The sequence below is a fragment of the Pseudomonas sp. RC10-4-2 genome (genome assembly GCF_050433085.1).
In the GTDB taxonomy this organism is placed as follows: domain Bacteria; phylum Pseudomonadota; class Gammaproteobacteria; order Pseudomonadales; family Pseudomonadaceae; genus Pseudomonas; species Pseudomonas aeruginosa.
In genome coordinates this window covers 115,344-173,014 of the sequence record NZ_JBNPXX010000003.1, presented here as the reverse complement: position 1 = coordinate 173,014, position 57,671 = coordinate 115,344, and the positions used below count along the sequence as shown (strand labels likewise).

Sequence of the window (57,671 nt, the reverse complement as noted above, 5' to 3'; positions counted from 1 at the left end):
GCTCGCCGGGTTGTCGGCCTTGAATTTCTGCAGTTCGGCGTTGAGCGCGCTGAAGCGCACGAACGCGTTGTAGTCGGCGGTGGCCAGGCTGGATTGCTGCGCCTGCAACCACTCCAGCGCCGGGGCGTGGCGTTCGGCGACGGCCGCCATGGCATTGAACTGGCTGTTCAGGCTTTGCTTCAGCTCGGCACTGTCCTGGGCGCGGAACATCTGCAGGCCGAAATTCGGCGCGCCCGACCAGCGGCTGAAATCGACCGGCTCGCGCAGCACCGCCTGCTCGTCGATGTCGCGCAGGGCCTGGCCGATATCGGCCACGGCCAGCGCGTTGAGGCTGAGCAGCAGGCGCGCGCCGGCCTGCAGGTCCTGCAACTCCAGCAGCGCCGCCTGCAACACCTGGACCTGCTTGACCTGCACGTCGAAACGCGAGGCATTGCGACTGGCCAGGCTACGACTGCGCGGCCCGAGGCTTTGCCACATGGCCTCGGTCGCCGCGCTGGCGGCGGCGTGCAGGACCGAATAGCGATAGCGCGGGTTGAGCGATGGCAGGGTGCTCTCGTAGTAGCCGGTGAAGTCGTTGAAGAAGCTCAACGCCTGAGTCACGCCGATATCGTCGATGCTCAGCAAGGAGTGGTCCGCCAGTGTCTTGTCCGCCAGGGCCACGGAGACGAAGTCCTTGGTCTTCAGGTCATCGATGGCGCGTTTCAGACCGAGCAGGTCATCGGCCAGCTTGAGCGTCGCCCCCTGTTTCACCAGCAGGCCGTCGCCGGCAGCCTCCGGAGGCGCGATCCATTCGCTGCGAAACTGCTGCTGCAACTGCACGGTGAGGTTCTGCAGTTCCTCCACGCGGTTTCCCAGCAAGCTGCTTTGCTGGGCGCTCTTGAGCAGGTTCTGGTAGCCAGGGACGAGATCCTGGCCGACGCCATTGCCCCAGATCAGGTTGATGCGGTTGACCTGTTGCTGCAGGTGGTTGATCAATTCGCCGATCCCCAGCAACTGGGCCGCCGTGGCGTCTCGTTCCTGGCCGAGCTGCGCGAGTTCCTGGGTCAGGGCATTGCCGGTGCGTTCCAGGCTGTCGGTGAGGAAGTAGGCGTTCAGCCAGCGTGCCATCAGGTCATGGAAGTTATCCGCCGCCGTGGCGGCGACCCGGCCCAGGTCGAGGGCGGCGAGATCGGCCGGACGCTCGGCGAACAGCATGCGGTTGTAATAGGCCAGGCGCGCCAGGCTGCCGGCGTTGTAGCTGCTGCCCAAGGCATCGTTACTCAGTTGCAGAAGGTCGTCGAGCGGCGTCCTGCGGTTGTCGATGGCCTGGGCGAACAAGCGATTGTGGCGCTCCAGCGTAGTGGCGCGGGCGACCAGGTCCTTCGCCGCCAGGTAGTCCTTCCACTGGCTGGGGTCGTCGCCCTCCTTCAGGCCGGGTTGGCCATCGCTGCGGATCGCCCGCAGGTCACTCGCCTCGCCTTCCAGCAGGCTGCGCAGCGGTCGCACCAGCAGGCGCTCGGAAACGCGGCGATACGCGTTGTCGATACGTGCATCCAGGGAGGAAAACCAGGAACTGGGAAACGCCAGCGAAGTGAAGCGCCAGCGCGGCGCCTGTGACACCAGTTGCCACCAGGCCTGGACGTTCTGCCGGACCTGGGCGGCGCGCCGAGTGTCGTCGTCGAGCGGCTGGTAGCGCTCACTGGCGCCATGCAGCAGTTGCGACAGTTCACCGGCGTCGCGCAGCGCGTCGCGCCAGACCCAGGTCATCAGGCCGCCCCAGAGCAGGCACAGGCACAACGCGGCGAGGCCGATCCCGCGCTGCCAGCGCTGGCGCAGCTGGAGGATGCGCGGCACCGCCTGGGCCAGGCCTTCCTCGGCAAGGATCCGCCGTGCCCACAGTTGGCTGGCGAAGCTGCTGCGCCGACGCGGCGCGTCGACCGCCGGCAGGACATCGTCGGCTGCCGCGCCCGCCGCCTCGCTGCCGCTCAGGTAGAGACCGCGAAAGCGCGGCGCCTCGCCCCTGGCGTTGCCCTGGAAGACCGGTTCGAGCAGCGCCTGCAACGAACCGCGGAGGCTTTCCAGGCGTGGCGGCAGGCAATACAGCTCATTGTCCACCTGGCCGCGCAAGGTACCGAGTTCGACGATCGACTCGGTCAGGGTGGCGGTGATTTCCTCCAGCGCCTGCTCGCACCAGCGCGACTGCCAGGCCGCTTCGGCGGCGAACGGCGAGGACCAGCCGAGGGCGCGCTCGCGCGCCTCCTCGGGCAGCGCCGCGAGAAGTTCCTGGAAACCCGGCAGGTCTTCCAGGCCAGTGATCACCACGTAAACCGGCAGGCTCAGGCCAAGGCGCTGGGTCAGTTCCACGTAGCGACGGCGCGCGGCGAGGCCGAGGTTGGCCGCCTGCTCGCCATCCTGCAACCGCGCCAGCGGAATGTTCCAGACCACCCCGTCCAGCGCGCGCCTGCTGCGCAGGCGCAGGAACAGACGCAACAGGCGCAGCCAGGCGCCGCTTTGCCGGCGCAGGCCCTCGTCGGGCAGGAACACCGACTCGGGCACCAGCAGGATCGCCCCCTCGCCGTCCGACCACCAGCGGCCGAACCAGGCCGGACGCGCCACCGGCAGCAGGCGCCAGGTGGCGCACAACTGCTCGCCCTCGGTCTCGTTGCCGAGCATCAGCAGCCAGGGCGCTTCGTAGCGGCCCTGCCAGCCCTGCTCGCGCTCCATCTGCCGGACCGCCGCGTAGAAGCTGCGGATCTCCGTACCACCGCGGGTTCGCCACCACCAGCCCAGCGCCCCCAGCAGCAGCGCCAGCAGCACCAGGAGGAGAACCAGCATGAACAGGGTCGCGCCGCTCATGGCGCCTGCTCCGCATCGGCCAGGTGGGTCACCGCCGCCATTTCGTGCTGGATGTCGCGCCAGAACAGGTGTCCGATACCGCTCATCAACAGCACCAGCCCGAGCACCGCCAGGCCCAGGCGGAAGCCGTCCGGCAGCGCTGCGCGCACCGGCAGACGCCGTGGCGGCGCAGCGGCGGGCTGCTCAAGGCGACGGCCGAGGTCGGCGGCGTCCGCCTCGCGCTGCCAGGCGAAGGCGAACAACGCCTGCCGCCACTTCTCGTGCAGCGCCTCGCCGCGCGGCCCGCGCAGGCGACCGCGGAAGCCGAGGATCAGGCATTGCAGGTAGACGTTGGCCAGGTCGCGACTGGCCGGGGCGCGTTCGTCGAGCAGGCGCTTGATCGCCAGCGGCAGGTATTCGCCCGCCTGGCGACTGCCGTAGAGATGCGACTCCAGCGGTTTGTCCTGCCAGGCGCCCTGCCCCGGCCAGGCGCTGAAGACCAGGGTCTCGTCGACCAGGGCGACGAAGGCATAGACCATCGCCTTGACCTGCACGCCCGCCGCGTCGCCGACGCTGGCGAAGGCGCTGCGCCACAGACGCCGGGTGATGCGGGTGGACAGTTCGAGGGCGCGCTCGACCATCCGTGGCACATCCTGGGCGTCCCGGTCGAGGGCGCCCCAGGCCTCCAGCCATTCCTGCCAGGCCTGGCGGAATGCCGTGCTGAGCGGCTGCTCCTGGTACGCCTGGGAAAAAGGCCCTGCACTCCCTTCGGGCATTGGCGGCTCCTTCCTGTCTAGGTGTTGTCGCTGCCGTCGGCGACGAACAGCACGATCTGCCAGGGACTGCTGGCGACCCCGCTGACCGGCGCGACGATGCGCAGCGGCTGGCCGGCATCGAACCAGTCGCCGGCACCCTGCACGACGAACAAACGGGTGTCGTCGCCAACGCTGTAGGCCACCTGTTCCTGGCGATTCATCGGCTGCCGCGCCAGTCCGCTCATGCGTTGCCGGGCGAGCAACGGCAGGTGCGGGTCGGAGGCGACGATGGCGCGCTCCAGCCAGTCAGCCGCCGCCTGTTCGCCGGCGCCGGCGGGCATCCGCAGGCCGACCACCAGGCGCTGACGCGGCGCCGGATCGGGCAGGCGCACGGAAAATACCTGTTCCTCCTGCTCGAACGGCAGGCAGCGGTAGCCCGCGCGGATCGACTCGATGGCGCGCTCCAACCAGTCCAGCAGCGGCTCGTAGCCACGCCGCAGGTCGAGGAAGTCGAGCGCTTCGAAGGCCGGCACGCCGGCCAGCGGATCGAGCGCCGCCCAGGCACCGGCCAGGCCCAGCAGGCTGCCGTGCAGGGCCAGCGGCGAGGCCGCACGGCTTGCCAGCAGGCCTTCGACCTCCGGCAGGCGGGTCCAGAGCGCGGCAAGCTGGCGACGGATTTCCACCGCGTCGTCCTGGTTGCCCGCCTGCTGCGCCAGGCGCAGGCGCCCGCCGAGGAACAGCGCCTTCTCCCGGGCCCGCGCGCAGAGTGACTGCACGCGTCTGCCCAGGGGCGACTCCGGCAGGATCAGTGGCGTCGGCGGGACGTAGGGCAGGCTGACGTAGGCGCCGCCCTCCTTCGCCACGCGCAGCAACGGCAGGCACACGGAGTCGGCCTTGCCGTCGTCGCCGACCAGCCGCAGCGACGCTCGCCAGACGGTGATCGGCTCGGGGTGCTCGCCGCTGGCCAGGTCCGGCAGCGGCGCGCCGACCCGCGATTGCAGACGGCCCTTCAGCGGCAGCAACTGACCCGCCCGCCACAGCGGACTGACCGCCAGGTGGACGTTCAGCAGCGGCCCTTCGGCGGCCGCCAGCGCTGTCTCCAGATCGAACTCCAGCGGCGCGTCGACACCAGCCTGCACGCTCACCGGCAGGCCGTCGGGCAGGATCGCTTCGAGGTGCAGGACCCGCACTTGGCCGGCGCACAACGCCGAGGGGTCCAGTTCCAGGGCGGTCACTCCCCAGAACCAAGGGTTGCAGGCCTGTCCGATGCGCGCCGCCAGCGCCTCGGCACGCAATCCCTGCAACTGGAAATGCTGGGGAAGCAGTTGCATCCCTTCGTGCCAGCACACCGCGTCAGGCAGAACACTCATACGACTCCCCTTCGACGTCCTACGTTGTCGTGCACGACGGTCGCTCGCCTGCCCCTCCGCTAACGCGTGGCGGGATCGTTGACCAGTCGCATTTCCCGGGTATCCAGACGCAGCCAGACGCGCTGCTGCTGGTCGAGGCGCAAGCGGTGCGCGCCGGGTGTGTTATAGCCGGCGAAGACCAAAAGTCCAGTTGCGCGGTCGCCGCGCAAGGGGAAGGACTCCGACTCGATGAACTGCCCCGGGACCAGCTCCAGGCTCCATACCGCGAACTGCTGCCGGTAGTCGCGGCGGTACTGCTCGCGATTGGCGAACCACTGGCTGGCCGGCAGTCCGGCCAGTTCCTTGAACAGCTCCGCATCCTTCACCGCGACGAAATCCACGGCGATCGGCGAGTCGTCGTTGGCGCGCGCGGCGACATCCAGGGTCAGCCGCTGCAACTCGACCCGCGGCGCGAAGAAATACGAGCAGCCGGCCAGCGCCAGGATCGCCAGCGGCAGGGAGAATTTCCGACATATGGTGAAACATCCGTGCTTCATGGGAGTCCAACGAAAATTTTATTTTGCAAATCCATAGACCTGTTCTAGCGTCTTTTGTAGTTCGTCGCCAGTGACGGACCAGAGGGATCGCCAAGGACAGGTTCTGCGCCGTTTTCCCTGTCATGCCTGTGATCCAGCAAGGGACTGCGATGATCAGGGCATCCCCCGATGCATTGCGCCCCCACCATTGCATCGGAGTCAGCCGCCATGGCCGAGAGTACGCAGCACAAGCTGGACCGGGTGCGCCCGCCGCGCGTGCAGATCACCTACGACGTCGAGATCGGCAACGCCATCGAGAAGAAGGAGCTGCCCCTGGTGGTCGGCATCCTCGCCGACCTCTCCGGCAAGCCGGATACCCCGCCGGCGAAGCTGGTCGAACGGCGTTTCGTCGACATCGACCGCGACAACTTCAACGAGATCCTCTCCTCCATCTCTCCCCGCGCCACCCTGCAGGTCGACAACACCATCAGCGGCGACGACAGCAAGCTGAACGTCGAGCTGCGCTTCAACCACATCGAGGACTTCGACCCGGTCAACCTGGTGAAGCAGGTGGTCCCGTTGCGTCGCCTGTTCGAAGCACGCCAGCGCCTGCGCGACCTGCTGACCAAGCTCGACGGCAACGACGACCTCGACCAGTTGCTGCAGGACGTGGTGGCCAACACCGAAGGCCTGCAGGAAATCAAAGCGGCCCGCCCGGAAGCCGAAGCGGCCCCGGCCGGCGACAGCGAACCCCCGGCCGACCAGCCGGCCTGACCCTCTTCCCGGAGAAGCCGCCATGCCCAAGTCATCCGCCGCCGAACAATCCGGCGAGAGTTCGACCCAGACCCTGTCCCTGCTCGACGAGATCATCGCAAAGGGCCGCATGGCCCACGACGACAGCCAGCAGGACTATGCCCGCGACATGCTCGCGGAATTCGCCACCCAGGTCCTCGACGAGGGCATGGCCGTCGACAAGGACACCGTGGCGATGATCAACGACCGCATCAGCCAGATCGATGCGCTGATCAGCGACCAGCTCAACCAGATCATCCACCACCCCGAGTTGCAGAAGCTGGAAGCCTCCTGGCGCGGCCTGCACCAACTGGTGAGCAACACCGAGACCAGCGCGCGGCTCAAGCTGCGCCTGCTGAACGTCGGCAAGAACGAACTGCAGAACGACCTGGAGAAGGCGGTCGAGTTCGACCAGAGCGCACTGTTCAAGAAGATCTACGAAGAGGAATACGGCACCTTCGGCGGACACCCCTTCAGCCTGCTGATCGGCGACTTCACCTTCGGTCGCCATCCGCAGGACATCGGCCTGCTGGAGAAGCTGTCGAACGTCGCCGCGGCTGCCCACGCGCCGTTCATCGCCGCCGCCAGCCCACGCCTGTTCGACATGAACAGCTTCACCGAACTGGCCGTACCGCGCGACCTGACCAAGATCTTCGAGAGCCTGGAGCTGATCAAGTGGCGCGCCTTCCGCGAGAGCGAGGATTCGCGCTACGTGTCCCTGGTGCTGCCGAACTTCCTCCTGCGCCTGCCCTACGGCCCGGAGACGCGCCCGGTGGAAGGCATGAACTATGTCGAGGACGTCAACGGCACCGACCACTCCAAGTACCTCTGGGGCAACGCCGCCTGGGTCCTGGCGCAGCGCATCACCGAGGCCTTCGCCAAGTACGGCTGGTGCGCGGCGATCCGCGGCGCGGAAGGCGGCGGCGCGGTCGAGGGCCTGCCAGCGCACACGTTCCGCACCAGCTCCGGCGACCTGTCGCTGAAATGCCCGACCGAAGTGGCGATCACCGACCGCCGCGAGAAGGAACTCAACGATCTCGGCTTCATTTCCCTGTGCCACAAGAAGAACAGCGACGTGGCGGTGTTCTTCGGCGGCCAGACCACCAACAAGGCCAGGCTCTACAACACCAACGAGGCCAACGCCAACGCGCGCCTGTCGGCGATGCTGCCGTACGTGCTGGCGGCATCGCGCTTCGCCCACTACCTGAAGGTGATCATGCGCGACAAGGTCGGCAGCTTCATGACCCGCGACAACGTGCAGACCTACCTGAACAACTGGATCGCCGACTACGTGCTGATCAACGACAACGCACCGCAGGAAATCAAGGCGCAGTACCCGCTGCGCGAGGCGCGGGTGGATGTCAGCGAGGTGGCCGGCAAACCGGGGGCCTACCGCGCCACGGTGTTCCTCCGGCCGCACTTCCAGCTCGAGGAACTCAGCGCGTCGATCCGCCTGGTCGCCAACCTGCCGCCGCCGGTAGCGGCGTGAGCTCGCCCCCGCCGGCAGCGCCGGCGGGGCGCCCTTCCCGTTCCAGACAGCCCCTCTCCAGGAGTCAGATGCGATGGATGCGATCATTCTCGATTTCGGCAGCGACATCAAAGGCGACAGCCTGCTCGTCGGCTACGAAAACAAGATCGAAATCATGTCCTACAGCCACAACGTGGCGATGCAGGTCACCAACGACGTCAGCAACTCGGAACGCACCTCCGGCAAACCCCACGTCGGCGAATTCACCCTCACCAAGTTCATCGACACCTCGACCCCGACCCTCAACGAGTATTGCTGCGCCGGCAAGCCGATCGCCGAGGCGACCATCACCATCGGCCGCAACGCCGCCGAGGGCAACGGGCAGATCATGCCCTTCATCGTCTACACCCTGAACAACGTGGTGCTCTCCAACGTCAGCGTCAGCGGCGGCGCCGGCGGCAAGCCGGTGGAAACCCTGTCGCTGAACTTCACCAAGATCAAGTGGGAGCTGACCGCGCAGAAGGACGACGGCACCAAGGAAGGCACGGCTGCCTCGACCTGGGACCTGGCCGCCAACCAGTTGGTCAAGTGACCGAGCGCCGACATGTCCGGAGCCCTGCCGCCACTGTTCGAGCGCCTCAGCGCCGAGGCCGACGAACGTCCAGCGTTCGACGACCGGGCGCTGGCCGAGTCGGTCCGCGGCGAGCTGCTGCGCCTGCTCAATACACGGCGTCCGGCGAATGCGCGCAGCGGCATCCTCGCCTATGGGCTCGCCGACTGGACCGCCGTGCAACGCCTGCGCGCCGAAGACCGGCGCCAGCTGGCGCGCGAGGTGCGGGTGGCGGTCGAGCATTTCGAGCCGCGCCTGCAACTGGCCGAGGTCGAGGTCGAACCTGACCCGGGCAATCCGCAGCGCCTGCGTATCCAGCTCGGCGGCAGCCTGCGCAGCGGGTCGCGCCTGACGCCTGCGCTGTTCGTCATCGAACAGGGCAACGATGGCCTCGAGGTGCGCCATGAGCGATTCGATTGATGCCGACCTGCTCGACTACTACCAGCGCGAGCTGACCTGGCTACGGCACGCCGGCGGCGCCTTCGCCGAGCGCTATCCGAAGGTCGCCCGGCGCCTGCAACTGGCCCCCGGCGAATGCCCCGACCCGCACGTCGAGCGTCTGCTGGAAGGCTTCTCGCTGCTCACCGCGCGCCTGCAACGGCGCCTCGACGACGACTACGCGGAGTTCAGCGACGCCCTCCTCGAACAGCTCTACCCGCTGGCGCTGCGCCCGCTGCCGTCCTGCGCGATCGTCCAGTTCGAACCGGACCCGACCCAGGGCAACCTCGCCGAGGGCTACCGGCTGCCGCGCGACACCGCGCTGTTCGTCACCACCCGCGGCGGCGACAGCGTGCATTTCCGCAGCAGCGCCGAGGCGACCCTGTGGCCGCTGGCGATCGACGAAGCGACCCTGCTCGGCGGCGAGGAGGCGCAAGCCCTGACCGGAGTCGGCGCCGCCCGCTCGGCGTTGCGCCTGAGCCTGCGCTGCCTGGGCGAGTACCGCTGGGAGGAGCTGTCGATCGAGCGCCTGCGCATCCACCTGGCGGCTTCGCCGATGGGCTGCGCGATCCTCTACGACCTGCTCGCCGCGCATACCGTGCAGGTCATGGCGGGGGCGCCCGGCACGCCGCCGGCGGCGCTCTGCGGAATGCCGGCGATCGTCGGCTTCGCCGCCGACGAGGCGCTGCTGCCGGAGGAAGACGGCGGACATCCGGGCCTGCGCCTGCTCGCCGAGTACTTCGCCTTTCCCGACAAGTTCCACTTCTTCGACTTGCCGCTGTCCGGCGCGCTCGCCGACGGACAGGCGCTCTACCTGTACCTGGTCTTCGATCGCGCACCGACGGCACGCCTGCATTTGCAGGCGGAAGACTTCCAGCTCGGCTGCGCGCCGGCGATCAACCTCTTTCCGCAGACCTCGGAGCCGCTGCGCCCGGACGGCACCCGCAGCGAGTACCGCCTGGTCGCCGACAGTCACCGCGAGAACAGCGTGGAAATCCATAGCATCCGCGCCGTGCGCTCGGTTGCCGGGAGCACCGTGCAGCCAGTCCCGGCCTACTATGGCTGCCGCCACGACAGCCACCTCGGCACGCTCTACTGGCACGCCCGGCGCATCGCCGGGCTGACCCCGAACCGGCTGGGCAGCGATCTGCTGCTGAGCCTGGTGGATACCGGCTTCGACCCGTTGCGCGAGACCCCGGCCTTCAGCCTGACCGCCGAGCTGCTATGCACCAATCGCTATCTGGCCGAGCGCCTGGGTGCCGGCACCGCGCTGGGCTTCGAACGGCCCGGGCCGGTCGCCGCCGCACGCCTGCGCAACGCGCCCAGCGCGCAGAGCCAGCCGCGCCTGGACGGCCAATCGCGCTGGAGACTGGTCTCGCAGCTGACCCTCAACCACCTCTCGCTGGTGGAAGGCCCGCGCGCCCTCGAAGCCCTGCGGGAAATCCTCGCCCTGCACAACCTGCGCGACGACGCCAGCGCCCGCCGGCAGATAGAAGGCCTGCGGCAACTCGACTGCCAGCGGGTGGTGGCGCACGTCGGCGAGGATGCCTGGCGCGGCTGGCGCAATGGCCTGGAAATCCGCCTGCGTCTCGATCCGCAACACTTCGTCGGCGCCAGCGGCGTGCTGTTCTCCGCCGTGCTGGCGCAGTTCTTCTCGCTGTATGCCACCGCCAACCGTTTCGTGCGCACGGTCCTGGTGGAAGCCGACAAGGAGGTGAAGACATGGCAACCCCAGGCCGGCTCGCCGCTCTCCCTCTGAGTCAGCGGCTGCGCCGCACGCCGCAGCGCTTCGAACTGTTGCAGGCGCTGCTGCTGCTCGAACGCGAGCGTCCCCAGGCGTTGCCGCTGGGCACCGGCAACGCGCCGCGGGCGGAGGCCCTGCGCCTGCGCGGGCCGCTGTTGCCGCTGTTCGCCTCGAGCGAGGTGGAAAGCCTGCTCGACGACCCGCAGCAACCGGTGCTGTCCACCCCGGTGTTCGGCCTCGGCGGCCCCGACGGCCCGCTGCCCTATGCCTACCAGGAATGGCTGCAACAACGCGCCCGGCAGAAGGACCATGCCCCCGCCGAGTTCCTCGACCTGTTCCAGCACCGCCTGCTCAGCCTGCTCTACCGGGTGCTGCGCAAGCATCGCGTGGCGCTCGGTTTCGCGGTGCCGGCGGCGACCCCGGTGCAGGCGCAGCTACGTGCCCTCAGCGGCCTGTTGCCAAAAGCCCTGCATGAGCGCCTGGCGCTGCCGGACAGCGCGGTGCTGGCACGCACCGCGCTGTTCGCCGGCGGGCGTCGCTCCCTGGCCGGCTTCGCCGGCCTGGTGCGCCAGCACTTCGGCGTGGAGGCACGGCTGGACGCCTACCAGGGCGCCTGGAAGGAAATCCCCACGGCCAGCCGCAGCCGGCTGCAACGCGGCGGGCGCAACCTGCGCCTGGGTCGCGATGCCATAGCCGGCACGCGCACCTGGGACGAACACGCCGGCATCGCCCTCAGCCTCGGTCCGCTGGATGCCCGCGAGGCCGTCCGCTTCTTCCCCGACGGCGACGCCCATGGCCAGTTGGCCAGCCTCGCCGCGCTGTACTTCGGCCCCGACCTGGATTGTCGCCTGAGCCTGCTGGTGAGCGGCGGCGCGCCGCTGCGCCTGGAGCGCGGTGCACCGCCCAGGCTGAGCTGGAACACCGGCCTGCGGCGCGTCGAAGACAGCCAGCGGCAGCGCATCGATCTCGACCTGCGGCAGCCGGAGGTAGCCTGAAATGGAACTCGCCGCCCTGATCGGCCGCCTCAACCCGGACTGTCGCCGCGCCCTGGAGCGCGCCGCGCAACGCTGCCTGCAACGCACCCATCATTACGTAGAGATCGAGCACCTGCTGCTGGAACTGCTGGACATCGACGGCGGCGACTTCGCCTGCCTGCTGCCGCGCTTCGGCCTGGAGCGCGACGCCCTGGTCGCCGAGATCAACCTGTCGCTGGAGCTGTTCAAGGCCGGCAATACCCGCACTCCGGCGCTGTCCGCGCACACCATCGGCCTGCTCGAAGACGCCGTGGTCCACGCCAGCGTGCTCGGCCAGGCGCAGATTCGTTCCGGCCTGCTGCTGCTCGCCCTGCTCGACCGCGAGGAGCGCCGCGCCCTGCTGCTGAACAGCGCGTCGTCGCTGCTGCGGATTCCCCACGAGGCCTTGCAGGCCAACCTGCTGGAGTGGATCCAGGCCTCCCGCGAACAGCCGGCCGCGCCGAACCGCCCGGCGGCAGGCGGCGACAAGCCGGAAAGCGCCCAGGACCCGCTGCTCGACCAGTACACCCAGGACCTCACCGCCGAAGCCCGCGCCGGGCGCATCGACCCCATAGTCGGGCGCGACGGGGAGATCCGCCAGTGCGTCGACATCCTCCTGCGCCGGCGGCAGAACAACCCGATCCTGGTCGGCGCGCCGGGCGTCGGCAAGACCGCTGTGGTCGAGGGCCTGGCCCTGCGCATCGCCGCCGGCGAGGTGCCGCCGTCGTTGCAGGAGGTGATCCTGCGGGTGCTCGACCTCGGCCTGTTGCAGGCCGGCGCTAGCATGAAGGGCGAGTTCGAGCAGCGCCTCAAGGGCGTGATCGACGCCGTGCGCAACAGCGCGCAGCCGATCATCCTGTTCATCGACGAGGCGCACACGCTGATCGGCGCCGGCGGCGCGGAAGGCGGCAGCGACGCCGCCAACCTGCTCAAGCCGGCCCTGGCGCGCGGCGAGTTGCGCACCCTGGCGGCCACCACCTGGCTGGAATACAAGAAATACTTCGAGAAGGACCCGGCGCTGACCCGGCGCTTCCAGTTGGTCCAGGTCGAGGAGCCGGACGAGGCCACCGCCGTGGAGATGCTGCGCGGCGTCGCCGGCAAGCTGGAACTGCATCACGGCGTGCAGATCATGGACGCGGCCATCGTCGATGCGGTGAAGCTGTCGCATCGCTACATCTCCGGCCGCCAGTTGCCGGACAAGGCGATCAGCGTGCTCGACACCGCCTGCGCGCGGGTCGCCCTCGGCCAGCACGACGTGCCGCCGCCGCTGGAAAGCCTGCGCCATCGCGAGCAGGCGCTGGAAGAGGAATTGCAGCGGCTGCGCCGGGAACAGGCCACCGGCCTCGACCACAGCGCGCGTATCACCGCCCTGGAAAGCGAGTCGGGCGATAACCGCCGGACCATCCGCGAGCTGGAGACCCGCTGGGACGAGGAACGCGAAGCGGTGCGCGAACTGCTCGACACCCGCCGCGAACTGCTGGCCCTCAGCGAAAGCGCCGACGCGGCCAAGCCCGACGAGGAACTGGACGGTCGCATCGACCACCTGGCCGCCGAACTGGCGCGCCTGGCGGCCGGCCTCGAAGCCATCCGCCAGGACGACCCGCTGGTTCCCGAGCAGGTGGACTCGCGTACCGTGGCCGCGGTGATCGCCGGCTGGACCGGCATCCCGGTGGGCAAGATGCTCGCCGACGAAGCCCACGCCATCCGTTCCCTGGCGCAACGAATGGGCCAGCGGGTGATGGGCCAGGAGGCCGCCCTGGGCGCCATCGCCCAGCGCATCCAGGCCTATCGCGCCGGACTCAGCGACCCGGCCAAGCCGGTCGGCGTATTCCTCCTGCCCGGCCCCACCGGCGTGGGCAAGACCGAGACCGCCTACGCCCTGGCCGACGCCCTCTACGGCGGCGAACGCAACCTGATCAGCATCAACCTCTCCGAGTACCAGGAGGCCCACACCGTCAGCCAGCTCAAGGGCGCCCCCCCCGGCTACGTCGGCTACGGCAGCGGCGGCGTGCTCACCGAAGCGGTGCGCCGCAAGCCCTATTCGGTGGTGCTGCTGGACGAGATCGAGAAAGCCCATCCGGACGTGCTGGAAGCCTTCTACAACGTGTTCGACAAGGGCGTGATGGAAGACGGCACCGGCCTGGTGGTGGACTTCAGGAACACCGTGATCCTCGCCACCAGCAACGTCGGCGCCGAACTGCTGCTGGACAGCCCGGCCGAACAGGTCGCCACCCCGGCCTTCGACGAGCGCCTGCGCAAAGTCCTGCTGCAAACCTTCCGCCCGGCGTTCCTCGCGCGCATGACCGTGGTGCCTTACCGGCCGCTGGAGGAAGCCACCCTGGAAGGCATCGTCGTGGCCAAGCTGGAAAAACTGCGGGAACGCTACAAGGCCGCTACCGGCAAACAGTTCGACTTCGACCCAGCCATCGTCAAGGCCGTGCTCGCCAAGTGCAGCGCGGCGGGCGCGCGGGATATCGAGAACGTGCTGATGGCGCAGGTGACGGGGAAGTTGGCGGAGTGGGTGTTGGAGTAGCTACAAGCATCACCACTCCGTTACTTGGTCAAGCAGCAACTGTCTGGCACGCGCACTGAAGTTATTCAGAAGCATCAATTAGGAGGAGCTGTGTCGATCACTAAGAGCGGATCTTTCAGCGGAGTGAAGCCCAATGAGCGTGACAGCGTTCCATTCCACTGGAAGCGCACGCAGTTGGTCCCGGACATTTCGTGGAAGTATCACCACATCATCCCCTGGCAGACACTGCGCGATACTTGGCAAGCCTTGCTGATGTGCGACTACTGGAAAGGGTGCGTGCTCTACGTAAAAGTCATCGGAGTGGTTTCGTGGGGGCCCTTGATTTCCAGGCTGATGAATGCCCAGATGACCCAAGAGGACTGCGATGAGCTTTACGCCAAACTCTCCTGGCCTGCCTGGAACATTGTCGAAGGGCCCGCCGACAGGGACGATGAGGGTGGCACCGACCTAGATCTTTTCAGGCACGGCCTTCAGGGGACAGAGCCGGCAAGAATGCAGGCGTTGCAGCGGCTGTATGACGCCATGGAAGACTTTCTCTCACTATTCAACCGGAGAGAATTTGAGGCTACACGGCTGACAGTCTACAACCCCCGAGGGGGAGCACCAGCAGTCGACGAAGCTCGCCGCGAGGCCCTACACACCGCGCTACAAGGCATGCTGCCGTACAAGGATCAGGCCTTCATTCCCTATCGGCCAGAGATGTGGATCGTGACTTTGGAAGGGCGCGAGCATCGCAAGTATCCAACTTGGCTGCGGACGCCCAGATACAAAAAAGCCGACGGCTCCCCACCTAAAGCAGCACCGCACGCTGTCGAGCAAACTGGCCTGACGCAATGCCCCAAATGCGGCAATAAATTCCGTACAAATACTGCTGTCCAGATATTCGCCGAGCACCGCTCCTGCCCCAGGTGTGGCACTGCGGTGTATGTGGCGAAACATGCCTTTAAGGACCCTACCTTCCCCTGAACAATCCAGATAAAGGTAGGGTTGCCATTTCTACATGGCAGCCCCCAGAAGCACAAGGATGTAAAAAGCATGCCCTCCATCAGAATCCTGACCTGGAATAGTACTGGCGAAAGCTTTCCGAAGGCGGCAAGTCTGGCTGCCGAGGCTGCCACCCATGCCGCTCACGCCACACACCCGGTGATCGATATTTACCTCATTCAGGAGGCTCAACAAGGTGCAGGAGGCGCCATCAGTAACTATCTGACTGGCCTCGCTGGCTACACCGTGCATCACATCCATGAAAATCTTGGAGGTGGGGGCAAGGGTTATATCTGTGCTACGCGCAATGCGAGTGTGACTGTGTCCACTCCCCTTGCACTCTGGAACTATGCAGCCGATCCGGGATTCATGGCCTGGGCAGGCCATACTGCCTTACAGGCATCCAGTTGGACGCCACCTGCCAGAACACCCGCCTATAGCCTTCTGCAGGTCGGCGGCAGCAACATCCTGCTAATCACCTGGCATGCCCCCCTTGGCGTGTCCTTGCTACCGATCATCGTGGGCTCGATGAGCGGTGGAGCCTTGATCGACGCTTATCTGGCGCTGGATCAAAGCGGACTGCTCAACAACCCGATGCTCGCGATCGGCGTCGTCCCAGACTTCATCGTCATCGCAGGCGACATGAACGCCAAGCCGGCAGCACTGGGCAAGAGCTATGCCGGCTATACCCCACTGGACAACTTCACCGGGGTTGCCAATAACCTCGACCACATTATGGCGACATCGCCGCCACATACCGCATTCAACTTTTCCGAGGACTACAGTACCGCCACTGCTAGTACCCACGACATTCTCTGCGCCCGAATGAACTGGTGACCGACCATGTCTCGCGGCACTGATACCAGCAGCCTCTCATTAGTCGCCGAGTTGTTGAGCGACCTAAATCTGGAAACCCTAGCCGGAGGCGAGAGGCTGAATACATTGGACAGCATGTCTCTCCAGGGCAACAGCTCCACGTCGCTGACACTATCCAACACCGTCGCCTCGCACCTCAGCGCCACCCTGCACAACGACTCCCAGCAACGCCCCCTCGACGCCCTGGTCGCCGAAATCCACCAGCTCCCCGCCGACGCAACTGCCGACCGTTTTCAACTCGTACTCAGACCATGGCTCTGGTGGCTGACCCTGGCCAGCAACAACCGCGTGTTCCAGAACCTCGCCACCAGCGACATCGTCACCACGATCTTCAAGGCCCACGGCTTCACCGACTTCAAGCTGTCGCTGACCGGCAGCTACGAGCCCCGTGAATACTGCGTGCAGTACGGCGAGACCGACTTCGCCTTCGTCTCGCGCCTGCTGGAGGAGGAAGGCATCTTCTGGTTCTTCATCCACGAAGTGGGCAAGCACACGTTGGTGCTGGCGGACAGCAACGACGCCTTCCCGCCGATCCCCAACGGGCCCAAGGTGCCATACCTGGACCAGGAGATCGGCGTGCGCGAACTGCACGGCATCCGTTCGGCGCAGTACTGCCTGCAGGCGGTCGCCGGGACCTACAGCGCCACCGACTACGAGTTCACCACACCCAGTACTTCGCTCTATTCCCAGGCACAGGCCGAGGCCGGGCCGCGCGCACGGTACGAACACCCCGGCGGCTACACCGCCAAGGGCCGCGGCGATGCGCTGACCAAGCAGCGCGTGGACGGCCTGCGCAGCCAGGAAAAGCGCCTGATCGGCGAGAGCGACTGCCGCTGGCTGGTGCCCGGCCACTGGTTCACCCTCAGCGGGCATGACGACGATTCGCTGAATATCGACTGGGTGCTGACCTCGGTCACCCATGACGCCAGTCACGCGCACTACCGCAACCGCTTCGAGGCGATCCCCAAGGCCACCGCCTACCGCCCCGCGCGGGTCACGCCCAAGCCGCGCATGCACACCCAGACCGCCCTGGTGGTGGGCAAGGCCGGCGAGGAGATCTGGACCGACCAGTACGGCCGGATCAAGATCCAGTTCCCCTGGGACCGCGACGGCAAGAACGACGAGACCTCCTCCTGCTGGGTGCGCGTGGTGCTGCCCTGGAGCGGCAAGGGCTTCGGCATGCAGTTCGTGCCGCGCATCGGCCAGGAAGTGATCGTCACCTTCATCGACGGCGACCCGGACCGCCCGCTGGTCACCGGCTGCGTCTACAACGGCGACAACGCCCTGCCCTACGCGCTGCCGGACAACCAGACGCAGTCCGGGATCAAGACCAACTCGTCGAAGGGCGGCGGCGGTTTCAACGAGCTGCGCTTCGAGGACAAGAAGGACGCCGAGGAAGTCTTCCTCCAGGCGCAGAAGGACCTCAACGTCAACGTGCTCAACGACAGCACCGCCAGCATCGGCCACGACGAGACCCTGACGGTGCAGAACGCCCGCACCCGCACGGTGAAGGAAGGCGACGAGACCGTCACCCTGGAGAAAGGCAAGCGCACGGTGACCATCCAGACCGGCAGCGACAGTCTGGATGTGAAGGACACGCGCACGGTGACGGTGGGCGCCGACCAGACCCACAGCACCGGCGGCAACTACAGCCACAAGGTCAGCGGCAACTTCGAGCTGACGGTGGACGGCAACCTGACCATCAAGGTCAGCGGCACCCTCGCCCTGCAGAGCGGCGGCAGCCTGACCCTGAAGAGCGACGCCGACCTCACCGCCCAGGCTGGCACCTCGCTGACCAGCAAGGCCGGGACGTCGCTGACCAACCAGGCCGGCACCTCCCTCACCAACAAGGCCGGCACCAGCCTGACCAACGATGCCGGCGTCAGCCTGACCAACAAGGCCGGCGCCGAACAGACGGTGGACGGCGGCGGCATGCTGACCATCAAGGGCGGCCTGGTAAAGGTCAACTGAGGAGAAGCGCATGGCGGCATCCGGCAAGCTCGACCTGGTTCGTGGCGACAGCCATCTCGCCGGCAACCTGCTCGACGGCAGCCTGGAAGGCCCGTTGCGCATCGACGAGCACGACAGGCCGCAGGCCAGCCTCGGCTACCGGCAGGGCCAGTTGCACGGCGCCAGCACCCTGTTCCATCCCAACGGCAAGGTCTCCGCGCAACTCGCCTTCGTCGACGGCAAGCTGCACGGGCCGGCGAGTTTCCATGCCGCGGAAGGCTGGTTGCAGCGCAAGGCGCACTACCGCAACGGGCTGCTCCACGGCGAAGCGTTCAACTATTTCGCCAACGGCCAGGTGGCCGAGCGCGAGCATTACCGCGACGGCGTACGCGACGGGGTCTACCAACGCTTCCATGGCAATGGCCAACTGGCCTTCGACGGACGCTACCTGAACGGCCAGCTACTGGACGGCGCCCAGCCGTTCGCCGACGACGGCCGGCCGCTGGACAGCGAGGGCAAGCCCATGGCGCGCTGGCGCTGGTGGTGGACCAGGCTGGCGGAGCCCTAGGCGCGCATCGGCCAGGCGGCGCTCAGGGAATCAGCATCTGCACCTGTCCCGGCACGCTGATCTTGATCACCCCGCCCCAGGTGCAGATCAGCGTGCCATTGGCGTCCAGCGCGGGCATCCCGCCCAGCAGCAGGGTCGGCGGGCCGCCGGGGATCCACGGGCTGGCGGTGGCGGGAATGCACGGCATCGGCGTCAGTACGCCGAGGGCGGCGGCGGTGGCGGCGGCCACCACGGGGTTGGCCGGGCTCTGGCAGAGGCCGAAGGTGGGAATGTTCAGCAGCGGGATGTGGTCCATGATGTTCGCCGCCGGCATCCCGCTGGTCAGGGTGCGGTTCTGCGGCAACACGTTGAGCACCGTCGGCGCCGCCCCGAAGCTGCATTGCAGGGTGGCGCCGGCGCAGACCTGCGGGCAGCCCATGCCGTCCTCCCGAGCGCGATGGCGTTGTAGCAGGATAGACCAGCCCATCGCGCTCGCCGTGGGGCTGGCTTGCTGTTTTTCTGACGAATGCCCGACATGCGTGTCGCCAGCGGCGCTAGAATTCCGCTGTGATGCGGGGCGGAGCCCCGCGACAGGGATCGACGAAAAAGGATTTTCGGCGGATCGAACGGTGCCCGCAGCGCCCTCGCCGGCCGGCCCGCGGCCGGTCGATGCAGGGGTTGCAGTACCCTGGCCGCCCCCATGGACGGGACGACAATGCCTAGCACAAGAAGCCTCCCCGCACGGGTCATCGTCGCCGATGACTATCCCCTGTTCCGCGATGGCCTGAGACGGGTCGTCCGCCGCTACCTCCCGCAAGCCGCCGTAAGCGAAGCGGGCAGCTTCGACGAGGTGCTGCGCCTGGCCTCGAGCGTCTCGCCGGAACCTCCCGCCCTCTTCGTCCTCGACCTGCTGCTTCCCGGCTTCGCCGCCTCCCAGTCCATCGAGCGCTTGCGTCGCGCCTATCGGCACAGCGCAATCGTCATCGTCTCGATGCTCGACGACCCGCGTCTGGTGGACGAGGTGCTGGCCGCCGGCGCCGACGGCTACCTCGGCAAATCCCTGGAGGCCGGGGAGATCGGCACGGCGTTGCAGACGCTCGGCAGCGGCGAACCGGTGGTGCGCCTGCGCGGCGGGTCGAGCGCCGGCAGTCGGCAACGCGCCCTCCTGGACGCCCTGACCCCACGGCAGCAAGCGGTACTGCGGCTGATCGCCGATGGCCTGTCGAACAAGGAAATCGGCCGCGCGCTGTCGATCTCTCCGTTCACCGTGCGCGTGCACGTTTCCTCGCTGCTGCGTGCCCTGGAAGTGAACACGCGGACGGCCGCCGCGGCGCTGGCGGTGAAGGCCGGTTTCTAGGCAGGTTCCACGCGGCCGTACCCGGAGTTCCCGCGCAAGCATCCGAGAATGCCGAAACGAGAAGTCTGCCGCGATTTTCCGCGAAGTCTCCTCGCGGCGCTGAAGCCCGTCGCGGCGGACCAGTCCCATCCATGAGGGGCGCGCCTGCGCGCCGGCCTCACCGGGAGCGGCGACGCTCGTTTTCAGCAGAGGAACGGCACATGATCGACAGGGTGAAGCCGCTGATGGCGGCATGGGTTCTGGTCTTCGCATCTTCTTCGTTCGCCAGCGAAACGGCGGGAAAATTGCCACGAAAGCCAGCTCTAGGGCCGGAAACCGCGGGGGCGACCCTGGTCATTCCCGGCGAGACCGACAGGCTCGCTTCGCTCTACGCCCGCGCACGGGGCGAAGGCGGCAAGGTGGTGCTCTGGGCCGGCGGCGACGCGCCGAACCAGATGGACTGGTTGAAGACGGCCTTCGAGAGCCGCTTTCCCGGCGTGACCCTGGACGTCACGGTGGACCTCTCCAAGTTCCACGACCTGCGCATCGACCAGGAACTCGCCGCCGGCACCCTGACGCCGGACGTGGCGATGCTGCAAACCACCTTCGATTTCGACAGATGGAAGGCCCGCGACGTGCTGCTGCGCTACAAGCCGGTCGGCTTCGCCCGGCAGAAGAAAGGCTACGCCGATCCCGACGGCGCCTATGTCACGGCCTACAACAACGCCTTCGTGCCGACCTACGCTTCCGTCCGGCTGCCAGCGGAGCGCTATCCGACGCGCTTCGCCGATTACCTGAAGCCGGCCTTCAAGGGCAAGCTGGTGCTGACCTATCCCCATGACGACGATGCGGTGCTGTACGTCTACGACAAGCTGGAACGGCGCTACGGCAGCGGTTTCCTGCGCGCCCTGGCGGCGCAGAAGCCGAACTTCCTGCGCGGCACGGCGGCGCCGGCGGCCTCGGTGGGCACCGACTCCATCGGTTCGCTGGGCAACCTGACCGGCTATGCGACCGACAGCGATACGCCGGCCGGCTACTTCATCCCGACCGACGAGCCGTTCATCGTCTGGAACCAGCGCGCGGCGATCTTCAAGGCCGCCCGTCATCCGGCCACGGCCAAGCTGCTACTGTCCTACCTGGGCTCGGCCGAGTTCCAGTCCAGCTACGGCGGCTGGCGCGCCCGCGCCGACGTCGGCGAAGCGCCTGGGCTGCCGCCACTGGAGTCGCTGAAGAACGTCGACGTGCACGATTTCACCCGCTGGATGGCCGATCGCCAACGGGTGGCCAGCCTGCGCAGGCACATGGCGCAAATCTTCGGCCCGGTACGCGGCGAGTCGCCGTTGCGCGACCCGGCGCTGATGAGCCTGCTGGGGCTGACGACGAACGACATCGTCGCCCTGCCCGAACCGGACCTGCCGATCTACTGAACCGCCATGACGGCCTCGCGCACGGACGACGCGGGGTCGTCGATCCTGGAGAATTGCCTATCAGGTTTCGACGGCAAGCAGGCGGCCTGGAGCGGCTGGGAAGACTCCCACTTCTTATAAAATACTTTTAATGAACGATTTATCCTATTGATTAATAAGATAAATAAAATACTAGAATTCACTTTAAGTTGAGACGACAAGGCGGCGCATAACGCTACCCGTTGTCCGCCCTGGCGTCCGCTTGCCGCCTTCGCTGCGCAGGGCGAACGAGGCCACCCGCGTTATCCGCCGACAGGCCTCTGCCAGGGAAGGACGACGGCACGGAAAACTCTTCTTCGACAACGACTTCCGCGTAGAACCTGATCCATCGCCTGCGCTCGCGCGAACTCACGCAGGCGACGACCAGGACGAAGGACCTAGGCCTTCCGCCACCCCTGCAACTGATTGCGGATCGGCAACTCGCGGATGCGCTTGCCGGTGGCGGCGAAGATCGCGTTGCACAGCGCCGGCGCTATCGGCGGCACGCCGGGCTCGCCGACCCCGCCCAACGGCAGGTCGCCATCCGGCTTGAGCAGATGCACCGACACCGCCTTGGGCGCCAGCGGCATGCGCGCCAGCTCGTACTGGTGGAAGTTGTCCTGCTGGACCTTGCCATCCTTGAAGCTGATCTCGCCCAGCGCCGCCAGGCCCAGGCCCATCACGCAGGCGCCTTCGAGCTGCGAGCGGATGCGCTCGGGGTTGATCTGCGGACCGCAGTCGGCGGCGATGGTGGCCTTGTGCACCAGCAGCGCGCCGTCGTCCTTCACCTCCACCTCGATCACCACCGCCACGTAGGTGACGAAGCTGTAGTGCGCGGCGATTCCCCGCGCCCTGCCCCTGGGCAGCTCGCCGCCCCAGCCGGACTGGCGCGCCGCCTCCTCGATCACCCCGCGCAGGCGGCCGACATCGAGTGGGTAGCGCTCCGGCGACTCGCCGTAGTTCCAGCTGTCGCCGAGTTCGGCGGTGTCGATCCGCCGCGCCGGGCCGAGCAGCTTGAGCAGGTAGTCCTTCGGGTCCTGGCCGGCCTTCGCCGCCAGTTCGCCGACGAAGCTCTGGATGGCGAAGGCGTGGGGGATGTTGGAGACCGAGCGGAACCAGCCGACCCGGGTGTGCGCCGGGGCCTCGGGGTTCTCCAGGCGCACGTTGGGGATGGCGAACGGCAGGTTGGTCAGGCCCATGCCCAGTTCGAAGGCGCCCTGGTGCTTGCTGTCCGGGCCGAACAGTGCGGTGATGCTCGGCGCCACCGAGCGATGCAGCCAAGCCTGCGGCAGCCCGTCGGCGCCGAGCACGGCCTGCAGGCGCTCCACCGAGACCGTGTGGAAATAGGAGAAATGCAGGTCGTCCTCGCGGGTCCACTGCACGCGCAGGTGGCGACCGGGGAACGCCTTGGCCAGGATCGCCGCTTCCAGCACGAAGTCGGGCTTGGACTTGCGGCCGAAACCGCCGCCGAGCAGGGTCACGTTGACCGTGACCTTGTCGAACGGCAGTTTCAGGCGCTCGGCGATGCGCTCGCGGGTCACTTGCGGCGCCTGGGTCGGGGCCCAGACCTCGCAGGCGCCGTCCTTGTACCAGGCGGTGGAGACCGGCGGTTCCATCGGCGCCTGGGCCAGGTGCGGCAGGTAGTACTCGGCCTCGACGATATCCCCGCCCCTGGCGAACAGCGCCGCGGCATCGCCGCTGTCGCGCACCACCTTGCCCGGCTTGCGCGCGGCCTCTTCCAGTTGCTTGCGGTAGGCCACCGAGTCGTAGCCGCCGTTGACCCCGGCGTCCCACTCGACCACCAGCGCCTCGCGCCCCTTGATCGCCGCCCAGGTGTTCTGCGCCACCACGGCGACCCCGCCCAGCGGCTGGAACTCGGACGGGATCGGCCGGCCCTCGATCTCGATCACCTTGACCACCCCCGGCACCTTCAGCGCCGCGGCGGCGTCGTAGCGCTTGAGCTTGCCGCCGTAGACAGGCGGCCGGGCGACCACGGCGTAGAGCATGTCGTCGAAGCGCGCGTCGAAGCCGAAGCCGGCGCGGCCATTGACGATATCGGCGCCGTCGATGGCGCGCGCCACGTCCTTGCCGATGTAGCGGAACTGCTCGGGCTTCTTCAGCAGCAGCTTGTCGCGCGCCGGCACTTCGAGACCCGCGGCGGCCTCGGCCAGTTCGCCGAAGGACAGCGAACGGCCGCTGGGCGCATGCAGCACCTTGTTCTGTTCGGCGCGGCACTCGCCCAGCGGGACCTTCCACTGGTTGGCCGCGGCCTGTTCGAGCATCTGTCGCGCCGCCGCACCGCAGCGGCGCATGGGTTCGAACCAATGGCGCATGCTGCGCGAGCCATCGGTGTCCTGGTTGCCGTAGCGCGCTTCGTCGCCGGGCGCCTGGATCACCTTGACCCGGCTCCAGTCGGCCTCCAGCTCGTCGGCCACCACCATCGCCAGGCTGGTGCGCACGCCCTGGCCCATTTCCGAGCGGTTGCAGACGATGCCGACCGTGCCGTCCCGGTCGATGCTCACGTAGATCTTCGGGTTGTCCACCCAGCCGTGGGGCATGGCGTCGGCGCCGAAGGCCTTCTTCTCGGCGGCCAGGGCGTCGCGCCAGCCCCAGTTGGCAGCCACCAGCAGCACGCCGGTGGCGCCGACGCCCTTGAGGAAACCGCGGCGGCTGAGATTGCCGATGACCAGATCGTCGGGGTACGAGCGCTTCATGCCTTGGCCTCCTGCAACTTGGCGGAGGCGTTGTGGATCGCCGTCTTGATCCGGTTGTAGGTGCCGCAGCGGCAGATGTTGCCGGCCATGGCCGCCTCGATCTGCTCGTCGCTGGGCGCGGGGTTGCTCTTCAGCAACGCCGTGGCCGACATGATCTGCCCGCCCTGGCAGTAGCCGCACTGCGCCACGCCGATGTCCAGCCAGGCCTGCTGGACGACTTCGCCGACCTTGTCGGTGTGCAGGTGGTCGATGGTGGTGACCTTCCTGCCCTGCGCCAGGCTCACCGGCGTGATGCAGGAACGGGTGGCCTGGCCGTCGATATGGATGGTGCAGGAGCCGCACAGGCCCATGCCGCAGCCGAACTTGGTCCCGGTATAGCCGACGACGTCGCGGATAGCCCAGAGCAAGGGCATATCCTCGGTGACATCGAGCTGATGATCCTTGCCATTGAGGTTCAGGGTAATCATCGGTGCACGCCTTTTCTGGTTTCTGGTTATGGAGTCGCACGGCGACTGCGCCGCCCCCATGGGCGCGGCGAGTCTCTCATCGGACTGAAGGGAGATTATTGGCGAGAGGACTGCGGCGCATAACCTGGCAGAACTGAACGTATCGTTGAATGGAATTCAACGATACCCAAGCCGGGCGGGAATCGCCCGAGCGAGGCAGCCTTCCCGGTGGCCCGCTCCTCGCCGCTCGCCGGAAAGCGAGCGGCTCGGCCAGGGGAAACGGCGTTAGCCGCGCCGCACGCGCAGGCGCTCGGCGTGGTAGATCAACGGCCCATGCTGGTCCTCGGCACCGCTGGGGTCGTCCAGCAGCACGCCGGTGATGCGGCCCTGGCGGAACAGCAGGCGGATCGCCAGCAGGTTGGCCCTGGGGTCGCCCTTGAGATCATGGAGGGAACGCGGGGTGTCGGCATCCAGCTGACAAAACACCGATTCGAGCAAAACATCGGAAGGTTCTAACGCCATGCAGTCGTATCCGTCGAGAAGTACCGGTCACCTTGCCTTGCACTGGGTGCCGGTCAAAGCCCATCCCTGGAAAAACGCCTTTCCGCGCATTGAAACAATGCGCAACGATTTTCCTCGCGACGCAGTGTCGCCTACCGCCAGAGCCGTTGCCAAGAGCCGTACATCCCTGCGGCGTGCCCCTGCGACAACGTTGCAATACTTTCTTCACACGAGTTCCGCTACAAAGGTATCTCGCCGGAACCGAGGGTTCCTTTGTCCACCCACCCATAACCGAGAAAGCAAGCGGAGGCACCCATGAACCACACTGCATCGATCCCCGCCCTGCCCACGGCCTATGACCTGCTGAACACCCGCATCCAGCGCATCATCCACGCCCCGGCCGCGCAACAGGCCTGCCAGGCCTGCATTTCCCGATTGCCCGGCGAAGACGAGGGCGACTGGGCCCACCTGCTGGAAAGCTTCGACCGTTCCAACCAGTGGCTGCTCGACCCGCAGCGCGACGGCAGCATCGTCCTGCGCTGGAGTTCCGCCGCCTGATCCTGTTTGCCGCGCGGCCGTCGAGCCGCGCGGCTTGCGCTCTTCCCTTCCCTTCCATTCGCTGTTCGCGGCTATCGCGGATAGCTTCCCGGCAACAGGATGTCCCGGCCGACCTCGCGGATGTCGGTATGGCCGCAGAAGGCCATGGTCAGGTCCAGCTCGCGGGCTATGATCTCCAGCGCCCGCGTCACTCCGGCCTGCCCCAGCGCGCCCAGCCCGTAGAGATAGGGACGGCCGATCATGGTCCCGCGCGCACCGAGGGCGATGGCCTTGAGCACGTCCTGCCCGGAACGGATGCCGCTGTCGAGCCAGACCTCGATGCGCTCGCCCACCGCCTCGACGATCGCCGGCAGCGCGCTGATGGTCGAGGGCGCACCGTCCAGCTGGCGTCCGCCATGGTTGCTGACGACCAGCGCATCGGCGCCGGAGTCGGCGGCCAGCCGCGCGTCCTCGGCATCGAGGATGCCCTTGAGCACCAGCTTGCCGCCCCAGCGGCGTTTGATCCATTCGACGTCGCCCCAGTTCAGCCGCGGGTCGAACTGGCGGGCGGTCCACTCGGACAGCGAGCCCATGTCGTCGACACCCTTGACGTGACCGACGATGTTGCCGAAACCGCGACGCCGGGTGCCGAGCATGCCCAGCGCCCAGCGCGGCTTGGTGGCGATGTTCAGCAGGTTGGCCAGGGTCGGCCGCGGCGGCGCCGAGAGACCGTTCTTCAGATCCTTGTGGCGCTGGCCGATGATCTGCAGGTCGAGGGTCAGCACCAGCGCGTCGCAGCCGGCGGCCTTGGCGCGGTCGATCAGGCGTTCGATGAAATCGCGGTCGCGCATCACGTAGAGCTGGAACCAGAACGGCTGGCCGACTTCCGTGGCGATGTCCTCCAGGGAACAGATGCTCATGGTCGACAGGGTGTAGCGCACGCCGAACTCGGCGGCGGCGCGGGCGGCGAGGATCTCGCCGTCGGCATGCTGCATGCCGGCCAGCCCGGTGGGCGCGATGGCCACCGGCATGGCCATCTCCTGGCCGAGCATGCGGGTGCGCAGCGAGCGGTTCTCGATATTCCGCGCGACCCGCTGGCGCAGCTTGATCGCGGCGAAGTCGTCCTGGTTGGCGCGGTAAGTGCCTTCGCTCCAGGAACCGGAGTCGGCGTAGTCGTAGAACATCCGCGGCACGCGCTTGCGCGCCAGGCGGCGCAGGTCTTCGATATCGGTGATGACGCTCATGCAGTCCACTCCTTCGGGGGTGGCTGGATGGTAGAGCGCGACGTACCGCCGCAGGCGGAATAATTGTCGGCATCGGCGGAAGGAAATTCCGCCGTTTCAGTCGTCCGCCGCCGGAAGGAATTCCCTGCCCTGGGCCACCGCCTCGCGGCAGATCGCCGCCAGCCAGGCGGCGAAACGCTGACTGGCCGGCGAGGCCTGGTGGCTGCGCAGGTGGTAATGGTGGGTGGGCGCCGAACGCAGCGGGAACAGCACCACCAGCCGCCCCTCGGCAAGCCAGGCGCGCGCCAGCGAGGGTCGCGCGAGGGCCACGCCCTGGCCGTTGGCGGCGGCTTCCAGGGTCATGCCCAAATCGAGCAGGCGCGGCCCGGCGCAGGGCTCCGGCCAGTCCAGCCCGGCCACGCGGAACCACGGCTGCCAGGGCTCCAGCGGCGAGCGCAGCAACGGCAGGCCGGCGAGCATGGCTGGCGTCCAGGGCCGCGGCAGGCCGAGCAGCAGCCCCGGCGCGGCCATCGGTAGCACGCGCTCCTCCAGCAGCCGCGCGCCGGCCGCCACGCCATGGCTGTCGCCGCGCACCTCGACATCGGCCAGCGGCAGGTCCTGGCCGTCCGAAGGACTCGACAGGAGAATCTCCAGCTCGATTTCCGGACAGGCCTCGGCGAAGGACGCCAGGCGCGGAATCAGGATCTGCCGGGCGAAGGTCGGCGGCGTGCGCAGGGTCAGCCGCTGCTGGCGCTGGACCTGGCGACGATGCAGCGGAACCGCCGCGAGCTGGGCGAGGATCGGCGCGATCTGTTCGAGGTACTCGCGGCCGTGGGAGGTCAGCGCCAGCGAGCGGCCGTCGCGCTGCAACAGGCTCACCCCGAGCATCCCCTCGAGACCGGAAACCCGCTTGCTGGCGGCGCTGCCGGTGATCGACAGGAGTTCGGCGGCGCGCTCGAAGGTACCCAGCCGGGCAGCCGCTTCGAACGCCTGCAACGCTTCGATGGAAGGAAAACGGAAATCGTCGGGATTGAGCATGGGGCAGACTTTACCCGCTGCCCGAGATCAGGGATACCGCGTCAGAGCCGCTGCTCGTTGGCCGCGGCGCGGCGCTCGGGCGCCGCGGAACCGGCGGCACCGCCCCAGGAAGCCTTGCCGGGGCTGTAGACATCCTGTTCGTCGAGGGTCACCAGGCCGCTTTCCACCAGGCGCCCGAGGACCTGGCGGATGCTCACCAGGGACAGCGGCGTACCGGTTTCGGAGAGACGCCGGTGCAGGGTGCGGATCGGCACCCGGCCCTGCTCCCCCGAGGCTTCCCAGAGCGCATCGATCACTTTCAGCCGGGCCAGGCTCATCTTCAGGCCGGCCTCCTTCAACATCTGTTTGACGGGCGAATGGGTCATCGTGACGCTCCTTTCGTGGACGAGTGGGTAGCGGGTCCCCGCCGAAGCCGAGCATCCCTGCTCGCTGCCTGCACGTGTTCCCTGAAACCGGGCGGCTGTGGGCCGCCTCTATGGTTAAAGACGAACGAGCGCGGAAAAACCGTCAGTTTTTTTCCCATCAGATCTGATAGGCATTGCTTATCATTCGCGAATGCTTAGCCGTTGTAGTTGCGGGTCGGCGTCGATCTGCCTGTCGCTGAACGGCAAGGTCTGCCATTGCTGGCGGGAAAACAGCTCGGTCTGGTCGCGGTAGTGCGGCGAGCGCGGATCGCTGGACTGGGAGAAAGCCAGCAACCCGCGAGCCTTGGGCCCTTCCTTGGGGAAGGTCACCAGCTGGATGTAGCTGGTACCGCCGACCACCTCCAGGTGGTCGCCCTTGCGGACGCTCTGGATCGCGTTGTAGACCCCGAAATGGCCATCGCCGCCGGGAATCGCGATGCGTTCCTGGCCACGGGTGCTCACTTGCAAGTCGCCCCAGCGCGCGCCGTCGGGAATCCCGCTCTTCTCCACCTCCGCCGCCGCGTCCGCCAGCGCCTGGCGCACCTGGGTCGCCACCTGCGGCCGATCGAGGGCGATGCCTTGCGGCGTATCCAGGGGACGCTGCGCATCGAACGGCTCCTTCCACGCGCCGTCGAGTTCGGCGAAGCGTTGCATGAAGCGCTGGAAGTAGACGAAGCCGCTGCCGCTGTCGAGGTTGGCGCCACGGTCCCACTGCGCCAGGGCCGCGCAGGCACGGGCAAGGGAATTCTCGCCCTGGTTGTCGCGGCACAGGCGGAGCAGGTCCGGCAGCACCTGGTCGGCGCTGAAGACATGGTTGGCGGTGACCATCTCCTCGAGCGTCTTCGCCTCCAGCGGCTGCTTGCCCTGTAGCCGGCTCAGGGCGTAGCGCGCCCGCGGACCGATGGGCTTCTCCTGGCTGACCAGGGGCGAGAAGCCCTGCAGCGGGCTCGCCGGGTTGGTCAGCCAGGCGCTGTCGTTGGAGTTCTGCACGAAGTCCCTGCGCAACAGCACCGGCAGTTGCGCCGCCGGGGTGATGCCAGCCTGGGCCGCGGCCGGGTCGCGACTCCAGGCACAGCGGCTGTCCTGCCCCTGGAGGGCCGGCAGGCCTTCGGCGACCAGTTGCGGAATGGCGCAGGCGGGAATCAGTTCCGGCTTCAGGTAGGGCACCACCGACTGGTTCATGTACAGGGCGTTGCCCTGCTCGTCCGCGGCCAGGGTGTTGACCCAGGGGATCCCCTGTAGCGCCTCGACGCGCCGGCGCAGGTCGGCGACGTCGCTGGCCTGGTTGATCGAGTACCACTGTTGCAGTACCCGGGTGTTCTCCAGGTTGGCGTCACGCAGCGCATAGGCCTCGCTGCGGTTCCAGTCCAGCTTGCCGGGCCAGACCACCAGCGGGCCGTAGATCGACTGGTAGACCTTGTGCTCGACGCGCGACAGCTTGCCGTCGGCGCCGCGTACCTCGATCGCGACGGACTTCTCCTCCAGCGGCAGCGAACGACCGTCGACCAGGTAGCGCCGCGGGTCCTTCGGGTCCAGCGCCAGGCGATACAGGGTGAAGTGGCTGGAGGTATCCACCGTGTGGGTCCAGGCCAGGTGGCGGCTGAAGCCGATGTTGACCACCGGCAGGCCGGGCAGCGAGGCCCCCATCACGTCGAGCCGGCCGGGAATGGTCAGGTGCATCTGGTAGAAACGCATCGCGCCGTTCCAGGGGAAGTGCGGGTTGGCCAGGAGCATGCCCTTGCCGTCCGCCGAACGTTCGCTGCCAACGGCAATGGCGTTGCTGCCGCGCTCCAGGCGGAAGCGCTGGCGCCGCTGCTCGGCGACCTGGAACGCCTGCTCGCCGCTCAGGGCGACCTTCTCCGTGCCGGGCGGCACGGCGGCCACCAGCGCGTCGGCGAACTGGCCGACCCCGCCTTCGACCAGCAGGCGCCGGGTCAGGCGCAGCAGGTCATCGGTCGCGATGGCCCGCAGCCAGGGCTGGCCAAGGCAACTGGTGGTCTTGCCGTCTGCCTCGCGGAGGAAGCGGTTGAAACCGGCGGCGTAGCCTTCGAGCAACTGGCGTACCGCGGGCGTCTGCGCCTGCCAGAAGGCTTGCAGCGCCTCGGGTTGGTTGAGCCAGGCGTAGAAGATGTCGGACGGCAGGTTGTCCAGCTCGGCCGACGACTTGCCCTCGCTGCCGAAATAGCGCGCCCGCTCGCCGCGCGCGGTGACGATCTCCTCGGCCAGCAGGCAGGCGTTGTCGCGCGCGTAGGCGTAGCCGATGCCATAGCCCAGGCCGCGCTCATCCTTGGCCCGGATGTGCGGCACGCCATAGGCGGTCCAGCGGATGTCCGCGGCCAGCCCGGTCGGCCGCGGCATATCGGCCTGGACCGGCATCATCGAACCCAACAGCATGCCGGCCAGGCCGGTCAGTACGGTACGCATCCCCATCGATGTCGTTTCTCTGCAAAGTGGTGGCCGGAACGGCCGGGACATGCAACGAAAACGCCCTGCGTGCCGGGCATCCCCTGGCGGGGAAACGGGCAACACAGGGCGTGGCGGCGTGGCGCCGGTCAGCTGGCCAGGGCGTGCTCGTGCAGGGCGCGGGCCGCAGTACCGGGCTTCAGGTGCTGGTACAGGGAGCCGGAGATTTCCTCGGCACGTACCGGCAGCACCGACAGCAGGGTGTCGCTGAGGCCATGGCTGGCCTGGCTGAAGCCCTGCGCGTAGATCGCCACCTTGCAGCGCTCGTCGGTCTGCAGGCGGTAGTCGCGGCCGATCTCATGGTCGCCGAGGTACTCCGCCAGCGGTTCGAGCAGTTGGCGGTGCAACTGGCGCTCATAGCCGGTGGCCAGGATCACTGCGTCGTAGATCTCTACGCTTAGCTCGCCGCTACCGGCGTCGCGCAACGCCAGCTCGATGCCCTGGGCGGTGGCGGTCGCGCGCTCCACAGTAGTCATGCAACGGAAGGCGTGGCGCGGGATGCCGGAGACTTTCTGGCGGTAGAAGACGCCGTAGATGCGCTCGATCAGGTCGGTATCCACCACCGAATAGTTGGTGTTGTGGTATTCGCGCAGCAAACGCTCGCGTTCGGCATGCTCGCGGCTGTAGATGAGATCGGTGAACTTCGGCGCGAACACTTCGTTGACGAACGGGCTATCGTCCGCCGGCTTGAGCGCCGAGGCACGCAGGATCATGTCGGCCTGCACCGACGGGTAGCTGTCGTTGAGGTCGATGAAGGCCTCCGCCGCGCTCTGCCCGCCGCCGATGATGGCGATCTTCATCGGCTTGCCGCTGCTGCAGGGCTGCTTGGCCATGTGCTCCAGGTACTGGCTGTGGTGGAACACCCGGCCGTCGCCCTTGAGCGCACGGAACACCTGCGGGATACGCGGGGTGCCGCCGGGACTGACCACCAGGGCGCGGGTGGTGCGCACCAGTTCCTCGCCGTCGGCGTTGCGCGAGATCACCCGCAGCGCCTCGACCTGGCCGGCGCTCAGCATCGGCTCGATGCGCAGGACCTCTTCGCCGTAGCGGCTCTGCTCCTGGAAGTGGCTGGCGACCCAGCGCAGGTAGTCGTTGAACTCCATCCGGCAGGGATAGAAGGTGCCCAGGTTGATGAAGTCGACCAGGCGATCGTGCTTGTGCAGGTAGTTGACGAAGGAATACGGGCTGGTGGGGTTGCGCAGGGACACCAGGTCCTTGAGGAAGGAGATCTGCAACTCGCTCTGCGACACCAGGGTGTTGCCGTGCCAGCGGTAGTCGCTCTGCTTGTCCAGGAACAGCACTTCCAGGGCGCCCTGCGCCTGGGCCCGTTCCTGGAGGGCAATCGCCAGGGCGATATTGGAAGGGCCGAAGCCGACACCGATGAGATCGTGAACCACGGCGGTTGCAGTTGCCTGAGTCATTTCCAGTTCCTCTGGATTGGCCCCCTTTCAAGCGGGAGCGATAAGTCGAGAGCAGCCCTGGAGGGCCATCTGTTGACTAGGAACGAGGACAGGGAAATGAAATTTAAGCGTTGCCGAGCACGAATAGCGAAATCAGTCGGCTTCCCATTCGCGCATGCGCACCCGACAGTGCTTCATCGCGTTGACGATGTGCTTTTCCACCAGGCTGCGGGAAATATTGAGATGTTCGGCGATCTGCGAATGGGACAGGCCGTCCAGCTTGCGCAACAGGAAGGAACTGCGGCAGATGGCCGGCAACTCGGCCAGCGCGCGCTGCAGGTTGTCCAGGCGCTGCCCCTGGTCGACCACCGTCTGCGGCGAGGGACTGGCCAGGCCCTCCTCGTCGTCCAGGACCTCCAGGGGTTCCGCCCGGCGCACCCGGCTACGACGGTGCTCGTCCACCGCCAGGTTGAGCGCCGTCCGGTACAGAAAAGCCTTCGGATGCTCGATCTGCGCTTGACTGGAGCGCTCCAGAACGCGCAAATACGCGTCGTGGGCGACATCCGCCGCTGCATGTCGATCCCCGAGCCTGGCACTGAGGAATCGCAGCAGCTCCCGATAATGGTTTTCCAAGACGACTCCTGCTCGCTGCCTCTACGGCACTGTCCTTCCAAGGGCGGGATCGCCTGCCGGCGACATTGGCAGTATGAAATCATTAAATTTATAATAATTCTCATCAAGCTTTAAAGCCTTGTTTCGCTCGCAGCGCAATCCGAAGGCATAACTGGAACCCTCGATGAAGACACCCTCTCCCGCCGACAGCGACACCCTTGTGCAGGACGCCGCGCATTGGTGCATGCGCCTGCACGCCGAGGACCTCTCCGAGGAAGAGCGTGGCGAGTTCCAGCGCTGGCTGGCAGCCGATCCCCGGCACGCCGCCGAATACGCAGAAATGGAGGAGATCTGGGCGCTCAGCGAACTGCTGCCGCGAACGCCGGCGCCCGAGCTTCGCAACCACGCCGCAACCCGCCCGCTCGGCCGTCGCCGCAGGGGCTGGAAGAGCCAGGCACGCGCCGCCGCCCTCGCCCTGCTTATGTTACCGACGGCCGGCTACCTCGGCTGGCTGCAAGGCTGGATTCCTTCCAACTACCAGCGCTACGAGGCCGAGGGCAACGTCAGGCATGCCGTTCTTCCCGACGGCAGCGAGGTCGAACTGGACCTCAATACGCAGCTGAGCTTCGCCAATTTCAAGGACATCCGCCGGGTTTCCCTGGACAGGGGCGAGGCCTACTTCCATGTCACCCACGACAGCGCGCACCCCTTCGTGGTCAAGGCCGGCAACGGCTCGATCACCGTCACCGGCACCCGCTTCAACGTCTGGAAGTACCAGGACAACGTGGTAGTCACCGTCACCGAGGGCTCGGTGAAGGTCCGCAGCGAAGGCTCGGGCAACGACAGCAGCCTGACTCCCGGCATGCAGGCCAGCTACTATCCGGGCCTGCTGCAACCGTTGGTCGAAGCCGTGGATACCCGCCAGACGCTAGCCTGGCGCGAGGGCCGCCTGGTACTCGACGACCTGCCCCTGTCCAAGGCCCTGCCGCTGATCAACCGCTACCTCGACGCTCCGCTGGTCCTGGGCGACAGGAGCGCTGCGAAACTGCGCATTGGCGGGATCTACAGCACCCGCGACATCCGCAGCCTGGTCGACGCCCTGCCGAAAGTCCTGCCCGTGGACCTGGAACATCGCGAGGACGGCAGCATCCGCATCAGCAGCCGTTACGCCCAGCTCTGAACCCAGGTTAAATTTAGCCGCCCTGGCCTCGTATATCTGGCAGTGCCCAGCCTGCCGATCCAGCGGCGGCGGTCTCTCCACGCACCGGCCGGATTCCCGAATGAGACGAACCCGTAGTACTCGTCGCGCACTGCTCGTCGCAGTCTGCCTCAGCCCCCTGATCGCCCTGGCCGCCTGGCAGGCCTATCCGTTCCGCAGCAACAGCTTCGATACCGTGAGCGTCAGCCGCGGCAGCATCGAGAGCAGCGTCTCGGCGCTCGGCACCCTGCAACCGCGGCGCTACGTCGACGTCGGCGCCCAGGCCTCCGGGCAGATCCGCAAGTTGCACGTCGAGGCCGGGGACGATGTGACGGAAGGCCAGTTGCTGGTCGAGATCGACCCCTCCACCCAGCAGGCCAAGGTCGATGCCGGCCGCTATTCGATCGAGATGCTCAAGGCCCAGCTGGCCGAGCAACGTGCCCAGTACACCCTCGCCCGCCAGCAGTACCAGCGCCAGCAGCGGCTGGCCGCCGGCGGCGCGACGCGTACCGAGGACGTGCAGAGCGCCCAGGCGCAGATGCTCGCCACCCAGGCACGGATCGAGATGTACCAGGCGCAGATCCGCCAGGCCCAGGCCTCGTTGCGCAGCGACGAAGCCGAACTCGGCTATACCCGCATCTACGCGCCGATGTCCGGCACGGTGGTGGCGGTCGATGCGCGCGAAGGCCAGACCCTCAATGCCCAGCAGCAGACCCCGTTGATCCTGCGGATCGCCAAATTGTCGCCGATGACCGTCTGGGCCCAGGTTTCGGAAGCCGACATCGGCCGGGTCAAGCCCGGCATGCCGGCCTACTTCACGACCCTCAGCGGCGAAGGCCGGCGCTGGACCGGCAAGGTCCGGCAGATCCTCCCGGTGCCGCCCAAGCCGCTGGACCAGAGCAACCAGGGCGGCGGCAGCCCCACCAGCGGCAGCGGCGGGCAGAGCGGCAGCGGCCGGGTGGTGCTGTATACCGTGCTGGTCGACGTGGACAACGGCGACCACCAACTGATGGCGGAAATGACCGCCCAGGTGTTCTTCGTCGCCGCCACCGCGGAAAACATCCTCACCGCGCCGGTCGCCGCCATCCACGACGACGGCAAGGGCGGCCAGGTCGCCTGGGTGGTCGGCAGCAACGGCAAGCCGCAGAGCCGCCAGATCAGGACCGGCATCAGCGACCGCCTGCGGGTACAGGTGCTTGCCGGCCTGGAGGAAGGCGACCGCCTGTTGATGGCCGCTCCCGACGGCAGCGACAGCTGATGGAAAACGCCACGCAACCCGTCCCCCTGATCGAACTGCGCGACATCCGCAAGCGCTACGGCGGCAATGGCACTCCGGAAGTCGAGGTACTCAAGGGCGTATCGCTGTCGATCCACGCCGGCGAGTTCGTCGCCATCGTCGGCGCCTCCGGCTCCGGCAAGTCGACCCTGATGAACATCCTCGGCTGCCTCGACCGGCCCAGCTCCGGCAGCTACCACTTCGCCGGCCACGACGTCGCCGAACTGGACAGCGACGAGCAGGCCTGGCTGCGCCGCGAGGCATTCGGCTTCGTGTTCCAGGGCTATCACCTGATCCCCTCCGCCTCGGCCCAGGAAAACGTCGAGATGCCGGCGATCTACGCCGGCATCCCGGCGAGCGAGCGGCACACCCGAGCGCGGGCCCTGCTCGAACGCCTGGGCCTGGCCGAGCGCACCGCCAACCGTCCGCACCAGTTGTCCGGCGGCCAGCAGCAGCGGGTGTCGATCGCCCGCGCGCTGATGAACGGCGGCCATATCATCCTCGCCGACGAACCCACCGGCGCCCTCGACAGCCACAGCGGCGCGGAAGTCATGGCGCTGCTCGACGAGCTGGCCAGCCAGGGCCACGTGGTGATCCTGATCACCCACGACCGCGACGTCGCCGCCCGCGCCAAGCGCATCATCGAGGTGCGCGACGGCGAGATCGTCAGCGACAGCGCCAACGACGAGCGCCCGGCGCACCCGAGCGCCGGCGTCGAGCGCCACCTGCAGGCCGACGATCTCAGCCAGCGCCTCGCCGAGGGCAGCAGCGAACCCTCGGGGGCCTGGCGCGCCGAACTGCTGGAGGCGGTGCGCGCCGCCTGGCGGGTGATGTGGATCAATCGGTTCCGCACCGCGCTGACTCTGCTCGGGATCATCATCGGCGTCGCCTCGGTGGTGGTCATGCTCGCCGTCGGCGAGGGCAGCAAGCGCCAGGTGATGGCGCAGATGGGCGCGTTCGGCTCGAACATCATCTATCTCAGCGGCTACTCGCCGAACCCGCGCGCGCCGATGGGCATCGTCAGCAGCGACGACGTCGCCGCCATCGCCACCCTGCCCCAGGTGAAGAAGGTCATGCCGGTGAACGGCGGCGAGCTGGTGGTGCGCTACGGCAACATCGACTACCACGCCTACGTCGGCGGCAACAACACCGACTTCCCGGAAATCCTCAATTGGCCGGTGGCCGAGGGCAGCTACTTCACCGAGCGCGACGAAGACGCCGCCACCACGGTCGCGGTGATTGGCTACAAGGTGCGCAAGAAGCTGTTCGGCAGCGCCAACCCGATCGGCCGCTACATCCTCATCGAGAACGTGCCGTTCCAGGTCATCGGCGTGCTCGCCGAGAAAGGCTCCAGCTCCGGCGACAAGGATGCCGACAACCGCATCGCCATCCCCTACTCCGCTGCCAGCATCCGCCTGTTCGGCACGCGCAACCCCGAGTACGTGATCATCGCCGCCGCCGACGCCCAGCGCGTGCACCAGGCCGAACGCGCCATCGACCAGTTGATGCTGCGCCTGCACCGCGGCCAGCGCGACTACGAGCTGACCAACAACGCGGCGATGATCCAGGCCGAGGCGAAGACCCAGAACACCCTGTCGCTGATGCTCGGCTCGATCGCCGCGATCTCCCTGCTGGTAGGCGGGATCGGCGTGATGAACATCATGCTCATGACCGTGCGCGAACGCACCCGCGAGATCGGCATCCGCATGGCCACCGGCGCCCGCCAGGGCGATATCCTCCGCCAGTTCCTCACCGAGGCGGCGATGCTCTCGGTGGTCGGCGGCCTGGCCGGGATCGCCCTGGCCCTATGCATCGGCGGCGTGCTGCTGCTCGGCCAGGTCGCGGTGGCCTTTTCCCTGTCGGCCATCGTCGGCGCCTTCAGTTGCGCGCTGGTCACCGGACTGGTGTTCGGCTTCATGCCGGCGCGCAAGGCCGCCCAGCTGGACCCGGTGGCCGCCCTGGCCAGCCAATGACGGACATGTCCATGAAGAATCTTTCTCTGATTTCCGCCTGCCTGCTGCTCGGCGCCTGCGGCAGCACGCCGGCGCCCCTCGACAGCGGCCTGGCCGCGCCCCCTCAGTGGCGCTACCTGGCGGCCGGGCGCAGCGATGCCAGCGACATCCGCCAGTGGTGGAAGGCCTTCGGCGCGCCGGAACTGGACAGCCTGCTGCAACGCGCCCTGCTGAACAGCCAGGACCTCGGCGCAGCGGTGGCCCGCGTGCGCCAGGCCCAGGCCTCGGCGGTGATCGCCGGCGCGCCGTTGCTGCCGGAGCTGAATGCGACGCTCGGCGCCAGCCGGCAGAAACTCCTGCGCGACTCGGGCTACAGCGGTACCGACGCGACCTCCGACAACGATGCCGTCGACTCCTTCTCCGCCGGCCTCAGCGCCAGCTACGAAGTGGACTTCTGGGGCGGTCGCCGGGCTGCCTACCGCAGTGCCCTGGAAAGCCTCAAGGCCAGCGAGTACGACCGCGCAACGGTAGAGCTGACCCTGCTCTCCGGCGTCGCCAACAGCTACCTGCAGGTATTGGCGCTGCGCGAACAGCAGCGCATCGCCAGGCTCAACCTGGACAACGCCGAGCACGTCCTGCGCCTGGTGGAGACCCGCCATGCCGCGGGCTCGGCCACCGCCCTGGAGGTCGCCCAGCAGAGCAGCCTGGTCGCCAGCCAGCGCAAGCAGCTGCCGCTGCTCGAGCAGCAGGCCCATGAGGCGCTGATTACCCTGGCCACCCTGATCGGCGAGCCGGTGCAGGCGCTACAGGTGGCCGAGCGGCCTTTCGACAGCCTGCGCTGGCCGGAGACCGGAGCGGGCCTGCCGAGCGAACTGCTCAGCCGCCGTCCCGATATCGCCAACGCCGAAGCGCAACTGGCCGCGGCCCAGGCCGACGTGCAGGTGGCGCGCGCGGCGCTGTTCCCCAAGCTGACCCTGAGCGCCTCGCTGTCGTCCGGCGCCAACCGCGCCGCCGACACTTTCCGCAACCCCTATTACAACCTGGGCGCCAACCTGCTCGCCCCGATCTTCAACCACGGCCGCCTGCGCGCCGAGCGCGACCGCAGCCTGGCGCGCCAGGAAGAACTGCTGGAAACCTACCGCAAGGCGATCCTCACCGCCTTTGCCGACACCGAACGCTCGCTGAACAGCATCGACGGCCTCGACCGCCAGTTGCACTGGCAGCAGCAGGAGCTGGAGCAGGCGCAGCGCGCCTTCGATCTCTCCGACAGCCGCTACCAGGCCGGCGCGGAAACCCTGCTGACGGTCCTCGAAACGCAACGCACGCTGTACGCGGCGCAGGATGCCGCCGTGCAACTGCGACTGGCCCGCCTGCAGGCCTCGGTCGGCCTGTACAAGGCCCTCGGCGGCGGCTGGCAGAGCGACCGCCAGGGTCTCGCGCGGAAAGACTGAGGCCCGCGTTGCGCGGGCCTCCTCCATCCTTACTCGCTCTTTCGCCGTTCAGCGCCTGAGCTGGTCGCGCGCCAGCTTCAGGTTGCGCGCGTACCAGGGCCGCCGCGGCGCACGCTTGAGCCAGCCGCTCAGTTGATCTTCTTCGCTGAAGATGATGCGCAAAGCCAGCTTCATGGTTTCCACGTCCAGCTCCACCGAGTTGCTGCTCGCCTGGACATCCGAAAGCCCGCATCCATGGGTCGCCGGACCCAGCCAGGGATCGCCGACCTCGACCCATCGACCGGGCGCGAACCATTGGATGCCCTCCACTTCGCGGCGCTGCACTTCGCCAGGATGGAAACGCTCGTGGGCGCGATACCAGTCCTCGATGCGGTCGTCGATCCAGCCGTGGAACGACCAGAACACCGGATTCACATGGGAGGAAAACGGGTCGCCGAGGAAGTCGTTCTCCGGGCGGAACCAGCGCGGGGCGAAATCGGCCGGAAAACGGTCGGTCATGACCGGGGCGCCGTTGGAGGGGTCCCTCGTCACCGAGGCCCAGCGCATGTGCAGCCAGTCATGCATGCCCAGCTCCAGCTCCGAACCGAACTGGCCGAGGGTCAGCTTCGCCAGGTACGCCGGGTCCTGGTACTGCGATTCCCAGACCAGGAAATTGGCATGGTAGGCCTCGGCGCTTTTCAGGCCATGCAGCCACTCGCTGTACTCGTCGTCATCCACTGCCACCCAGGCCGGAGGCACGGAAAACCCGTCCGGATTGTCGAAGTAACGGATGAAGCCGGGACGATCGTACTCCAGCGGCACCACAGGTCGCGGCAGACGCTCCCAGGACGGCAGGTCCTGCATGGAACGCGCGGTGTGCAGCATGTGCCGGTGCATGAAAAAGAAGTCGATACCCGAGGCGTTGCGATCCTTGCGCGGCCCTCGCGCATCGCGTTCGCGGTCCAGCGGGCCGGGCTGCCAACCGACTCCGCGCAACGCATTGCGTTGTTTTTCCGAAAGCCGATGCCATTTGTCCCGCGAAGCGTGCCATAGCTGGTGGAACAGTCGGTGCTGCGGCGACACCAGCCAACCGAGAAGTTTCTCGTTGAGCACGATGCGCTCATGGGCCAGGGGGAAGTGACGCTTTACCGCAACGAAGCGAAAATCCTCGTTCGGCGACAGCGGCGAACGCTCCAAGCGCTGTATGCGTCCGCTCAGGGTTCCGTCGCCCGCGTTCGCATAGTCTGCCCAGACCTCGTCGAACACCGCCGAGCAATCGTGAGTCGGCGCCACGGAACCGCTCGCCTGGTCCACCAAACGCCAGCGGATGCTTGCAGAACTGGCTCCGAGCAAGTCGCCAAGCACACGAAAGCGCGGCGGCTCCGCCGCGAGGAGACGTTCAGGAGTATCCAGGTAGCCAATCAGGCCGCGTCCCTTGGGTGCCACGTCCAGCACCAGTTGCAAGCCCTCCCGAGGCAGCCCGGATAGTTCGGCATCACCGCCTACCAGGCGCAGGTCCCATAGACCGCGCAGGCGGTCGCCCAGTCGTATGCCATCGGTAGCCGCCAGGTCGAGCGAAGCCTCGTCAGGCGTCTGCGGCTCCTCTTCGCGGGTCAGATGACGATGTGTGTAGTAAGCCACCGGCAGCGCCGCCGCCCCGGTAAGGGCCAGGCCCGCCATGAATCCGCGTCGAGAAACCGTCATCGTCCTACCTGTATCAACCGTGAAGCTCGCTTTATCCAGCTAGAACGTTCCTTCCGTCGGCAAATTTACCGCCCACATGCCGTTCCACAGGCAACTCGACAATCCCTCCCGCGGCGCTAAATTTTCCCGCTCCGGCCTCGTCCCACCCTGACAGGTGAGTCCGCTTCGGCAGACGCTCATCCGCGCTTTCGATCTCGAACCTGACTGGGACGGCAATGACTAGAACACGCACACGCAAGGCCCTCTACCTCGGCTTGCCGATCTTCCTCATCCTCGTCGGCGGCGGCCTGCTGGCCTGGAAGACCTTCGGCCCGAGCGAAGCGGGCTACCCGCGCAAGGTCATGAAGCACGCCGAGGAGTTGCATGAGCGCATCCTCTCCTTCGATAGCCGGATCACCATCCCGCCGGACTTCGGCACCGAAGGCAACGAGTTCGACAAGGACGGACCGAACCAGCTCGACCTGGTCAAGGCGGGCCGCGGGCGCCTGTCCGGCGCTGCCCTGGCGATCTTCGGCTGGCCGGAGATGTGGAACGGCCCGAACGCGCCACACAAGCCGACCCCGGGATTCGTCGACGAGGCTCGTCACCAGCAGGAAATTCGTTACAAGATTCTCACCGGCATGGTCCGCGACTTCCCCAACCAGGTCGGCATCGCCTACTCCCCCGAGGACTTCCGCCGCCTGGCCATGGAAGGCAAGTTCGCCATCGTCATGAGCATGCTCAACGCCTACCCGCTGGGCGACGACCTGTCCCAGCTGGACAAATGGGCCGCCCGCGGCGTGCGCATGTTCGGCTTCAATTATGTCGGCAACAACGATTGGTCCGACTCTTCCCGTCCCTTGCCGTTCTTCAACGACACGGCGGATGCCCTGGGCGGCCTCTCCCCGCTAGGCAAGCAGGCGGTCGAACGGCTCAACGATCTCGGGGTGATCATCGACGTCTCGCAGATGTCGACCAAGGCCCTGGAACAGGTCGCCGCCCTCAGCCGCGCGCCCATCGTCGCCTCGCACTCCGCGCCGCGCGCCCTGGTGGACATCAAGCGCAACCTCAGCGACCACGAGATGCAACTGATCAAGGACAGCGGCGGCGTGATCCAGGTGGTCGGCTTCCCCGCCTACCTGCGTCCGCTGAGCAAACCGACCCTGGACAAGCTCGACGCCCTGCGCGCGCGCTTCGACCTGCCGCCCCTGGAAGGCCTGGACTATGCGCTGATGCCGGGCGATCCGATCATCACCATCTGGCCGGAACAACGCTTCGGTGAATACGCCAGCGCCCTCTACGGCATCCTGGAGGAGGAGCCCAAGGCCGGCCTCAAGGAACTGGTGGACGCCATCGACTACACGGTGAAGAAGGTCGGCATCGACCACGTGGGCATCAGCTCGGACTTCAACGACGGTGGCGGCGTGGACGGCTGGAAGGATGTCAGCGAAATCCGCAACGTCACTGCCGAACTGATCACCCGCGGTTATTCCGATGCCGACATCGCCAAGCTCTGGGGAGGCAACTTCCTGCGCGCCTGGGGCGAAGTGCAAAAACGCGCCAAGCCGACAGCCACCCCCTGACCACGCCGCAACGGACCTCCCGATGAACGACCGTCGTACCTTTCTCAAGCAGGCCGGCATTCTCGCCGCCGGCCTGCCGCTGCTTTCCGCTGCCCAGTCGCTCCGCGCCGAAGGCGCACCGAGCGACGCCGGCAATAAGTGGAAAGCGCTACGCCAGCAATTCGATCTCGACCCGCAGTATCTGCACTTCGCCAACTTCCTCCTCACCTCCCACCCTCGGCCGGTGCGGGAGGCCATCGAGCGCCTGCGGGTCCGCTTCGACCGCAACCCGGGCGAAGCGGTGGACTGGCATCGCGAGGAAATCTGGAAATACGAGGACGAGGCTCGCGCCTGGGCAGGTCGCTACTTCGCCGTGCAACCTGGCCAGGTGGCGCTCACCGGCAGCACCACCGACGGCCTGGCGGCGATCTACGGCGGCCTGCTGGTGCAGCCGGGCAAGGAGATCCTGACCTCCTCCCACGAGCACTACTCCACCTACACCACCCTGGAATACCGGCACAAGCGCATGGGTACCCAGGTCCGCGAGTTCCCGCTGTTCAAGGACCCGCATCGGGTTTCCGCCGACGAGATCCTGTCCAGCATCGCCGCTCAGATCCGCCCGCAGACCCGGGTGCTGGGCATGACCTGGGTGCAGTCGGGCAGCGGCGTGAAGCTGCCGATCCGCGAGATCGGCAAGCTGGTGCGCGAACTCAACCAGAAGCGCGACGAACAGGACCGGATCATCTACGTGGTCGACGGCGTGCATGGTTTCGGTGTGGAAGACGTCAGCTTCGCCGACTTCGACTGCGACTACTTCATCGCCGGCACCCACAAGTGGCTGTTCGGTCCGCGTGGCACCGGGGTCATCATCGCCCGCTCGGAACAGCTCCAGGAGCACCTGGTGCCGAGCATCCCGACCTTCTCCCGCGCCGACAACTTCGGCACCCTGATGACCCCTGGCGGCTACCACGCCTTCGAACATCGCCTGGCCCTGGGCACGGCCTTCGAGCTGCACCTGCAGTTGGGCAAGGCCGAGGTCCAGGCGCGTATCCACCAGCTCAACGCCTACCTCAAGCAGCGCCTGGGCGAACATCCCAAGGTCCGCCTGGTCACGCCGACCAGCCCCGAGCTGTCTTCGGGCTTCACCTTCTTCCGCGTCGAAGGCCGCGATTGCGAGGCGGTCGCCAAACACCTGATGGCGCACCGGGTAATCAGCGACGCCGTGGATCGCGATGTCGGCCCGGTGGTGCGCCTGGCGCCGAGCCTGCTGAACGACGAGGCGGAGATCGACCGGGTGCTGGAAATCCTCGCCCCGCAACTCGCCTGACCCCTTTCGCCACTCAACGAGAACCGCCATGCACGCATTATCGCCCCTGGCCCTGGTCGCACTGATCGTCGCCACCGCCCCCGCCTTCGCCGACGAAGCGAAGAAACCCGGCACGGTGTTCAAGGATTGCAAGGACTGCCCGGAGATGGTCGTACTGCCCGCCGGCAGCTTCACCATGGGCACCCCGGACGACGAGGTCGGCCGCCAGCCCGACGAGGGCCCGCTGCACGACGTGACCTTCGCCAAGCCGTTCGCCATCAGCCGCTACCAGGTCACCGCCGGCGAACTGGACGCCTACCTGAAAGCCACCGGCGTCAAGCTGGCCGACGGCGATACCCGCCCCGGCCGCGAATGCATCGCCGGCAAGCCGCGCTACCAGCAAGGCCCTCGCCAGCCGGCGGTGTGCGTCGACTACAACGACGTGAAGAACTACGCCGCCTGGCTGTCGAAGAAGACCGGCAAGCACTACCGCATGCTCAGCGAGGCCGAGCGCGAGTACGGCGCCCGCGCCGGCAGCGCCGGCCCCTTCCCCTTCCCGTTCGACGAAGGCAAGGAATACAGCATCGCCAAGCACGCCAACACCTACGGCGCCAGCGATGGCTACAACTTCACCTCGCCGGTGGGCAGCTTCCCGCCCAACGCCTTCGGCGTCTACGACATGCACGGCAACGTCTACGAGTGGGTCGCCGACTGCTGGCACGACCACTACAACGGCGCGCCGAGCGACGGCAGCGCGTGGATGGAGGACAAGTGCGAGCTGGTGCAGATCCGCGGCAACGACTGGGGCGAGCCGCCGATCTTCTCGCGCTCGGGCAACCGCAACAATGCGGCCCCCAGCGACCGCGGCGACTGGATCGGCTTCCGCGTGGCGCGCGAACTCTGATTCAGAATGAAGAAGGCCGGAGCGACGACACCGCTCCGGCCTTTTCGAACCCCTCGAAGGAACCGGGTTCAGAGCTTCTCGGCGAGCAGCGCCAGCCCTTCGTGCAAGGCCGGGAACAGGCTGTTGTTGAAGTTGTTCCAGCGCAGCTCGAGGATGGTGTCGTCGGGTGAAATCTCCGTTTTCAGCACATCATGGAACACTTCGCCGGAATCGATGCCATTGTCCACATAGTGGAACGATGCTCCGGTCCAGTACAACGGCTCGACCGCGACCTTTTCCATGGTCGCCCAATCCACCACCTTCTCGCCCCGCGCTCCATACAACGCGTCCAGGGTCGCATAGGCGCCACGACGCTCGTAAGGCGAGTCCTCGCGCGTCACGCCAGGATGGATATTCATGATCCGCCGTGCGAACGGAGCACCCGGGCGTACCAGCTCATCGAGGATGACCAGGAGCCCGTCCAATACCACTACATCGGCGCCCAGCTCCACCAGGGTGTCATGCAGGCGTCGCTCGAAATCGCTCTTGCCGGCCACATGCTCGGGGGTACCCCGCGGGTACCGACGGTAGGTGGACGGCACGCTGAGCAAGAGGTCGTTCAGGGTCTTGCCTTGCACCTGCAGGTCTGCCGGATAGAACCATTGCTGCCCGGGACGATAGGCGAAACCGTAGTCCTTGATTTTTCCCTGGTCGCGAGGCAGCTCCGCGTCGTCGTCGTAGATCACGCCCACGAGCTCGTAGGCATCGCCCAGCGCAGTCTGGTTCAGCGCCTCCACCAAGGACTCCAGTACCGACTTCATGTACCGCTGTTCGCCCTTGTACGGCACGTACTGGCCGGCCTTGTCGGCCGCGGCGTTTCTCAGGGACCAGATATAGGCCAGTTTCCTTTTCGTCATTTCATCATTCCCAGGAGTGGATCGAGCGCCAGAGGAAGGCAGCGCCATGTCGAGTCGAAGCGCGCGTCGACCTGCGACGGGCGGGCGCGACACCTCTTCCTGATCTGCAACGAACGGCATCGCCTGCAATTTACGTGGAAGAACCTACGCCCCGCCGAACGCCGCTAAATACCGGGCATCCTGCTTCGTCTGTCTGCAAGGAGGCCGAGACGGGTGACGCATGCTCCTGGAGCCGGTCGCCGTCCGCATTCGCAGTGCCGCAACGAAAGCCTGCGCCAGGCCACCCCACTCAACCGTCCCATGCCTACCGGCCCAGCCGGGAGCGGCCATGGAACGATCCTGGGACCCCACCGACCTAGTACATCCGGGAAGCAACTATGACCAATCCCAAGCGCGGCGCCATTCGCGAACTGCTCGCCCTGCTCAGGCCCTTTCGAGCGATCGTGGCCGTCTCCATAGCACTGGGCATGGCCGGCGGCCTTGCCATCACCCTGCTGCTGGCCAGCATCAACAACGCCTTGCACTCGGAAAACGGCCTCGGCCAAGGCGTACTGCTGTCGTTCGGCGGACTCTGCCTGCTGGCATTGGTCAGTTCGATCGTCTCCGACATCGGTACCAGCTACGTCGGCCAACACATCATCGCGAAGCTGCGCAAGGAACTCGGCGAGAAAGTCCTCTCGGCGCCCATCGAGCAGATCGAGCGCTACCGGACCCACCGTCTCATTCCGGTACTGACACACGACATTGATACCATCAGCGACTTCTCCTTTTCCTTCACCCCACTGGCCATCGCCCTGACCATCACTTTCGGCTGCCTGGGTTACCTCGCCTACCTATCGGTCCCGATGTTCCTGCTGACAGTCGTCGCCATCGTCATCGGCACGGCAGCCCAGTACCTGGCGCGCTCCCGCGGTTTCAAAGGGTTCTATGCCGCCCGCGATCTCGAAGACGAATTGCAGAAGCACTACACCGCCATCGCTTCGGGCGCGAAGGAACTGCGCATCCACCGCCCCCGTCGCTATCGCATGCACACCGGCCGCATCAGCGAAACCGCGAACAACATCCGCGACCTCCACATCAGCTCCATCAATATATTCATCCTGGCCAAGACCTTCGGCTCGATGCTGTTCTTCGTGGTGATCGGTCTGGCGCTTACGCTCCAGGCCTACTGGCCTTCGTCCAATCCGGCCGCCATCACTGGCTTCGTGATGGTCCTGCTGTACATGAAGGGACCACTCGAACAGGTGGTGACCATCCTTCCCATCGTCAGTCGCGCCCAGGTCGCCTTCCAGCGGGTCGCCGAACTTTCCGAGCGTTTTTCCTCTCCCGAACCCCATCTTCTGCTCAGCGAACAGGAGGCCCCGGACAAGACCGTCGACAGCCTGGAACTGCGCGACGTTCGCTACAGCCCCCCCGCCGTCGAAGGCAGCGAACCGTTCCATCTGGGCCCTATCAATCTGCGTATCGCCCAAGGTGACATCGTCTTCATCGTCGGCGAGAACGGCTGCGGCAAGACGACCCTGATCAAGCTGCTGCTCGGCCTCTATCGCCCGCAGTCCGGCGAGATCCTTCTCAACGGAGAACCGGTCAGCGCGGAGACCCGCGACGATTACCGCCAGCTCTTCAGCACCATCTTCGCCGACTACTACCTATTCGACGACCTGGTCCAGGGCAAGCAGGCTTCGTTGCAGAACGCGACCCAATATCTGCAACGCCTGGAAATCGCCCACAAGGTCAGCGTCATGGACGGCAACTTCAGCACCACCGATCTCTCCACCGGGCAGCGCAAGCGCCTTGCGCTGATCAATGCCTGGCTCGAAGAGCGACCGGTCCTGGTCTTCGACGAATGGGCCGCAGACCAGGACCCGGCTTTCCGCAGGGTCTTCTACACCGAACTGTTGCCGGACCTGAAACGCCAGGGCAAGACCATCATCGTGATCAGCCACGATGATCGCTATTTCGAAATGGCGGACCAGTTGATAAGGCTCTCGGCAGGCAAGGTCGTCAAGGAAACCGAGACGGCGTGAAACTTTTTCATCCGGTTTTCCGTGGGTAAAACGTCATACTAAGAGAATTGAGAAGCGATCTCATTTATTCGCAACTTGCCAACCTAAGAAGAGCAATCACCCATGCCAGCACCACACGGTCTCAGTCCTCTGAGTAAGGCGTTTTTGATGCGCCGTGCCTTCCAACGCAGGATTCTTCCCCACTCGCTCGCCATGGCCCTGAGCCTGCCGCTGGCGGGATATGTCCAGGCGCAGGAAGTCGAGTTCGACATCCCTCCCCAGGCGCTGGGCAGCGCACTCCAGGAGTTCGGCCGCCAGGCGGATATCCAGGTGCTGTATCGCCCGGAAGAGGTCCGGAACAAGCGTAGCAGTGCGATCAAGGGCAAGCTGGAGCCGAACCAGGCGATTACCGAGCTGCTTCGTGGCACCGGCGCATCGGTGGACTTCCAGGGCAATGCGATAACCATCAGCGTCGCCGAGGCGGCGGACAGCAGCGTCGATCTCGGCGCCACCATGATCACCTCCAACCAGTTGGGCACCATCACCGAGGACAGCGGCTCCTATACGCCAGGCACTATCGCCACGGCGACCCGCCTGGTCCTGACTCCGCGCGAGACGCCCCAGTCGATCACCGTGGTCACCCGCCAGAACATGGACGACTTCGGCCTCAACAACATCGACGACGTCATGCGCCATACGCCGGGCATCACCGTCTCGGCCTACGACACTGACCGCAACAACTACTATGCCCGCGGCTTCTCGATCAACAACTTCCAGTACGACGGGATTCCCTCGACGGCCCGCAACGTCGGCTACTCCGCGGGCAATACGCTCAGTGACATGGCCATCTACGACCGGGTGGAAGTACTCAAGGGGGCGACCGGCCTGCTCACCGGTGCGGGGTCCCTCGGCGCCACGATCAACCTGATCCGCAAGAAACCTACCCATGAATTCAAGGGCCATGTCGAACTGGGCGCGGGCAGTTGGGACAATTACCGCTCCGAACTGGACGTCAGCGGCCCGCTGACCGAGTCCGGCAACGTCCGCGGCCGGGCGGTAGCCGCCTACCAGGATAAGCACTCGTTCATGGATCACTACGAGCGCAAAACCAGCGTCTATTACGGCATCCTCGAGTTCGATCTGAATCCCGACACCATGCTTACCGTCGGCGCCGACTATCAGGACAACGATCCCAAGGGATCGGGCTGGTCGGGCAGCTTCCCGCTCTTCGACAGCCAGGGCAACCGCAACGACGTCTCCCGCTCCTTCAACAACGGAGCCAAGTGGAGCAGTTGGGAGCAGTACACCCGCACCGTCTTCGCCAACCTCGAGCACAATTTCGCCAACGGCTGGGTCGGCAAGGTGCAGCTCGATCACAAGATCAACGGCTACCACGCGCCCCTCGGCGCGATCATGGGCGACTGGCCGGCACCGGACAACAGCGCCAAGATCGTTGCGCAGAAGTACACCGGCGAAACCAAGAGCAACTCGCTGGATATCTATCTCACCGGCCCCTTCCAGTTCCTCGGTCGCGAGCACGAGCTGGTGGTCGGCACCTCGGCTTCCTTCTCCCACTGGGAGGGCAAGAGCTACTGGAACCTGCGCAACTACGACAACACCACCGACGACTTCATCAACTGGGACGGCGATATAGGCAAGCCCGACTGGGGTACCCCCTCCCAGTACATCGATGACAAGACCCGCCAGTTGGGCAGCTACATGACCGCCCGCTTCAATGTGACCGATGACCTGAACCTGTTCCTAGGTGGACGCGTGGTCGACTACCGGGTAACCGGCCTGAATCCGACCATTCGCGAGTCCGGACGCTTCATTCCCTACGTCGGCGCGGTCTACGACCTGAACGATACCTACTCCGTCTACGCCAGCTATACCGACATCTTCATGCCGCAGGACAGTTGGTATCGCGACAGCAGCAACAAGCTGCTCGAACCCGACGAAGGCCAGAACTACGAGATCGGCATCAAGGGTGAATATCTCGACGGACGACTCAATACCAGTCTCGCCTACTTCGAGATTCATGAGGAAAACCGCGCGGAGGAAGACGCCCTCTACAACAGCAAACCGACCAACCCCGCCATCACCTACGCCTACAAGGGCATCAAGGCCAAGACCAAGGGCTACGAGGCGGAAATCTCGGGTGAACTGGCGCCAGGCTGGCAGGTTCAGGCTGGCTATACCCACAAGATCATTCGCGACGACAGTGGCAAGAAGGTTTCCACCTGGGAGCCTCAGGACCAGTTGAGCCTCTACACCAGCTACAAGTTCAAGGGCGCCCTGGACAAGCTCACGGTCGGCGGCGGCGCCCGCTGGCAGGGCAAGAGCTGGCAGATGGTCTACAACAATCCCCGCAGCCGCTGGGAAAAGTTCTCCCAGGAAGACTACTGGCTGGTGGACCTGATGGCCCGCTACCAGATCACCGACAAGCTGTCGGCCAGCGTCAACGTCAACAACGTCTTCGACAAGACCTACTACACCAACATCGGTTTCTACACCTCGGCATCCTATGGCGATCCACGGAACCTGATGTTCAGCACTCGCTGGGACTTCTGAGCCCGGCTGCGAAAAAGAACGCCCCGCAATGCGGGGCGTTCTGCTTCTCGGCTACCCCACGCGACCCATCGCCGAAGACGCCTGTCGGCACGACACCAAATGATTCCTGTACAGAAACAAAGAGCCCGCCTGAAGGCGGGCTTTGAACGGAACGGACCTGAGATCAGCGCCCGGCACGCTCCAGGGCGGCCCGGAAGCTCTGCACAAACTCAGGGTGGTCGATGATCTTGTCGTGCCGGGTATCCAGCACCCGCACCGGTTCGACACGCTCCGCCCCGATCGCCTCGGCCATCGAGCGCTCCACCGCGCTCCGCTGGATGGCATTGGTGCTGCGCGCGGCCCACCAGAGGCTGACCTTCGCCGTCAGACGCGGGTAATCCATCGCTTTCAGGCGCTCGTCGAGGATCTGTTTCAACTCCCAGGACACTTCCAGTTCGTTGCTCTGTGCGATTTCGCTGCGCAGTGTCGCGAACTCGGCGCCGATCTCCGCTTCCGCCCAGTCGCTCATCCTCGTCCAGCGCTGCTCATCGTCCGTCGTGGCGGAGCAGATCGATGACCAGGCCCGTTCGATATGCTCGGCCCGCTCCGGAAACATGACACCGAGCAGTTCCACCCGCATCTCGCCCACGGATAGGTTCGGGACTGCCTCCGGCGTCGGCCCGATCTCGTTCCAGAACGCTTCGACCCTGACCGGTGCCGGCGCATCGATCCAGCCGACGAAAGCCACCTGCCGCCCACGCTGCTCCAGCCGGGCCGCGACATCCATCGCCAGGTTGCCGCCGAGCGACCATCCCGCCAGGTTGAAAACCCCTTCGGGGTGCTCCTGCAGCAATTGCTCGGCGTATTCCGCAACCATATCGTCCCACTCCGGCACCTCGCGACCAGCGCCCAGCAGGGCACGGCAGACAACACCCTTGACCGGATGACGATCCCGCAGCGCCATGGCGAGGGTCTTGTAACAGTGCACAGAGCCGAAACTCGGATGGAACATGAACAGCGGCGAACCTTCGCGCCTACCGTTGAGCGGCACCAGCAACGACTCACGCGCCTGCCCCTCGATGCATGCCGCCTGTTCCGCGACGCTGGCATGGGTCATCAGTTGGCTGATGCTCAGCGTAGCCTGGCAGGTATCGCCGATCCGCTCCTTGAGCATCAGCAGCAACAATGAGTGACCGCCCAGTTCGAAGAAGTTGTCGTCCAGGCCGACCCGTTCCACTCCCAGGATCTCCGACCAGATCGCTGCGATGCGCTGCTCCAGCTCGCTACCGGGCGCTCGATAGGCCTGTTGCGACAGGCTCGCATCCGGTTGCGGCAACGCCTGCCGGTCGAGCTTGCCATTGACCGTCAGCGGCATCCGCTCCAGCAGCATCAGGTGCGCCGGCACCATGTAGTCCGGCAGGTGCCGCTTCAGCGACTCCCGCAGCGACTCCCGCAGACGCTCGGCATCCTCCGCCGAGTCCGCCACCACGTATCCCACCAGTTGCGTGCCGCCGACCCCGTCATGGGCCAGCACCACGGCATCACGTACCCCGGCCAGACCGGCGAGCGCCGCTTCGATCTCACCCAGTTCGATACGGAAGCCGCGAACCTTCACCTGGTGGTCGATACGCCCGATGTACTCGATATTGCCATCCGCCTGGAACCGTGCCAGGTCGCCGGTACGGTACAGCCGCTCGCCGGCACCGCCGGGGAACGGGTTCGGCACGAAGCGGGTGGCACTCAACCCGGGCCGCCTCAGGTAGCCGCGCGCCAGACCGGCGCGACCGATGTACAGCTCGCCCACCGCGCCGCGCGGCACCGGGTTCAGGTCACGGTCGAGGATGTACCAGGACAGGTCCGGGATGGTCCCGCCGATCGGACTGACCAGGCCACCCTTCAGGTCGGCTTCGCTCACCGGACGGTAGGTTACGTGTACCGTGGTCTCGGTGATGCCGTACATGTTCACCAGTTGCGGCTGGCGATCGCCAAAGCGCTGGAACCACGGCCGCAGGCTCTGCAGATCCAGCGCCTCGCCACCGAAGATCACGTAGCGCAGCGCCGGCTGCTGCGTCGCCATGTCGGCGGAACAGGCCACCGCCATCAGTTGCTTGAACGCCGACGGCGTCTGGTTGAGCACCGTCACGCCTTCGCGGCACAGCAGACGGTAGAAGTCTTCCGGCGAACGACTCACCCATTGCGGCACAATCACCAGGCACCCGCCATAGAGCAGCGCGCCGAAGATTTCCCAGACCGAGAAATCGAAGGCGTAGGAATGGAACAATGTCCACACGTCCCGCTCGTCGAAGCCGAACCAGGCCTCGGTGGCGCTGAACAGGCGCAGCGCGTTGCGGTGGGTGAGCAATGTGCCCTTGGGCTTGCCGGTCGAGCCCGAGGTATAGATCACGTAGGCCAGGTTGTCCGCCGATAGCGTCGGGAGCGGATCGCTCTCGGCGTAGCCGTCCAGCACCAGTCCGTCGATGGCCAGCACCTCCACCCCCGCCTGCCGTGGCAGGCGCTCGAGCAGATGCCCCTGGGTCAGCAGCAGCCGTACCCCACTGTCGTCGAGGATATGCGCCAGGCGCTCCTCTGGCGCCGCCGGGTCCAACGGCAGGTAGGCGCCGCCGGCCTTGAGGATCGCCAGCAAGCCGACCAGCATGTCCAGCGAACGCTCCAGCGCCAGCCCGACCGGCACGTCCGCGCCAACGCCGCGAGCGATCAGGCAGTGCGCCAGGCGATTGGCCCGCGCATTCAGTTCGCCGTAGCTCAGCCGTTGTTCGTCGAGGATCAGCGCAACCGCCTGCGGCCGTTGCCGCGCCTGCTCCTCGAAACGCTGCTGCAAGGTGCCCTGCACCGCGTACTCGCGCTGGGCCGGGTTCCATTCGGAGAGGGTCTGCCGGCGCTCCGGCGCATCCAGCAGCGGCAACTCGCCGAGCCGCTGTCGTGGATTGGCGACGATGCCGCGCAACAGGTTGCGCCAATGGCCGGCCAGGCGTTCCACGGTGGAGGCGTCGAACAGATCGGCGGCATAGTCGAAGGAGGCCCAGATGCCGTTTTCGTCTTCCTGAATATCCAGCGTCAGGTCGAACTGCGCAGTCTGGCCGTCCCAGGCCAGGCCTTCCAGACGCAGGTCCTCCAACTGAACCTCGGGCGTCACCGAGCGTATCTCGCTCTGATGGTTGAACAGCACCTGGAACAGTGGGTTGTGGCTGGCATTGCGCTCCGGCTGCAAGGCTTCCACCAGTTGCTCGAACGGCAGGTCCTGGTGCGCCTGGGCCTCCAGCGCGCGTTGGCGGGCCTGGGCCAGCAGCTCGTCGAAGCCCATCCGACCGTCCAGGTCGGCCTTGAGCACCTGGGTGTTGACGAAGAAGCCGATCAGCCGCTCGGTCTCCACGCGGTTGCGATTGGCGATCGGCACTCCGACACGGATATCCGCCTGCCCGCTGTAGCGATACAACAGCGCCTGGAACGAGGCCAGCAACAGCATGAAACTACTGGTGCCTTCACGCTGGGCCAAGGCTCTCACGGCCTCGACCAGTTCCCGCGATAGCTCGAAACCCAACTGCGCGCCACGATGGCTCTGCCGGGCCGGCCGCGGCCGATCGAACGGCAACTCCAGCACCGGCTGCTCGCCGCCCAGCAGGCCGGTCCAGTACGCCAACTGGCGCTCCTTTTCCCCCGCCTCCATCCAGCTGCGCTGCCACAGGGCGTAGTCCGCGTACTGGATCGGCAGGGCCGGCAACACCACGTCGAGCCCTTGGCTGTAGCCGGCATAGAGCTGGACCAGTTCCTCGACCATCACCTGCATCGACCAACCATCGGACACGATGTGGTGCTGGACCAGCACCAGTACATGGTCGTCTTCGGCCAGTTGCAACAGGTTCACCCGCAGCAGCGGCCCCCGTTCCAGGTCGAATGGCTGCACAACGATGGCCTGTATCCGTTCGATCAGGCCTTCTTCACCGAACTGTTCCCGCTCGATGGAAACGCTAACCGCAGGTTGTACCTGCTGGTACGAACGCCCTCCCTCCAGCCGGAAGCGGGTACGCAAGGTTTCATGCCGCGCGACCAGGCTGTCGAAGCTGCGTTGCAAGGCATCCACGTCCAGCCGCCCGCGTAGGCGCAAGGCACTCGGAATATGGTAGGCCGCGCTTTCCGGCTCCAGTTGCCAGAGGAACCACTGACGCTCCTGAGCGAAGGACAGTGCCAACGGTTGCTGCCGATCGGCAAGCGGTATCGTCGAGACCGCATCCGTCGTGCGTTCCAATCCCTGGGCGAACGCTTCCAGAACCGGCCGCTCGAACAACGCCTTCAGGCTTGCGTCCAACTGCTGCTCCTGGCGAACCCGAGAAATCACCCGGGTAGCCAGCAACGAATGACCGCCCAGTTCGAAGAAGTTGTCGTCCAGGCCGACCCGTTCCACTCCCAGGATCTCCGACCAGATCGCTGCGATGCGCTGCTCCAGCTCGCTACCGGGCGCTCGATAGGCCTGTTGCGACAGGCTCGCATCCGGTTGCGGCAACGCCTGCCGGTCGAGCTTGCCATTGACCGTCAGCGGCATCCGCTCCAGCAGCATCAGGTGCGCCGGCACCATGTAGTCCGGCAGGTGCCGCTTCAGCGACTCCCGCAGCGACTCCCGCAGACGCTCGGCATCCTCCGCCGAGTCCGCCACCACGTATCCCACCAGTTGCGTGCCGCCGACCCCGTCATGGGCCAGCACCACGGCATCGCGTACCCCGGCCAGACCGGCGAGCGCCGCTTCGATCTCACCCAGTTCGATACGGAAGCCGCGAACCTTCACCTGGTGGTCGATACGCCCGATGTACTCGATATTGCCATCCGCCTGGAACCGTGCCAGGTCGCCGGTACGGTACAGCCGCTCGCCGGCGCCGCCGGGGAACGGGTTCGGCACGAAGCGGGTGGCACTCAACCCGGGCCGCCTCAGGTAGCCGCGCGCCAGACCGGCGCGACCGATGTACAGCTCGCCCACCGCGCCGCGCGGCACCGGGTTCAGATCACGGTCGAGGATGTACCAGGACAGGTCCGGGATGGTCCCGCCGATCGGACTGACCAGGCCACCCTCCAGGTCGGCTTCGCTCACCGGACGGTAGGTTACGTGCACCGTGGTCTCGGTGATGCCGTACATGTTCACCAGTTGCGGCTGGCGATCGCCAAAGCGCTGGAACCACGGCCGCAGGCTCTGCAGATCCAGCGCCTCGCCACCGAAGATCACGTAGCGCAGCGCCGGCTGCTGCGTCGCCATGTCGGCGGAACAGGCCACCGCCATCAGTTGCTTGAACGCCGACGGCGTCTGGTTGAGCACCGTCACGCCTTCGCGGCACAGCAGACGGTAGAAGTCTTCCGGCGAACGGCTCACCCATTGCGGCACGATCACCAGGCGCCCGCCATAGAGCAGCGCGCCGAAGATTTCCCAGACCGAGAAGTCGAAGGCGTAGGAATGGAACAACGTCCACACGTCCCGCTCGTCGAAGCCGAACCAGGCCTCGGTGGCGCTGAACAGGCGCAGCGCGTTGCGATGGGTGAGCAACGTGCCCTTGGGCTTGCCGGTCGAGCCCGAGGTATAGATCACGTAGGCCAGGTTGTCCGCCGATAGCGTCGGGAGCGGATCGCTCTCGGCGTAGCCGTCCAGCACCAGTCCGTCGATGGCCAGCACCTCCACCCCCGCCTGCCGTGGCAGGCGCTCGAGCAGATGCCCCTGGGTCAGCAGCAGCCGTACCCCACTGTCGTCGAGGATATGCGCCAGGCGCTCCTCTGGCGCCGCCGGGTCCAACGGCAGGTAGGCGCCGCCGGCCTTGAGGATCGCCAGCAAGCCGACCAGCATGTCCAGCGAACGCTCCAGCGCCAGCCCGACCGGCACGTCCGCGCCAACGCCGCGAGCGATCAGGCAGTGCGCCAGGCGATTGGCCCGCGCATTCAGTTCGCCGTAGCTCAGCCGTTGTTCGTCGAGGATCAGCGCAACCGCCTGTGGCCGTTGCCGCGCCTGCTCCTCGAAACGCTGCTGCAAGGTGCCCTGCACCACGTACTCGCGCTGGGCCGGGTTCCATTCGGAGAGGGTCTGCCGGCGCTCCGGCGCATCCAGCAGCGGCAACTCGCCGAGCCGCTGTCGTGGGTTGGCGACGATGCCGCGCAACAGGTTGCGCCAATGGCCGGCCAGGCGTTCCACAGTGGAGGCGTCGAACAGGTCGGTGGCGTAGTCGAAAACGGCGCAAAAACGCTGCTCTTCGTCCGTCAGGTCCAACGTCAAGTCGAACTGCGCCGTCCGGCTGTCGAACTGCACGCTTTCCATCTGTAACTCGTCGAAGCGGAATGCCTGGCCGTTGCCACGGGCTTCGCTCTGGTAGTTGAACAGCACCTGGAACAGCGGGTTGTGGCTAAGACTGCGCTCCGGCTGCAAGGCCTCCACCAGTTGCTCGAACGGCAGGTCCTGGTGCGCCTGGGCCTCCAGCGCGCGTTGGCGGGCCTGGGCCAGCAGCTCGTCGAAGCCCATCCGACCGTCCAGGTCGGCCTTGAGCACCTGGGTGTTGACGAAGAAGCCGATCAGCCGCTCGGTCTCCACGCGGTTGCGATTGGCGATCGGCACGCCGACACGGATATCCGCCTGCCCGCTGTAGCGATACAGCAGCGCCTGGAACGAAGCCAGCAACAGGGCGAAGGCAGTAGCCCCCTCCTGCTGGGCCACGCGCCTGAGCGCCTGGGACAGATCAATATCCAGTTCCAGGATGAACTGGGCACCACGATGGCTTTGCCGAACCGGGCGCGGCCGGTCGAACGGCAACTCCAGCACCGGCTGCTCGCCGCCCAGCAGGCCGGTCCAGTACGCCAACTGGCGCTCCTTTTCCCCCGCCTCCATCCAGCTGCGCTGCCACAGGGCGTAGTCCGCGTACTGGATCGGCAAAGCCGGCAGCGCTACCTCGAGCCCTCGACTATAGGCGGCATAGAGCTGGACCAGTTCCTCGACCATCACCTGCATCGACCAACCGTCGGACACAATGTGATGCTGGACCAGCACCAGCACATGGTCGTCCTCGGCCAGCCGCAACAGGCTCACCCGCAGCAGCGGCCCACGCTCCAGGTCGAACGGCCGCGCGATCGTCGTCTCGACCTGCCGAGCGAGGGCGCCCTCCTCGAGCGGCCCCAACGCGACGATATCCAACGGCAATGCCATGGATGCGGCGATCTCCTGGCGCGCCTCGTCGCCGTCGAGGCGAAAACGGGTGCGTAGGGTCTCGTGCCGCGCAACCAGGCTGTCGAAGCTGCGTTGCAGGGCATCCAGGTCCAGCCGCCCACGTAGACGCAAGACACTCGGGATATGGTAGGCCGCGCTTTCCGGCTCCAGTTGCCAGAGAAACCACTGTCGCTCCTGGGCATAGGAGAGCCGCAGGGGCTCGCCGTCCTGGCGCTTGAACACTGGCGCGATCTCGAAGAGATTGACACCTTGCTGCTTGAGCAGGACAGCCAATGCCTTCCTTTCCTGGGGGGAAAGGGAGCCCACCTTCTCTATGAGTGCTTGCACGCTACCGCCTCTTAGGAAATCAGTTTTTCAAGTTCATCGGCAGATAGACGTTTGAGCGCCTCCAGGGATTTAGCCAGGGCATCTTCCACCGGCGCGCTCTCGCCCTTGAGGGTCTCGACGCCGTGGCAGAACTCACCCAGTGTCTCCGCGGTGAACATCGACTTGATCGGCACCTCCAGGTGCAGTCGTTCGCGTAGGCGGCCAATGACCTGGGTGGCCAGCAACGAGTGGCCGCCGAGTTCGAAGAAGTTGTCGTCGAGCCCGACCTGTTGCAATTGCAGGACCTCCGCCCAGATCCCCGCGACCTGTTGCTCCAGATCGCTTCGCGGCGCCACGTAGACCTGCTGCAACAGGCTCGCATCCGGCTGCGGCAGGCCCTTGCGGTCCAGCTTGCCGTTCGGCGTCAGCGGCATCCGCGCCAGGAACAACAGGTGCGATGGCACCATGTATTCCGGCAGGCGCTCGCGCAGCGCCGTCTTCAACTGCGCCCGGCACTCCGCCTGCGCTTCCGGCGAATCCGCGACCGCCGGCTCCTGCGCCACCACGTAGCCCACCAACTGCTGGCCCACCGCGCCCGGCTGGGCCACCACCACCGCCTCGCGCACCGCCGGATGCTCGCGCAGGCGCGCCTCGATCTCTCCCAGTTCGATGCGGAAGCCTCGGATCTTCACCTGGTGGTCCACCCGTCCGAGGTAGTCCACCACCCCATCCGCACGCCCACGAGTCAGGTCGCCGCTGCGGTACAGCCGGCTGCCCGGCGCGCCAAAGGGATCCGGCACGAAACGCTCGGCGGTCAGCGCCGGACGCTCCAGGTAGCCACGCGCCACCCCTTCCCCGCCCAGGTACAGT

At 66.5% G+C, this 57,671-nt stretch carries 41 protein-coding genes (2 of these 41 cut by a window edge); 23 read left to right on the top strand and 18 right to left on the bottom strand.

Annotated features, from left to right (window positions below; translation table 11 throughout):
- The 4 genes in view from FHW81_RS16340 to FHW81_RS16325 are tightly spaced (at most 59 nt apart) and all read right to left on the bottom strand, a layout consistent with a single transcriptional unit that may run on beyond the window.
- A protein-coding gene (locus tag FHW81_RS16340) for a type VI secretion system protein (RefSeq protein WP_429479484.1) crosses the window boundary here: on the bottom strand, positions 1 to 2,835 show its 5' portion. It extends 981 nt beyond the left edge of the window; only the first 2,835 of its 3,816 coding nucleotides appear in the window; the start codon lies at positions 2,833 to 2,835; the stop codon falls past the left edge of the window.
- Positions 2,832 to 3,590 carry a DotU family type IV/VI secretion system protein gene (locus FHW81_RS16335; RefSeq protein WP_003104706.1) on the bottom strand — a complete coding sequence of 253 codons (759 nt, stop codon included), beginning with the start codon at positions 3,588 to 3,590 and terminating at the stop codon, positions 2,832 to 2,834. The genes FHW81_RS16340 and FHW81_RS16335 overlap by 4 nt, the downstream gene beginning before the upstream one ends.
- 17 nt (positions 3,591 to 3,607) lie before the next feature.
- The gene (tssK, locus tag FHW81_RS16330) at positions 3,608 to 4,939 is read right to left on the bottom strand and encodes a type VI secretion system baseplate subunit TssK (RefSeq protein ID WP_020750612.1); all 1,332 of its coding nucleotides are present in this window, start codon (positions 4,937 to 4,939) and stop codon (positions 3,608 to 3,610) included.
- Positions 4,940 to 4,998: 59 nt separating this feature from the next.
- On the bottom strand, positions 4,999 to 5,475 hold the full coding sequence (locus FHW81_RS16325) for a hypothetical protein (RefSeq protein ID WP_003450945.1): 477 nt from the start codon (positions 5,473 to 5,475) through the stop codon (positions 4,999 to 5,001).
- 207 nt (positions 5,476 to 5,682) lie between these two features.
- Between FHW81_RS16325 and tssB the strand changes: the two genes are divergently transcribed.
- From tssB to FHW81_RS16270, 11 genes are all read left to right on the top strand, one after another.
- Positions 5,683 to 6,228, top strand: coding sequence for a type VI secretion system contractile sheath small subunit (tssB, locus tag FHW81_RS16320; RefSeq protein WP_003089493.1), 546 nt, complete (start codon positions 5,683 to 5,685; stop codon positions 6,226 to 6,228).
- A gap of 22 nt (positions 6,229 to 6,250) precedes the next feature.
- Positions 6,251 to 7,735 (top strand): type VI secretion system contractile sheath large subunit, encoded by a 1,485-nt coding sequence (gene tssC, locus FHW81_RS16315; RefSeq protein WP_003089494.1) that lies wholly within the window; start codon positions 6,251 to 6,253, stop codon positions 7,733 to 7,735.
- A gap of 73 nt (positions 7,736 to 7,808) precedes the next feature.
- Positions 7,809 to 8,306: an Hcp family type VI secretion system effector gene (locus tag FHW81_RS16310; protein ID WP_003089495.1), complete on the top strand. Its 498-nt coding sequence runs from the start codon at positions 7,809 to 7,811 to the stop codon at positions 8,304 to 8,306.
- 12 nt (positions 8,307 to 8,318) lie between these two features.
- Positions 8,319 to 8,744, top strand: coding sequence for a type VI secretion system baseplate subunit TssE (gene tssE, locus FHW81_RS16305; protein ID WP_003124581.1), 426 nt, complete (start codon positions 8,319 to 8,321; stop codon positions 8,742 to 8,744).
- Complete coding sequence (gene tssF / locus FHW81_RS16300; protein ID WP_003124580.1) at positions 8,728 to 10,521, top strand: type VI secretion system baseplate subunit TssF; 1,794 nt, start codon at positions 8,728 to 8,730, stop codon at positions 10,519 to 10,521. The genes tssE and tssF overlap by 17 nt, the downstream gene beginning before the upstream one ends.
- Complete coding sequence (gene tssG / locus FHW81_RS16295; RefSeq protein WP_023128106.1) at positions 10,485 to 11,501, top strand: type VI secretion system baseplate subunit TssG; 1,017 nt, start codon at positions 10,485 to 10,487, stop codon at positions 11,499 to 11,501. The genes tssF and tssG overlap by 37 nt, the downstream gene beginning before the upstream one ends.
- Before the next feature lies 1 nt (position 11,502).
- Positions 11,503 to 14,052 carry a type VI secretion system ATPase TssH gene (gene tssH, locus FHW81_RS16290; protein WP_019371762.1) on the top strand — a complete coding sequence of 850 codons (2,550 nt, stop codon included), beginning with the start codon at positions 11,503 to 11,505 and terminating at the stop codon, positions 14,050 to 14,052.
- Positions 14,053 to 14,142: 90 nt separating this feature from the next.
- Complete coding sequence (locus FHW81_RS16285) at positions 14,143 to 15,018, top strand: hypothetical protein (RefSeq protein WP_003116944.1); 876 nt, start codon at positions 14,143 to 14,145, stop codon at positions 15,016 to 15,018.
- Between the two features lie 69 nt (positions 15,019 to 15,087).
- Positions 15,088 to 15,873, top strand: a complete 786-nt coding sequence (locus tag FHW81_RS16280) for a hypothetical protein (protein ID WP_003116945.1) — start codon at positions 15,088 to 15,090, stop codon at positions 15,871 to 15,873.
- Between the two features lie 6 nt (positions 15,874 to 15,879).
- The gene (gene tssI / locus FHW81_RS16275; protein WP_004343732.1) at positions 15,880 to 17,883 is read left to right on the top strand and encodes a type VI secretion system tip protein VgrG; all 2,004 of its coding nucleotides are present in this window, start codon (positions 15,880 to 15,882) and stop codon (positions 17,881 to 17,883) included.
- A gap of 10 nt (positions 17,884 to 17,893) precedes the next feature.
- Positions 17,894 to 18,430, top strand: a complete 537-nt coding sequence (locus FHW81_RS16270) for a toxin-antitoxin system YwqK family antitoxin (RefSeq protein ID WP_003114514.1) — start codon at positions 17,894 to 17,896, stop codon at positions 18,428 to 18,430.
- Positions 18,431 to 18,452: 22 nt separating this feature from the next.
- Here FHW81_RS16270 and FHW81_RS16265 read toward each other — a convergent pair whose 3' ends face one another.
- Complete coding sequence (locus FHW81_RS16265; protein ID WP_003089513.1) at positions 18,453 to 18,848, bottom strand: DUF4280 domain-containing protein; 396 nt, start codon at positions 18,846 to 18,848, stop codon at positions 18,453 to 18,455.
- Between the two features lie 276 nt (positions 18,849 to 19,124).
- On the opposite strand from FHW81_RS16265, the gene FHW81_RS16260 reads away from it, so the two are divergent.
- Positions 19,125 to 19,766, top strand: coding sequence for a LuxR C-terminal-related transcriptional regulator (locus FHW81_RS16260; RefSeq protein ID WP_003110901.1), 642 nt, complete (start codon positions 19,125 to 19,127; stop codon positions 19,764 to 19,766).
- Between the two features lie 200 nt (positions 19,767 to 19,966).
- Entirely contained in the window at positions 19,967 to 21,172 is a 1,206-nt protein-coding gene (locus FHW81_RS16255) for an ABC transporter substrate-binding protein (RefSeq protein ID WP_023128107.1), read from the top strand.
- Between the two features lie 416 nt (positions 21,173 to 21,588).
- On the opposite strand, the gene FHW81_RS16250 is transcribed toward FHW81_RS16255, so the two are convergent.
- The 3 genes from FHW81_RS16250 to FHW81_RS16240 form a co-directional block, all read right to left on the bottom strand.
- Complete coding sequence (locus FHW81_RS16250) at positions 21,589 to 23,904, bottom strand: xanthine dehydrogenase family protein molybdopterin-binding subunit (RefSeq protein ID WP_003160318.1); 2,316 nt, start codon at positions 23,902 to 23,904, stop codon at positions 21,589 to 21,591.
- Positions 23,901 to 24,371: a (2Fe-2S)-binding protein gene (locus FHW81_RS16245; RefSeq protein ID WP_003089521.1), complete on the bottom strand. Its 471-nt coding sequence runs from the start codon at positions 24,369 to 24,371 to the stop codon at positions 23,901 to 23,903. The genes FHW81_RS16250 and FHW81_RS16245 overlap by 4 nt, the downstream gene beginning before the upstream one ends.
- Positions 24,372 to 24,635: 264 nt before the next feature.
- The gene (locus FHW81_RS16240) at positions 24,636 to 24,872 is read right to left on the bottom strand and encodes a hypothetical protein (protein WP_003104944.1); all 237 of its coding nucleotides are present in this window, start codon (positions 24,870 to 24,872) and stop codon (positions 24,636 to 24,638) included.
- Between the two features lie 294 nt (positions 24,873 to 25,166).
- Here FHW81_RS16240 and FHW81_RS16235 point away from each other — a divergent pair, with 294 nt between their 5' ends.
- Entirely contained in the window at positions 25,167 to 25,409 is a 243-nt protein-coding gene (locus FHW81_RS16235; protein WP_003089526.1) for a DUF1654 domain-containing protein, read from the top strand.
- A 71-nt stretch (positions 25,410 to 25,480) separates the two neighbouring features.
- On the opposite strand, the gene lldA is transcribed toward FHW81_RS16235, so the two are convergent.
- From lldA to fpvI, 6 genes are all read right to left on the bottom strand, one after another.
- Positions 25,481 to 26,632, bottom strand: a complete 1,152-nt coding sequence (lldA, locus tag FHW81_RS16230; protein WP_003104946.1) for an L-lactate dehydrogenase LldA — start codon at positions 26,630 to 26,632, stop codon at positions 25,481 to 25,483.
- A gap of 96 nt (positions 26,633 to 26,728) precedes the next feature.
- Positions 26,729 to 27,649 carry a LysR substrate-binding domain-containing protein gene (locus FHW81_RS16225; protein WP_023110011.1) on the bottom strand — a complete coding sequence of 307 codons (921 nt, stop codon included), beginning with the start codon at positions 27,647 to 27,649 and terminating at the stop codon, positions 26,729 to 26,731.
- Between the two features lie 41 nt (positions 27,650 to 27,690).
- Positions 27,691 to 28,014, bottom strand: coding sequence for a transcriptional repressor (locus FHW81_RS16220; protein ID WP_003089535.1), 324 nt, complete (start codon positions 28,012 to 28,014; stop codon positions 27,691 to 27,693).
- A gap of 180 nt (positions 28,015 to 28,194) precedes the next feature.
- A complete protein-coding gene (pvdQ, locus tag FHW81_RS16215; RefSeq protein ID WP_016852871.1) occupies positions 28,195 to 30,483 on the bottom strand; it encodes an acyl-homoserine lactone acylase PvdQ in 2,289 nt (762 codons plus the stop codon).
- A 122-nt stretch (positions 30,484 to 30,605) separates the two neighbouring features.
- The gene (gene pvdA / locus FHW81_RS16210) at positions 30,606 to 31,937 is read right to left on the bottom strand and encodes an L-ornithine N(5)-monooxygenase PvdA (protein WP_031629018.1); all 1,332 of its coding nucleotides are present in this window, start codon (positions 31,935 to 31,937) and stop codon (positions 30,606 to 30,608) included.
- A 132-nt stretch (positions 31,938 to 32,069) separates the two neighbouring features.
- Positions 32,070 to 32,549, bottom strand: coding sequence for a pyoverdine signaling pathway sigma factor FpvI (fpvI, locus tag FHW81_RS16205; RefSeq protein WP_003103620.1), 480 nt, complete (start codon positions 32,547 to 32,549; stop codon positions 32,070 to 32,072).
- A 163-nt stretch (positions 32,550 to 32,712) separates the two neighbouring features.
- On the opposite strand from fpvI, the gene fpvR reads away from it, so the two are divergent.
- The 4 genes from fpvR to ompQ all read left to right on the top strand — a co-directional run bounded on the left by fpvR (position 32,713) and on the right by ompQ (position 38,405).
- The gene (gene fpvR / locus FHW81_RS16200) at positions 32,713 to 33,708 is read left to right on the top strand and encodes a pyoverdine signaling pathway anti-sigma factor FpvR (RefSeq protein ID WP_003120136.1); all 996 of its coding nucleotides are present in this window, start codon (positions 32,713 to 32,715) and stop codon (positions 33,706 to 33,708) included.
- A 100-nt stretch (positions 33,709 to 33,808) separates the two neighbouring features.
- Entirely contained in the window at positions 33,809 to 34,984 is a 1,176-nt protein-coding gene (gene pvdR, locus FHW81_RS16195; RefSeq protein WP_003089547.1) for a pyoverdine export/recycling transporter periplasmic adaptor subunit PvdR, read from the top strand.
- Positions 34,984 to 36,975, top strand: a complete 1,992-nt coding sequence (pvdT, locus tag FHW81_RS16190) for a pyoverdine export/recycling transporter ATP-binding/permease subunit PvdT (protein ID WP_003114506.1) — start codon at positions 34,984 to 34,986, stop codon at positions 36,973 to 36,975. The genes pvdR and pvdT overlap by 1 nt, the downstream gene beginning before the upstream one ends.
- A gap of 5 nt (positions 36,976 to 36,980) precedes the next feature.
- Positions 36,981 to 38,405 carry a pyoverdine export/recycling transporter outer membrane subunit OmpQ gene (gene ompQ / locus FHW81_RS16185; protein ID WP_019371757.1) on the top strand — a complete coding sequence of 475 codons (1,425 nt, stop codon included), beginning with the start codon at positions 36,981 to 36,983 and terminating at the stop codon, positions 38,403 to 38,405.
- A gap of 48 nt (positions 38,406 to 38,453) precedes the next feature.
- Here the strand turns inward: ompQ and pvdP are convergent, their stop codons facing one another.
- Entirely contained in the window at positions 38,454 to 40,088 is a 1,635-nt protein-coding gene (pvdP, locus tag FHW81_RS16180; protein ID WP_033992941.1) for a pyoverdine maturation tyrosinase PvdP, read from the bottom strand.
- Between the two features lie 215 nt (positions 40,089 to 40,303).
- Here pvdP and pvdM point away from each other — a divergent pair, with 215 nt between their 5' ends.
- The 3 genes from pvdM to FHW81_RS16165 are packed head-to-tail and all read left to right on the top strand — an operon-like array spanning position 40,304 to position 43,839.
- Positions 40,304 to 41,650 carry a pyoverdine-tailoring dipeptidase-like protein PvdM gene (gene pvdM, locus FHW81_RS16175; protein WP_004349898.1) on the top strand — a complete coding sequence of 449 codons (1,347 nt, stop codon included), beginning with the start codon at positions 40,304 to 40,306 and terminating at the stop codon, positions 41,648 to 41,650.
- A gap of 22 nt (positions 41,651 to 41,672) precedes the next feature.
- Positions 41,673 to 42,956, top strand: a complete 1,284-nt coding sequence (gene pvdN / locus FHW81_RS16170; RefSeq protein ID WP_003122677.1) for a pyoverdine-tailoring periplasmic protein PvdN — start codon at positions 41,673 to 41,675, stop codon at positions 42,954 to 42,956.
- 28 nt (positions 42,957 to 42,984) lie between these two features.
- On the top strand, positions 42,985 to 43,839 hold the full coding sequence (locus tag FHW81_RS16165; protein ID WP_033992942.1) for a formylglycine-generating enzyme family protein: 855 nt from the start codon (positions 42,985 to 42,987) through the stop codon (positions 43,837 to 43,839).
- 68 nt (positions 43,840 to 43,907) lie between these two features.
- Here FHW81_RS16165 and pvdF read toward each other — a convergent pair whose 3' ends face one another.
- Positions 43,908 to 44,735 (bottom strand): pyoverdine biosynthesis hydroxyornithine transformylase PvdF, encoded by an 828-nt coding sequence (pvdF, locus tag FHW81_RS16160; RefSeq protein WP_003114501.1) that lies wholly within the window; start codon positions 44,733 to 44,735, stop codon positions 43,908 to 43,910.
- Between the two features lie 377 nt (positions 44,736 to 45,112).
- Between pvdF and pvdE the strand changes: the two genes are divergently transcribed.
- Both pvdE and fpvA read left to right on the top strand, forming a co-directional pair.
- Positions 45,113 to 46,762, top strand: a complete 1,650-nt coding sequence (gene pvdE / locus FHW81_RS16155; protein ID WP_003103601.1) for a pyoverdine export ABC transporter PvdE — start codon at positions 45,113 to 45,115, stop codon at positions 46,760 to 46,762.
- A gap of 102 nt (positions 46,763 to 46,864) precedes the next feature.
- Entirely contained in the window at positions 46,865 to 49,312 is a 2,448-nt protein-coding gene (fpvA, locus tag FHW81_RS16150; protein WP_004349900.1) for a ferripyoverdine/pyocin S3 receptor FpvA, read from the top strand.
- A gap of 163 nt (positions 49,313 to 49,475) precedes the next feature.
- Here the strand turns inward: fpvA and pvdD are convergent, their stop codons facing one another.
- Both pvdD and FHW81_RS16140 read right to left on the bottom strand, forming a co-directional pair.
- On the bottom strand, positions 49,476 to 56,822 hold the full coding sequence (gene pvdD, locus FHW81_RS16145; RefSeq protein ID WP_429479457.1) for a pyoverdine non-ribosomal peptide synthetase PvdD: 7,347 nt from the start codon (positions 56,820 to 56,822) through the stop codon (positions 49,476 to 49,478).
- A gap of 11 nt (positions 56,823 to 56,833) precedes the next feature.
- On the bottom strand, positions 56,834 to 57,671 hold the 3' end of the coding sequence (locus tag FHW81_RS16140; protein WP_079760265.1) for a non-ribosomal peptide synthetase. The gene runs 5,636 nt beyond the window's last position; only the last 838 of its 6,474 coding nucleotides appear in the window; the start codon falls outside the window, past its right edge — the gene reads right to left on this strand; its stop codon occupies positions 56,834 to 56,836.

Coding starts and splice junctions, on each gene's coding strand:
- FHW81_RS16255 (WP_023128107.1), top strand. CDS start 19,967: ATGATCGACAGGGTGAAGCCGCTGATGGCGGCATGGGTTCTGGTCTTC.
- pvdN (WP_003122677.1), top strand. CDS start 41,673: ATGAACGACCGTCGTACCTTTCTCAAGCAGGCCGGCATTCTCGCCGCC.
- pvdA (WP_031629018.1), bottom strand. CDS start 31,937: ATGACTCAGGCAACTGCAACCGCCGTGGTTCACGATCTCATCGGTGTC.
- FHW81_RS16165 (WP_033992942.1), top strand. CDS start 42,985: ATGCACGCATTATCGCCCCTGGCCCTGGTCGCACTGATCGTCGCCACC.
- tssI (WP_004343732.1), top strand. CDS start 15,880: ATGTCTCGCGGCACTGATACCAGCAGCCTCTCATTAGTCGCCGAGTTG.
- fpvA (WP_004349900.1), top strand. CDS start 46,865: ATGCCAGCACCACACGGTCTCAGTCCTCTGAGTAAGGCGTTTTTGATG.
- FHW81_RS16270 (WP_003114514.1), top strand. CDS start 17,894: ATGGCGGCATCCGGCAAGCTCGACCTGGTTCGTGGCGACAGCCATCTC.
- FHW81_RS16250 (WP_003160318.1), bottom strand. CDS start 23,904: ATGAAGCGCTCGTACCCCGACGATCTGGTCATCGGCAATCTCAGCCGC.
- lldA (WP_003104946.1), bottom strand. CDS start 26,632: ATGAGCGTCATCACCGATATCGAAGACCTGCGCCGCCTGGCGCGCAAG.
- FHW81_RS16225 (WP_023110011.1), bottom strand. CDS start 27,649: ATGCTCAATCCCGACGATTTCCGTTTTCCTTCCATCGAAGCGTTGCAG.
- FHW81_RS16220 (WP_003089535.1), bottom strand. CDS start 28,014: ATGACCCATTCGCCCGTCAAACAGATGTTGAAGGAGGCCGGCCTGAAG.
- tssB (WP_003089493.1), top strand. CDS start 5,683: ATGGCCGAGAGTACGCAGCACAAGCTGGACCGGGTGCGCCCGCCGCGC.
- pvdP (WP_033992941.1), bottom strand. CDS start 40,088: ATGACGGTTTCTCGACGCGGATTCATGGCGGGCCTGGCCCTTACCGGG.
- FHW81_RS16240 (WP_003104944.1), bottom strand. CDS start 24,872: ATGGCGTTAGAACCTTCCGATGTTTTGCTCGAATCGGTGTTTTGTCAG.
- FHW81_RS16310 (WP_003089495.1), top strand. CDS start 7,809: ATGGATGCGATCATTCTCGATTTCGGCAGCGACATCAAAGGCGACAGC.
- pvdE (WP_003103601.1), top strand. CDS start 45,113: ATGACCAATCCCAAGCGCGGCGCCATTCGCGAACTGCTCGCCCTGCTC.
- pvdT (WP_003114506.1), top strand. CDS start 34,984: ATGGAAAACGCCACGCAACCCGTCCCCCTGATCGAACTGCGCGACATC.
- pvdF (WP_003114501.1), bottom strand. CDS start 44,735: ATGACGAAAAGGAAACTGGCCTATATCTGGTCCCTGAGAAACGCCGCG.
- pvdQ (WP_016852871.1), bottom strand. CDS start 30,483: ATGGGGATGCGTACCGTACTGACCGGCCTGGCCGGCATGCTGTTGGGT.
- ompQ (WP_019371757.1), top strand. CDS start 36,981: ATGTCCATGAAGAATCTTTCTCTGATTTCCGCCTGCCTGCTGCTCGGC.
- tssG (WP_023128106.1), top strand. CDS start 10,485: ATGGCAACCCCAGGCCGGCTCGCCGCTCTCCCTCTGAGTCAGCGGCTG.
- pvdM (WP_004349898.1), top strand. CDS start 40,304: ATGACTAGAACACGCACACGCAAGGCCCTCTACCTCGGCTTGCCGATC.
- tssK (WP_020750612.1), bottom strand. CDS start 4,939: ATGAGTGTTCTGCCTGACGCGGTGTGCTGGCACGAAGGGATGCAACTG.
- tssE (WP_003124581.1), top strand. CDS start 8,319: ATGTCCGGAGCCCTGCCGCCACTGTTCGAGCGCCTCAGCGCCGAGGCC.
- FHW81_RS16335 (WP_003104706.1), bottom strand. CDS start 3,590: ATGCCCGAAGGGAGTGCAGGGCCTTTTTCCCAGGCGTACCAGGAGCAG.
- tssF (WP_003124580.1), top strand. CDS start 8,728: ATGAGCGATTCGATTGATGCCGACCTGCTCGACTACTACCAGCGCGAG.
- fpvR (WP_003120136.1), top strand. CDS start 32,713: ATGAAGACACCCTCTCCCGCCGACAGCGACACCCTTGTGCAGGACGCC.
- FHW81_RS16235 (WP_003089526.1), top strand. CDS start 25,167: ATGAACCACACTGCATCGATCCCCGCCCTGCCCACGGCCTATGACCTG.
- tssC (WP_003089494.1), top strand. CDS start 6,251: ATGCCCAAGTCATCCGCCGCCGAACAATCCGGCGAGAGTTCGACCCAG.
- FHW81_RS16280 (WP_003116945.1), top strand. CDS start 15,088: ATGCCCTCCATCAGAATCCTGACCTGGAATAGTACTGGCGAAAGCTTT.
- FHW81_RS16325 (WP_003450945.1), bottom strand. CDS start 5,475: ATGAAGCACGGATGTTTCACCATATGTCGGAAATTCTCCCTGCCGCTG.
- pvdR (WP_003089547.1), top strand. CDS start 33,809: ATGAGACGAACCCGTAGTACTCGTCGCGCACTGCTCGTCGCAGTCTGC.
- FHW81_RS16245 (WP_003089521.1), bottom strand. CDS start 24,371: ATGATTACCCTGAACCTCAATGGCAAGGATCATCAGCTCGATGTCACC.
- FHW81_RS16260 (WP_003110901.1), top strand. CDS start 19,125: ATGCCTAGCACAAGAAGCCTCCCCGCACGGGTCATCGTCGCCGATGAC.
- FHW81_RS16265 (WP_003089513.1), bottom strand. CDS start 18,848: ATGGGCTGCCCGCAGGTCTGCGCCGGCGCCACCCTGCAATGCAGCTTC.
- tssH (WP_019371762.1), top strand. CDS start 11,503: ATGGAACTCGCCGCCCTGATCGGCCGCCTCAACCCGGACTGTCGCCGC.